The sequence below is a fragment of the Streptomyces sp. NBC_00273 genome, from assembly GCF_036178145.1.
GTDB lineage: Bacteria > Actinomycetota > Actinomycetes > Streptomycetales > Streptomycetaceae > Streptomyces.
In genome coordinates, this window is the sequence record NZ_CP108067.1 from 2,124,659 (window position 1) to 2,182,023 (window position 57,365).

The 57,365-nt window shown below is 72.7% G+C and carries 49 protein-coding genes and 1 tRNA gene (2 of these 50 running past the window's edge); 28 read left to right on the forward strand and 22 right to left on the reverse strand.

Annotated elements, in window-relative coordinates:
* Window positions 1–345, forward strand: the 3' portion of a protein-coding gene (locus OG386_RS08980) for a TOBE domain-containing protein (RefSeq protein ID WP_328787638.1). It extends 54 nt beyond the left edge of the window; the window shows 345 of its 399 coding nt (coding positions 55–399); its start codon lies beyond the left edge, outside the window; it ends in the stop codon at window positions 343–345.
* A gap of 24 nt (window positions 346–369) precedes the next feature.
* Here the strand turns inward: OG386_RS08980 and OG386_RS08985 are convergent, their stop codons facing one another.
* Window positions 370–1,839 (reverse strand): PucR family transcriptional regulator, encoded by a 1,470-nt coding sequence (locus OG386_RS08985; RefSeq protein ID WP_328787639.1) that lies wholly within the window; start codon window positions 1,837–1,839, stop codon window positions 370–372.
* A 226-nt stretch (window positions 1,840–2,065) separates the two neighbouring features.
* Here OG386_RS08985 and OG386_RS08990 point away from each other — a divergent pair, with 226 nt between their 5' ends.
* From OG386_RS08990 to OG386_RS09000, 3 genes are all read left to right on the forward strand, one after another.
* Complete coding sequence (locus tag OG386_RS08990) at window positions 2,066–2,890, forward strand: FAD binding domain-containing protein (RefSeq protein ID WP_328787640.1); 825 nt, start codon at window positions 2,066–2,068, stop codon at window positions 2,888–2,890.
* Window positions 2,887–5,655 carry a molybdopterin-dependent oxidoreductase gene (locus OG386_RS08995; protein WP_328787641.1) on the forward strand — a complete coding sequence of 923 codons (2,769 nt, stop codon included), beginning with the start codon at window positions 2,887–2,889 and terminating at the stop codon, window positions 5,653–5,655. Before OG386_RS08990 ends, OG386_RS08995 begins: the two co-directional genes overlap by 4 nt.
* Before the next feature lie 83 nt (window positions 5,656–5,738).
* Window positions 5,739–6,179, forward strand: coding sequence for a molybdopterin-dependent oxidoreductase (locus OG386_RS09000; protein ID WP_328787642.1), 441 nt, complete (start codon window positions 5,739–5,741; stop codon window positions 6,177–6,179).
* Between the two features lie 24 nt (window positions 6,180–6,203).
* Here OG386_RS09000 and OG386_RS09005 read toward each other — a convergent pair whose 3' ends face one another.
* On the reverse strand, window positions 6,204–6,623 hold the full coding sequence (locus OG386_RS09005) for a TOBE domain-containing protein (RefSeq protein ID WP_328787643.1): 420 nt from the start codon (window positions 6,621–6,623) through the stop codon (window positions 6,204–6,206).
* A gap of 152 nt (window positions 6,624–6,775) precedes the next feature.
* On the opposite strand from OG386_RS09005, the gene OG386_RS09010 reads away from it, so the two are divergent.
* The 4 genes from OG386_RS09010 (at window position 6,776) to OG386_RS09025 (ending at window position 9,873) form a co-directional block, all read left to right on the forward strand.
* A complete protein-coding gene (locus OG386_RS09010; RefSeq protein ID WP_328787644.1) occupies window positions 6,776–7,432 on the forward strand; it encodes a DUF2278 family protein in 657 nt (218 codons plus the stop codon).
* A 160-nt stretch (window positions 7,433–7,592) separates the two neighbouring features.
* On the forward strand, window positions 7,593–8,228 hold the full coding sequence (locus tag OG386_RS09015; RefSeq protein WP_328787645.1) for a metal ABC transporter ATP-binding protein: 636 nt from the start codon (window positions 7,593–7,595) through the stop codon (window positions 8,226–8,228).
* Window positions 8,225–9,103, forward strand: coding sequence for a metal ABC transporter permease (locus OG386_RS09020; RefSeq protein WP_328787646.1), 879 nt, complete (start codon window positions 8,225–8,227; stop codon window positions 9,101–9,103). Before OG386_RS09015 ends, OG386_RS09020 begins: the two co-directional genes overlap by 4 nt.
* Window positions 9,061–9,873, forward strand: coding sequence for a metal ABC transporter solute-binding protein, Zn/Mn family (locus OG386_RS09025; protein WP_328787647.1), 813 nt, complete (start codon window positions 9,061–9,063; stop codon window positions 9,871–9,873). Before OG386_RS09020 ends, OG386_RS09025 begins: the two co-directional genes overlap by 43 nt.
* Window positions 9,874–9,921: 48 nt before the next feature.
* On the opposite strand, the gene OG386_RS09030 is transcribed toward OG386_RS09025, so the two are convergent.
* The 4 genes from OG386_RS09030 to OG386_RS09045 form a co-directional block, all read right to left on the reverse strand.
* The gene (locus OG386_RS09030) at window positions 9,922–10,287 is read right to left on the reverse strand and encodes a hypothetical protein (protein ID WP_328787648.1); all 366 of its coding nucleotides are present in this window, start codon (window positions 10,285–10,287) and stop codon (window positions 9,922–9,924) included.
* A complete protein-coding gene (locus tag OG386_RS09035) occupies window positions 10,284–11,243 on the reverse strand; it encodes a MerR family transcriptional regulator (RefSeq protein WP_328787649.1) in 960 nt (319 codons plus the stop codon). The genes OG386_RS09030 and OG386_RS09035 overlap by 4 nt, the downstream gene beginning before the upstream one ends.
* 115 nt (window positions 11,244–11,358) lie before the next feature.
* A complete protein-coding gene (locus OG386_RS09040) occupies window positions 11,359–13,035 on the reverse strand; it encodes a class I adenylate-forming enzyme family protein (RefSeq protein WP_328787650.1) in 1,677 nt (558 codons plus the stop codon).
* Entirely contained in the window at window positions 13,032–14,852 is a 1,821-nt protein-coding gene (locus OG386_RS09045) for a CoA transferase (RefSeq protein ID WP_328787651.1), read from the reverse strand. Before OG386_RS09045 ends, OG386_RS09040 begins: the two co-directional genes overlap by 4 nt.
* A 144-nt stretch (window positions 14,853–14,996) precedes the next feature.
* Here OG386_RS09045 and OG386_RS09050 point away from each other — a divergent pair, with 144 nt between their 5' ends.
* The gene (locus tag OG386_RS09050) at window positions 14,997–16,202 is read left to right on the forward strand and encodes an acyl-CoA dehydrogenase family protein (protein WP_328787652.1); all 1,206 of its coding nucleotides are present in this window, start codon (window positions 14,997–14,999) and stop codon (window positions 16,200–16,202) included.
* On the opposite strand, the gene OG386_RS09055 is transcribed toward OG386_RS09050, so the two are convergent.
* Window positions 16,199–17,311 carry a sugar ABC transporter permease gene (locus tag OG386_RS09055; RefSeq protein ID WP_328787653.1) on the reverse strand — a complete coding sequence of 371 codons (1,113 nt, stop codon included), beginning with the start codon at window positions 17,309–17,311 and terminating at the stop codon, window positions 16,199–16,201. The two genes, OG386_RS09050 and OG386_RS09055, sit on opposite strands and share 4 nt — an antisense overlap.
* On the reverse strand, window positions 17,308–18,513 hold the full coding sequence (locus OG386_RS09060; protein ID WP_328787654.1) for an MFS transporter: 1,206 nt from the start codon (window positions 18,511–18,513) through the stop codon (window positions 17,308–17,310). Before OG386_RS09060 ends, OG386_RS09055 begins: the two co-directional genes overlap by 4 nt.
* Before the next feature lie 205 nt (window positions 18,514–18,718).
* On the opposite strand from OG386_RS09060, the gene OG386_RS09065 reads away from it, so the two are divergent.
* The 5 genes from OG386_RS09065 to OG386_RS09085 all read left to right on the forward strand — a co-directional run bounded on the left by OG386_RS09065 (window position 18,719) and on the right by OG386_RS09085 (window position 23,485).
* Window positions 18,719–19,510, forward strand: a complete 792-nt coding sequence (locus OG386_RS09065) for a hypothetical protein (protein ID WP_328787655.1) — start codon at window positions 18,719–18,721, stop codon at window positions 19,508–19,510.
* Between the two features lie 149 nt (window positions 19,511–19,659).
* Complete coding sequence (locus tag OG386_RS09070; protein WP_328787656.1) at window positions 19,660–20,355, forward strand: sigma-70 family RNA polymerase sigma factor; 696 nt, start codon at window positions 19,660–19,662, stop codon at window positions 20,353–20,355.
* 204 nt (window positions 20,356–20,559) lie between these two features.
* Window positions 20,560–20,943, forward strand: a complete 384-nt coding sequence (locus tag OG386_RS09075) for a hypothetical protein (protein ID WP_328787657.1) — start codon at window positions 20,560–20,562, stop codon at window positions 20,941–20,943.
* 502 nt (window positions 20,944–21,445) lie between these two features.
* A complete protein-coding gene (locus OG386_RS09080) occupies window positions 21,446–22,099 on the forward strand; it encodes a DUF4142 domain-containing protein (protein ID WP_328787658.1) in 654 nt (217 codons plus the stop codon).
* Window positions 22,100–22,108: 9 nt separating this feature from the next.
* The gene (locus tag OG386_RS09085) at window positions 22,109–23,485 is read left to right on the forward strand and encodes a DUF1996 domain-containing protein (protein WP_405789619.1); all 1,377 of its coding nucleotides are present in this window, start codon (window positions 22,109–22,111) and stop codon (window positions 23,483–23,485) included.
* Window positions 23,486–24,033: 548 nt separating this feature from the next.
* Here the strand turns inward: OG386_RS09085 and OG386_RS09090 are convergent.
* Window positions 24,034–25,359 (reverse strand): helix-turn-helix domain-containing protein, encoded by a 1,326-nt coding sequence (locus OG386_RS09090; RefSeq protein ID WP_328787660.1) that lies wholly within the window; start codon window positions 25,357–25,359, stop codon window positions 24,034–24,036.
* Between the two features lie 598 nt (window positions 25,360–25,957).
* Between OG386_RS09090 and OG386_RS09095 the strand changes: the two genes are divergently transcribed.
* From OG386_RS09095 to OG386_RS09115, 5 genes are all read left to right on the forward strand, one after another.
* Entirely contained in the window at window positions 25,958–26,809 is an 852-nt protein-coding gene (locus OG386_RS09095) for a hypothetical protein (protein ID WP_328787661.1), read from the forward strand.
* A gap of 29 nt (window positions 26,810–26,838) precedes the next feature.
* On the forward strand, window positions 26,839–28,257 hold the full coding sequence (locus tag OG386_RS09100) for an NADH-ubiquinone oxidoreductase-F iron-sulfur binding region domain-containing protein (protein ID WP_328787662.1): 1,419 nt from the start codon (window positions 26,839–26,841) through the stop codon (window positions 28,255–28,257).
* A gap of 181 nt (window positions 28,258–28,438) precedes the next feature.
* Window positions 28,439–29,401: an SCO0930 family lipoprotein gene (locus OG386_RS09105; protein ID WP_443053306.1), complete on the forward strand. Its 963-nt coding sequence runs from the start codon at window positions 28,439–28,441 to the stop codon at window positions 29,399–29,401.
* Window positions 29,402–29,503: 102 nt separating this feature from the next.
* Window positions 29,504–30,109 (forward strand): hypothetical protein, encoded by a 606-nt coding sequence (locus OG386_RS09110; protein WP_328787664.1) that lies wholly within the window; start codon window positions 29,504–29,506, stop codon window positions 30,107–30,109.
* A gap of 194 nt (window positions 30,110–30,303) precedes the next feature.
* Entirely contained in the window at window positions 30,304–31,878 is a 1,575-nt protein-coding gene (locus tag OG386_RS09115; protein WP_328787665.1) for an alpha/beta hydrolase, read from the forward strand.
* 107 nt (window positions 31,879–31,985) lie between these two features.
* On the opposite strand, the gene OG386_RS09120 is transcribed toward OG386_RS09115, so the two are convergent.
* From OG386_RS09120 to OG386_RS09135, 4 genes are all read right to left on the reverse strand, one after another.
* On the reverse strand, window positions 31,986–32,438 hold the full coding sequence (locus OG386_RS09120; protein ID WP_328787666.1) for an SRPBCC family protein: 453 nt from the start codon (window positions 32,436–32,438) through the stop codon (window positions 31,986–31,988).
* 50 nt (window positions 32,439–32,488) lie between these two features.
* Window positions 32,489–33,820, reverse strand: coding sequence for an MFS transporter (locus tag OG386_RS09125; protein WP_328793197.1), 1,332 nt, complete (start codon window positions 33,818–33,820; stop codon window positions 32,489–32,491).
* A gap of 106 nt (window positions 33,821–33,926) precedes the next feature.
* Complete coding sequence (locus OG386_RS09130) at window positions 33,927–34,340, reverse strand: PaaI family thioesterase (RefSeq protein ID WP_030011856.1); 414 nt, start codon at window positions 34,338–34,340, stop codon at window positions 33,927–33,929.
* A gap of 46 nt (window positions 34,341–34,386) precedes the next feature.
* Entirely contained in the window at window positions 34,387–36,411 is a 2,025-nt protein-coding gene (locus OG386_RS09135) for an NADPH-dependent 2,4-dienoyl-CoA reductase (protein WP_328787667.1), read from the reverse strand.
* A 209-nt stretch (window positions 36,412–36,620) separates the two neighbouring features.
* On the opposite strand from OG386_RS09135, the gene OG386_RS09140 reads away from it, so the two are divergent.
* The gene (locus tag OG386_RS09140) at window positions 36,621–37,973 is read left to right on the forward strand and encodes an alpha/beta fold hydrolase (protein ID WP_328787668.1); all 1,353 of its coding nucleotides are present in this window, start codon (window positions 36,621–36,623) and stop codon (window positions 37,971–37,973) included.
* Between the two features lie 30 nt (window positions 37,974–38,003).
* On the opposite strand, the gene OG386_RS09145 is transcribed toward OG386_RS09140, so the two are convergent.
* The 4 genes from OG386_RS09145 to OG386_RS09160 all read right to left on the reverse strand — a co-directional run bounded on the left by OG386_RS09145 (window position 38,004) and on the right by OG386_RS09160 (window position 44,367).
* Window positions 38,004–41,027 carry an alpha-mannosidase gene (locus OG386_RS09145; protein ID WP_328787669.1) on the reverse strand — a complete coding sequence of 1,008 codons (3,024 nt, stop codon included), beginning with the start codon at window positions 41,025–41,027 and terminating at the stop codon, window positions 38,004–38,006.
* 99 nt (window positions 41,028–41,126) lie between these two features.
* Window positions 41,127–42,005, reverse strand: a complete 879-nt coding sequence (locus tag OG386_RS09150) for a carbohydrate ABC transporter permease (RefSeq protein WP_327382056.1) — start codon at window positions 42,003–42,005, stop codon at window positions 41,127–41,129.
* Window positions 42,002–42,895, reverse strand: a complete 894-nt coding sequence (locus tag OG386_RS09155; protein WP_328787670.1) for a carbohydrate ABC transporter permease — start codon at window positions 42,893–42,895, stop codon at window positions 42,002–42,004. The genes OG386_RS09150 and OG386_RS09155 overlap by 4 nt, the downstream gene beginning before the upstream one ends.
* 137 nt (window positions 42,896–43,032) lie before the next feature.
* Window positions 43,033–44,367, reverse strand: coding sequence for an ABC transporter substrate-binding protein (locus OG386_RS09160; RefSeq protein ID WP_328787671.1), 1,335 nt, complete (start codon window positions 44,365–44,367; stop codon window positions 43,033–43,035).
* Between the two features lie 373 nt (window positions 44,368–44,740).
* Here OG386_RS09160 and OG386_RS09165 point away from each other — a divergent pair.
* A tRNA-Cys gene (locus OG386_RS09165) sits at window positions 44,741–44,816 on the forward strand.
* Window positions 44,816–46,639 carry a hypothetical protein gene (locus tag OG386_RS09170; protein ID WP_328787672.1) on the forward strand — a complete coding sequence of 608 codons (1,824 nt, stop codon included), beginning with the start codon at window positions 44,816–44,818 and terminating at the stop codon, window positions 46,637–46,639. Before OG386_RS09165 ends, OG386_RS09170 begins: the two co-directional genes overlap by 1 nt.
* Here OG386_RS09170 and OG386_RS09175 read toward each other — a convergent pair whose 3' ends face one another.
* A complete protein-coding gene (locus OG386_RS09175) occupies window positions 46,640–47,428 on the reverse strand; it encodes a VOC family protein (RefSeq protein ID WP_328787673.1) in 789 nt (262 codons plus the stop codon). It lies immediately after the preceding gene.
* 219 nt (window positions 47,429–47,647) lie between these two features.
* Between OG386_RS09175 and OG386_RS09180 the strand changes: the two genes are divergently transcribed.
* Complete coding sequence (locus OG386_RS09180) at window positions 47,648–47,938, forward strand: hypothetical protein (RefSeq protein WP_327382061.1); 291 nt, start codon at window positions 47,648–47,650, stop codon at window positions 47,936–47,938.
* Between the two features lie 9 nt (window positions 47,939–47,947).
* A complete protein-coding gene (locus OG386_RS09185) occupies window positions 47,948–48,316 on the forward strand; it encodes a VOC family protein (RefSeq protein WP_328787674.1) in 369 nt (122 codons plus the stop codon).
* A gap of 47 nt (window positions 48,317–48,363) precedes the next feature.
* On the opposite strand, the gene OG386_RS09190 is transcribed toward OG386_RS09185, so the two are convergent.
* Complete coding sequence (locus tag OG386_RS09190) at window positions 48,364–49,749, reverse strand: serine hydrolase domain-containing protein (RefSeq protein ID WP_328787675.1); 1,386 nt, start codon at window positions 49,747–49,749, stop codon at window positions 48,364–48,366.
* A 256-nt stretch (window positions 49,750–50,005) separates the two neighbouring features.
* Between OG386_RS09190 and OG386_RS09195 the strand changes: the two genes are divergently transcribed.
* A complete protein-coding gene (locus OG386_RS09195; RefSeq protein WP_328787676.1) occupies window positions 50,006–51,070 on the forward strand; it encodes an AraC family transcriptional regulator in 1,065 nt (354 codons plus the stop codon).
* A 61-nt stretch (window positions 51,071–51,131) separates the two neighbouring features.
* Here the strand turns inward: OG386_RS09195 and OG386_RS09200 are convergent, their stop codons facing one another.
* Window positions 51,132–51,497 carry a hypothetical protein gene (locus tag OG386_RS09200; RefSeq protein WP_327382065.1) on the reverse strand — a complete coding sequence of 122 codons (366 nt, stop codon included), beginning with the start codon at window positions 51,495–51,497 and terminating at the stop codon, window positions 51,132–51,134.
* A gap of 189 nt (window positions 51,498–51,686) precedes the next feature.
* Between OG386_RS09200 and OG386_RS09205 the strand changes: the two genes are divergently transcribed.
* On the forward strand, window positions 51,687–52,157 hold the full coding sequence (locus tag OG386_RS09205) for a universal stress protein (protein ID WP_328787677.1): 471 nt from the start codon (window positions 51,687–51,689) through the stop codon (window positions 52,155–52,157).
* A 28-nt stretch (window positions 52,158–52,185) separates the two neighbouring features.
* Here OG386_RS09205 and OG386_RS09210 read toward each other — a convergent pair whose 3' ends face one another.
* Both OG386_RS09210 and OG386_RS09215 read right to left on the reverse strand, forming a co-directional pair.
* The gene (locus OG386_RS09210; protein ID WP_328787678.1) at window positions 52,186–53,142 is read right to left on the reverse strand and encodes a serine/threonine dehydratase; all 957 of its coding nucleotides are present in this window, start codon (window positions 53,140–53,142) and stop codon (window positions 52,186–52,188) included.
* A gap of 14 nt (window positions 53,143–53,156) precedes the next feature.
* A complete protein-coding gene (locus OG386_RS09215; protein WP_328787679.1) occupies window positions 53,157–53,813 on the reverse strand; it encodes a TetR/AcrR family transcriptional regulator in 657 nt (218 codons plus the stop codon).
* Between the two features lie 156 nt (window positions 53,814–53,969).
* Here OG386_RS09215 and OG386_RS09220 point away from each other — a divergent pair, with 156 nt between their 5' ends.
* Complete coding sequence (locus tag OG386_RS09220; protein WP_328787680.1) at window positions 53,970–55,652, forward strand: ricin-type beta-trefoil lectin domain protein; 1,683 nt, start codon at window positions 53,970–53,972, stop codon at window positions 55,650–55,652.
* Window positions 55,653–55,667: 15 nt separating this feature from the next.
* Window positions 55,668–57,365, forward strand: the 5' portion of a protein-coding gene (locus OG386_RS09225; RefSeq protein WP_328787681.1) for an alpha-N-acetylglucosaminidase. Its footprint extends 612 nt past the window's final position; the window shows 1,698 of its 2,310 coding nt (coding positions 1–1,698); the start codon lies at window positions 55,668–55,670; its stop codon lies off the right edge, out of view.

A 57,365-nucleotide genomic window follows, 5' to 3' on the forward strand; every position in this document is an offset into this window, starting at 1 on the left:
ACCGTCCGCCGGTGGGCCGAGTCGGGCCGACTGCCGGCCGACCGCGCTCCGGACGGTTCCCGGGCCGTCGACGGCGTGGCCCTCGCCGCCTTCGCCAAGGAACGCGCCACCGGGATGCACCCGTTGCCGCCCGGCACCGCCCAGACCTCCGTACGGAACTCCTTCGCCGGGATCGTCACCGCCGTCCGGCTCGACGAAGTGGCGGCCCGCGTGGAGATCCAGTCGGGGCCGCACCACGTGGTGTCCGTGGTGACCAGGGAGTCGGTCGAACAGCTCGGCATCACGGTCGGCTCGACCGTCACGGCGCGGGTGAAGTCCACCGAGGTCCACATCGCCCTGCCGTAGGCCCCCGCCCCGCCCCCGGGGCGGTCATCCGCAGAGCAGCGCCGCGTACAGGTCCAACTTGTGGTCGAGGCGCGACAGATCACGGCCCGTCAGGACCTCCACCCGCTCGATCCGGTAGTGCACCGTGTTCACGTGCAGGTGGAGCGCTTCCGCCGTGCGGGCCCAGGAGCAGTTGTTGGCCAGGAAGACCTCCAGGGTCTCCCGCAGCATCCCGTCCCCGAGCGCCCCCAGGGTCCGCGTGCCGTACACCGTCCGGACCTCCGGCGGGATCCCCGCCATCAGCTCCCCGAGGGTGTCCAACTGCTCGACCCCGCGTACCGGAACCGTCTCGTCCGCCGAGGTCAGTGCGAACCGGGCCTGGCTGAGCGAGGCGCGCAGCCCCTCCAGGCCCTCGGCCCGCGTGCCGAGGCCCAGTCGGAGCTCCGACTGCGGTCCCCCGCACTGCTGGAGCACCGGCCAGAGCGCGCGGAGGGCGCCGGCCGCGTCGGTCGCGGAGGCCGGGTCCTCGTGCAGCACCGCCACCGAACGCCCCACGGCGTAGGTGGCGCCCTCCAGGTGGCGCAGGCCTTCCGCCAGGGCGTCGCCCGAGGTCGCCGCCAGGACCCGGTACGCCCCTCCCACGGGCAGCCCGGCGCCCGCGAGCGCCTCCTCCAGGGCTCCGGTGTCGGCCGGGGCGGGGCCGGCGGGCGTTCCTTCCAGCACGCCGATCAGCTCCTGCCCGGCCAGCCGCTCGGCGGCGAGCCGGCGGGTCTGCCCGCTCCGGCTCTGGGCGAGCACCTCGGCGATCTCGTGGAGCACCCGCGGGGGCGCCGCGTCCGGGTCGGGCACGTGCAGCTGCCAGGCGTCGTACGGGGAGCTCTCGGTCTCGATGCGCAGCCAGACCCCGCCGCGCGCGGCGGCGGCCGACGCCTGCCGGGCGGGCAGCTCGGGGGCGGACGGCGTACGGGCCACCGTGCGGCCGCTGGCGGTGAGCAGGTAGCAGGACACCCGGCCGAGGTGCGCGCAGGCCCGGTCCAGGAGTTCGTCCGGTCCGGCCCCCGCCTCCACGAGCCGGCTCAGCTCGCCGCGCACGTTCTCGGGGAGTGCGAAGAGCCGGGTCGGGCGGCGGCTCAGGTCGCCCCACTGGCGCAGGTACACGGCCTCGGTCACGGCCCGGAAGCTGGTGCGCGCGGGGACGGCCACCAGCGGCACCCGGTGGCTGCGGCAGGCGGCGAGGACCTCGTCGGGGACCCTGCCGTGCGTCTCCTCCCCGGCCAGCAGCGCCGTGGCTCCGGCGTCGGCGAGCGCGCCGACGAAGCGGTCCGCCTTGGCCACGTCGCCCTCGGCCCACCACACCAACCCGCTCAGCACGAGCTCCCCCGGCCCCAGGAAGCGGCCGGGCTCCTCCAGGTCGGTGGCGGTGACGCCGGCGACCTCCTGGCCGAGAAGGGCTTCCTCGCCCCAGAGCAGGTTGAGCCCGAGGCTGTCGAGCTGGAGCAGGTCGAGGACGTGCATGGCGGGGACTCCTTGCGGCGGGCGGACGCCCACATTCGCGAGGTGAATAGAGGCTGAGCCATCGTAAATGCAAGGTGAAGCACCCGATAGGCCTCTTGGTTGATCCTCCGGGAGGGAGGGTTTCGGGCTCGTCCGATTCCGTGGCCGGGACCAGTCGTTTCACCCCCGCTCCCGTTGCTTCACTGGCCGAAACCCCCTGTCAGGCCAGAAAGGCTGGTGGCGCGAATTGGATCTCAACACGGTGCTCGACGTGCGCGACGCCCGCCGCCGCGAACCCTGGCGTCCCGGCGACGCCTGGCTCGGCGGCGGCACGTACCTCTTCTCCGAGCCCCAGCCGCACATCCGCCGCCTCGTCGACCTCTCCCGCATGGGCTGGCCGCCGCTGTCCTGGCAGCCCGACGGCTCCCTCGACATCGCCGCGACCTGCACGATCACCGAGCTCTCGCGGTTCGCCCGGACCCTGCCGACCACGGCCGCCCCGCTCTTCGAGCAGTGCTGCCGGGCCTTCCTCGCCAGCTTCAAGATCTGGAACATGGCGACCGTCGGCGGGAACCTCTGCAACGGGCTGCCCGCCGGTCCGATGATCTCCCTCACGGCCGGCCTCGACGGCACCGTCTTCCTCCAGGGCCAGGACGGCGCCACCCGCCGGATGCCCGTCACCGAGTTCGTCCTCGGCGCCGGCGTGAAGGACCTGCGCGAGGGCGAGCTGCTGCGGTCCGTGCGCCTGCCCCCGAACGCGCTGGACTCCCGTACGGCCTTCCGCCAGGCGTCCCTCTACGGACTCGGGCGCTCCGGCGCGCTGGTCATCGGCGCCCACGACCCCGCCGACGGCTCCCTCGCCGTGACGGTCTCCGCCGCCACCACCCGCCCCTTCCGCTTCTGGTTCGCGCTGCCGCCCACCGCCGCCGAACTGCGCGGGGCGATCGACGGCGCCGTCCGGCCCGACGAGTGGTACGACGACATCCACGGCCTGCCCGAATGGCGGCGCCACATGGCCCTGCGCCTGGCCGAGGAGATCCGCCGCGAGCTCACCACCGAGGACCCCCGATGACGTACGAGATCGAGATCAACGAGCGGCGTTTCGACACCGAGCCGCGGGCCGGCCAGTGCCTGCGCACCTACCTGCGCGAACGCGGCTGGTTCGGCGTGAAGAAGGGCTGCGACCAGGGCGACTGCGGGGCCTGCACGGTCCACGTCGACGGGCAGCCGGTGCACAGCTGTCTCTACCCGGCCGTCCGCGCCGAGGGCCGCAGCGTCACCACCGTGGAGGGCCTCGCCCGCTCCTGCGGCGAGCTCCACCCGGCGCAACAGCAGTTCCTGGACGCCCAGGGCTTCCAGTGCGGCTTCTGCACCGCCGGTTTCTTGATGACCACCGCCGCCCTCCAGGCCGAGGAGGGCACCGCCCACGACGACGGCAAGCTCCAGGACCTCCCGCGCGCCTTCAAGGGCAACATCTGCCGCTGTACGGGCTACCGCGCCATCGAGGACGCGTTGCGCGGGGTCAAGCACACCGAGTCCCCGGAGGCCGGGCAGGCCGTGGGCAAGTCCCTGGGCGCCCCCGCCGGTCCCCTCGTCGTCACCGGCACCGCCCGCTACACCTTCGACGTCGAGGTGCCCGGGCTGCTGCACATGAAGCTGCTGCGCTCCCCGCACCCGCACGCCCGGATCGTCGACATCGACACCAGGGACGCCCTCCAGGTCCCGGGCGTGCACGCGGTCCTCACCCACCACGACTCCCCCGACCGGCTCTACTCGTCGGCCCGGCACGAGCATCCGACCGAGGACCCGATGGACACCCGCGTCCTGGACGACGTGGTCCGCTTCGTCGGCCAGCGCGTGGCGGCCGTCGTCGCGGACAGCGAGCAGGCCGCCGAGGAGGGCTGCCGCCGGGTGGTCGTCACGTACGAGGAACTGCCGTACGTCATCGACCCGGAGGAGGCCATGCTGCCGGGCGCCCCCGTCCTCCACCCCAAGGGCCCCGAATCGGGGATCTTCCGCGCCGAGAACAACGTGTGCGGCGAGGTCCACCACACGATCGGCGACATGGAGAAGGGGTACGCGGAGGCTGACGTCGTCTACGAGGAGACCTTCCAGACCCAGCGCGTGCAGCACGCCAGCCTCGAGACCCACGGCAGCGTCGCGTACTTCGAACCCAAGGAGGAGGGCGACGGCGAGCGCATCACCGTCCGCTCCTCCACCCAGGCGCCGTTCCTGACCCGGCGGGCGCTGTGCGCCCTCTACGACCTCGGTGAGGACGAGGTCCGCGTCGTCGCGGGCCGCGTGGGCGGCGGGTTCGGTGGCAAGCAGGAGATGCTCACCGAGGACATCGTCGTCCTCGCCGTCCTGAAGCTGCGCCGGCCGGTGAAACTCGAATTCACCCGGGCCGAACAGTTCTACGGTGCCACCACCCGCCACCCCTTCAAGATCACCATCAAGATCGGTGCCAAGGCGGACGGCACGCTCACCGCGCTGCGCATCCGCGTGGTCTCCAACACCGGCGCCTACGGCAACCACGGCCCGGCGGTCATGTTCCACAGCGTGGGCGAGTCCTTCGCCGTCTACAAGGCGCCGAACAAGGAGGTGGAGGCGTACTCCGTCTACACCAACGGCGTCCCGGCCGGTGCCTTCCGCGGCTACGGCCTGGGCCAGGTCCTGTTCGCCCTCGAATCGGCGATGGACGAGCTCGCCCTCCGGCTCGGCATGGACCCGCTCGAACTGCGCGAGAAGAACGTCATCGGCGCCGGCGACCACATGGTCACCCCGATCGGCCACGAGGAGGACCTCTTCATCGCCTCGTACGGGATGAAGCAGTGCATGGACGTGGTGCGCAAGGCCATCGCCGAGGACCGCAGCCACGAGGACGTCCCCGAGGGCTGGCTCACCGGCACGGGTTCGGCGGTCGCCATGATCGCGACCGGCCCGCCGGGCGGCCACTTCGCCGACGCCCGGATCAGTCTGCTGCGCGACGGCACGTACGACATCGCGGTCGGCACCGCGGAGTTCGGCAACGGCACGACCACCGTCCACAAGCAGATCACGGCCGGTGCGCTGAACACGACGGTGGACCGGATCGCGGTCCGCCAGTCCGACACGGACGTCGTGCGCCACGACACCGGCGCGTTCGGCTCGGCCGGCACGGTGGTGGCGGGCAAGGCGGTGATGCTGGCGGCGAACTCGCTCGCGGAGCGCCTGCAGACCTTCGCGGCCCGGCACACGGGCGTGGCCCGGCACCTGTGCAAGCCGGGACCCGAGGCCTTCGACTGCGCGGGCCGGACCGTCACCCTCAAGGAGCTGTACGAAGCCGCGTACGACAAGGGCAAGCTGGAGGAGATGGCCGCGGACGGCCACTGGACCGGCTCCCCCCGGTCGGTGGCGTTCAACGCCCAGTGGTTCCGTCTCGCCGTCGACCCGCACACCGGCGAGATGAAGATCCTGCGCAGCGTGCACGCGGCGGACGCGGGCAAGGTCATGAACCCGATGCAGTGCCGCGGCCAGGTGGAGGGCGGTGTGGCCCAGGCGCTGGGCGCGACCCTGTTCGAGACGGTACGGGTGGACGAGCGCGGCGAGGTCACCACGGCGGCGTTCCGCCGCTACCGGCTCCCGCAGTACGCGGACGTCCCGCGCACGGAGGTCCACTTCATGGAGACCTCCGACGCGATCGGCCCGCTCGGCGCCAAGTCGATGAGCGAGAGCCCCTTCAACCCGGTGGGTCCGGCCTTCGCCAACGCCCTGCGGGACGCGACCGGGGTGCGGTTCACGGAGATGCCCGTAACGAGGGACGTCGTCTGGCAGAAGATGCAAGCCGCGAGGGACTAGAACGCACTCACATGCGACTCACATAGTGAGATGCAGCTTGCAGATACGTTTCCGAGGCGACGGGACGTGGGAATCGGGCTCGTATGGCCAAACTCATGCTGCACGGAGACCTCGACCGCCCGGCCCTGCTCAGCGTCGCCGACCTGCGCGAATGGGAGCAGCACCGGGCCAAGGTGGTCTTCGACTGCGCGACGAACGGCCCGCAGCACCACGTCTTCGAGGGCGTGCTGCTGCGCGACGTGGTCGCGAGCGCGGGGCCCGCCTTCGACGCCCGGCGCCGCAAGGACCGGTCGCGCTTCCTGCTGGCGGTCAGCGGCGGGGACGGCCACCACAGCGTCCTCGCCTGGGCCGAACTGGACGCCGACTTCGGGGGCACCCCGGTGCTGCTGGCCACCCGCCTGGACGGGGAGGACCTGGACGGGTCCGGGGCCCAGCTGGTGGTCCCCTCGGACCGGTGCGGGGCCCGCTACGTCAGCGCGGTCACGCACGTGTGGTTCGGCGCCCTGGCGGCGCCGGGCATCTGAGCCGGCCGGGACGGTGCGACCGGATCAGGCGCCGGCGAGGGAAATCTCGGTCGATTTGATCAGCGCCACGACGGAGGACCCGGGGACCAGGCCCAGCGCCTGGACACCGTCGGCGGTGACGGCCGCGGTCAGCCCGCCCCCGTTCACGTTGACCTTCACGGCGGCCATGGCCGGGCCGACGGCGACGTCGGACACCGTGCCCGTGATCTGGTTGCGGATGGAGATGTTCTCGACCGGCCCGGTGGCCAGGGCCACTTCGGTGGCCTTGACGAGCGCCTTCACCGCGGAACCCGAGGTGATGCCGAGGTCCTTGACGGCGTCGGCGGTGATGGCCGCGGTGATCTCCTGACCGCCGTCCAGCCGGACCTTGACCGTCGCCATGGCCTCGCCGACGGTGACGGCGGTGACGGTGCCCGCGAGTTGGTTGCGGATGCTGAGACTCATGAAGGTTCGACCTCTTGCGTAGGCGCCTCGCGCGGTCCGAAGGGGCCGCACGCAACCGAACGTAGGCGCATCCGATCCGGTCCGGGCCGATCCCCCTCGCGCCCGCGCGCCAGAACCACCCGACCGGCTGGCCCGGTGCTTCACTGGGGAACATGCCATTCGACCGCTACGGCGTGCTGGCCGGGACCCTCCACGAGCACTTCCGCGACACCCCCGACACGGAGGGCGCCTGGTTCCACGTCAACCTCCGGGTCGACGCCCCGGACGGGCGGTACAAGTGCGCCGTCGACGTGGACAGCCACGACTCGCAGACCGGCGTCCAGTGGAAGGTCTTCACCGTGGACGCGGCGGCGCTCGGTCCGGTGGCCGCGATGGCGCCCGGGTTCCACGACCTCGACCGCGTGCCCAGGTCCGGATCCCTCGACTACCTCCGCCATCCGGCCCTGCGCAGGCTCCAGGAGTGGCCCGGGTGGCTGCCCGGCCCGCTGGGCGAACTCCTCGACCGGCTGCTGAAGTCCTCCCCGCCCTGGACCTCGGGCTCCAACGTCGAAGCCGCCAACGCCTTCGAGCCGATCCTCGCCGTCGGACGGCCGGTCCTGGTCTTCGGCGAACCGTTCGACACCGGGCTGGGCGTCCACAACATCCACCAGAACCAGGGCGACGCGTACGGCAGCCAGTGGTGGCCCGAGAACGGCATCTGGCAGGACGGCGCGACCATGACCCGCCGCCCCGACGGCCGTTTCGACGTGTTCCTGAACAAGTTCTCCGGCCAGAAGGACCACACGGACGCCGAGGGCCATCCGATCTGAACACGGCCGGAGTCGGCTCTGGATCCGCCTCCGACCGGGTCGCCCCCCGACCCTCAACGGAATCGGTCCTGGTCCGCCGGGAACTCCGGGCGTCCCCCGTCCGACTACTGCCGCGTGGGAGGCGGATCCTCGCCTTCCCTCGCGGCGGAGGAGGCGTGAGATGGGCGGACTGGATGTGCGCATGCGGGACGTCGTGTGTCGGCACGGCCGGGTGGAGGCCGTCTCGGACGTCGATCTGGAGATCGCCGCCGGTGAGCGCGTGGCCCTGACCGGCACCAACGGCTCGGGCAAGACGACGCTGCTGCGCGCCGTGCTCGGTCTGCACCGTCAGACGACGGGCTCGATCACGGTCGGCGGCCGGGAGGGCCGGTCGCCCGCCGAGTGGGCCTGGCGACGCCGGGCCTGCGCCTGGATCCCGCAGAAGCCGGCCGCCGGCCGTTTCCCCCTGCTCGGCGCCGAACTGCTGGCCGGCAGCAACGCTCCGGCGGAAGCGGCCGCGGCCGCGGAGCGGCTCGGCGTGGGTCCGCTCGTCGGGCGACCCCTGCACACCCTCTCCGGCGGCCAGTTGCAGCGGATGTACCTCGCCCGCGCGATCGGCTGCATCGCCGCGGGAGCCGAGCTGCTCCTGGCCGACGAGCCGACCGCCGCCCTCGACTTTGACGGGCAGTCGGAGGCCGCGGACGTCCTCACCTCCCTGCCGGTGACCCTCATCGTGGTGACGCACGACCGGGCGCTGGCGGACCGCTGCGACCGCGTACTGGAGATGGCCGCGGGCCACCTGCGGGAGGTCCGGTGAACCTCGCCGTGCACCTGGCCACCGCCGACCTCGGCGAACTCCTCCAACTGCTGCCCGTACAACGGGCCGGCGTGGCCCTGCTGTTGGCCGCCATCGGCCTGCCGGTCATCGGCGTGATCATCGTCGGGCTCGACATCATGCCCGTGCGGTTCGCGATGATGCACGTCGCCCTGCTGGGCATCGCCGTCGGACTGCTCACCGGACTCGACCCCATGCTGTGCGCGCTGGTGGCCTGCGCGCTGGCCGGCGCGGGCGTGGCCCCGCTCGCCCGGACCCCGGACGGCCTGTCGGGGGCGATGGGCCTGCTCATGAGCCTGGCCATCGCGGCGGCGCTCCTCCTGCTGGCCGTGTCGGGGGTCAACGCCTCCGGGGCCTTCGCCCTGTTGTGGGGCTCCATCCTGTCGGTGGGCTCGGCCGACCTCGTCGTCCTGGGCGTACTGGCCGTGGTCGTACCGGGCCTGTTCTGGTGGCGGCGGCGCGAGATCGGCCTGTTGCTGTACGACCGCGAGCTCGCCCAGTGTTCCGGCGTACCGGTGCGGGCACTGACCGCCGCACTGCTGGTCCTGGTCGCCATCGCGGTCGCCGGGGCGATCAAACTGACCGGCGCGCTGCTCGTCGACGCCCTGACCCTGCTGCCCGCACTCGCCGCCCGCCGCCTGGGCAGCTCACTGAAGTCGATCACCCTCTGGGCGATCGGCATCGGCGTGGCGGTGAATCTGACGGGGTTCCTGCTGGCCCTGTGGCTGGACTGGCCGCCCGGCCCGGTCCTCGTCCTGACCGCGGGGGCACTGGTCCTCGCGGTGCATTTCATACCCGAACGGAGAATCAGCTCATGGCGCGCACCCGCGTCCGTATCACTTCCCTCCTCGCACTGAGCGCGGCGCTCGCTCTGACCGCCGCCTGCGGCAACACCCCCTCGTCCCAGGACGCGAAGTCCCAGGACGGCACGCAGCCGCAGGCCAAGAAGCCGGTCGTGGTCGTCACCACCACCTGGGAGGGCGCCTTCGCCAAGGCCGCGGGCGCCGAGGACGTCAAGGTCATCGTGCCGCAGTCCGTCCACCACGCCCCGGACTACGACCCCAAGCCGTCGGACCTCGCCGCCGTGGCCAAGGCCGACTTCGTGCTCTACGCGCCCTTCGAGCCGTACGCCGCGAAGATCAAGGAGGCCGCGGGCTCCAAGGCGAAGCTGGTCGAGGTGGAGCTCGACAACGATCCCACCAAGGCGTCCGCCGAAGTCGCCCGGCTCGCCGGTCTGTTCGGTACCCCCGAGGCCGCCACCCAGTGGAAGACCGGCTTCGACACCGAGTACACCAAGCTGAACAAGGACGTCCAGGCCGCCTGGCCGGGCGGCAAGGCCCCCTCCGTCGTCAGCCAGGTCTTCACCACCTGGGCCGCGAAGCTCGCGGGCGCCACCCCGGTGGGCACCTACGGACCCGAGGCCGTGACCCCGGCGCAGCTGGCCGAGCTCGCGGCGAAGAAGCCGGAGCTGGTGCTGGACAACGCGCACATGTCCACCGGCACGGTACTGCCCGACTCCGGCGCCAAGCAGGTGAAGATCGTCAACTACCCGGGAGAGGATCTGGACCTGCTCGCGGTCTACCGCAACGCCGCGGCCGAGCTGAAGAAGGCCATGGGCGGCTCCTGAGCACGACACCGGCCCCCGCACGGTGCGGGGGCCGCACGTGCGGGGGTCTCAGTAGGCCGTCCAGGGCACACGGCAGACGTGGGGGTCCGCTTCCTCGGGGCACAAGGTGCTGATCACAGCTCTGCGGATCACCCGGTGCGCCCGCCGGGAACACACCAGCCGGACGCGCAGCTCGACCGCTCGCCGTTCGCCGCTGCCCTGCCCGGGATGTTCCACGGCCCACTGGTGCGCGAGGTAGTCGTACGCGTCCGCCGTCGCCCCCTCGCTCCCGGGGAGGGAGTGCGCGACGGTCACGCCGGTGATCCGGGTGTTGCGGGCGTTCCGGGAGCGCACGGCGTCCTCGACGAGGCCTTCGACCCACGCCAGCCCCTGTTCGTCCGCGTACAGACCGAAGGTCAGTGTGCGCGTCCTCATCGCGTCAGGCCCTTGTGGTGTTCGGCGTCGCCCTTGGCGAAGACCGTGGTGAACCATGCGTACACGGGGGCGAGCGTCGGCGACGCGGGCCAGCCGTTGACCACGGCGAGGAGCCGCCAGTAGCGCTCGGCGTGGGGGTCGCAGGTCGTCCGCAGGCGGGCGAGGAGCCAGCGGCGCAGATCGCCCTCGTCGGCGCACTCGAAGGCGTGGGCGTAGAGGCCGCCCAGTGAGTGGGACAGGAACACGCCGCCCGCCGAGGCCGGTACGAGGCCGGCGGACACGGCCTCGGCCATCCGTTCGCGCATCGCCCGGTTGAGGGCGTCGTGCAGCGTGCCGACGCCCTGCCGGTCGGGTTCTTCGGCCTGCTCCTCGGCCATGCGGCGCAGCGCGCCGCGGAAGTCCTCGTTCTGGCAGAGTTCGGCGAGTTCCACCCAGGCCTCGACCTGTTCGGGCGTGGGATCGTCGGGGAGCTCGGGGGTGACGGTTCGCATCAGTGTCTCGAACTCAGGATTGGAATGCGGGACTTCGAAGGCGTCGTCAACGAATCCGGAGACGAGTCGGCGTCGTTCGACCTGGGAGAGCGTGGCGAGTCGGTGCATGAGGTCCATCTCCAGGGGGGTGGTGCCGCGTCTGGCGACCGTGCGCAGGACGGCCCGGCGCAGGCGCAGGGTGCGGATCTGCACGTCCAGGGCGTTGGCGTGCGCTGCTGCGACGTCCGGCAGGGACATCTCCCGGTCCAGGACCCGGCGGATGGTCGCGAGGTCGAGCCCGAGATCGCGCAGCGTGCGGACGAGGTCCAGGCGGGCGAGCGCGTCGGGGCCGTAGCGGCGGTAGCCCGCCGGGCTGCGGTCGGTCGGGGGGACGATGCCCCGGTCGGAATAGAACCGGATGGTCTTCACGGTGAGGCCGGTCCGGCGGGATAGGTCTCCGATGGAATGGAGCGTGTCGCTGTCCATGCCCCCAGCTTGGTGTCTCCCCCCACGGGAGACTCAACTGGGGCCCGGGGCTGCTCACATGGGTGCGGGAAGGGGTCCCGGCGGCGGGCGTCCGGCCGCTGCCGGGACCCGGACGTCATCCCGCCTGGGCGAGCGGCGCAGGAACCGCGGCGGTCGCCGCGAGGCGCTCGCGCAGGGCGGCGCGGTCCGGTTTGCCGGCCGCCGTCAGGGGCAGTTCGGCGATCAGGAGCAGCCGCTCGGGGTGCTTGCTCCGCTCCAGCCCGCGCCGCGTGAGGTGTTCGCCGAGGGAGGCGAGGGTGAGGGGCTGTCCTGCGCGCGGCACCACGCAGGCCGCCAAGCGCTCCCCCATCAGCGGGTCCGGCACGCCGATGCAGGCCACGTCCCGGACCTGGGGGTGGGCGGTGAGTTCGCGTTCCACCTCCGCCGGGCTGATGTTGGCACCGCCGCGGATGACGATGTCCTTGAGGCGGCCGACGACGTGCAGGACGCTGTCGGAGTCGAGGTACCCGAGGTCACCGGTGCGGACCCAGCCGTCGGGCGTGCGGTAGCGGGCGTCCAGGTCGGGCGCGCCCACGTAGCACAGCGGGGTCATCGGGCCGCGCGAGATGATCTCGCCGACGGCGCCGTCGGGCAGCGGTTCGTGCGTGTCGGGGTCGGCGATGCGGATCTCGGCGACCCGGGGGTCGGGATGGCCGGCGACGACCCCGGACCCGTCGGTGGGCGGCACCGTGTTGCCGAGCCCCGTGTGGCAGTTGACCCCGTCGGCGGAGCCGTAGAGGTTCACCACGGGACAGCCGAAGGCCTCGGCCGCGGCGGCCGCGGTGGTCTCGTCGAGGGGCGCCCCGCCGAGGACCAGTGCGGTGGGCGCGGGCAGCTCCTCGTCCGTCCCGTCGAGGCGTTCGAGCATCATGCGGACCATGGTGGGCACGCCGAGGACGTGCGTCGGCCGGTGCTCGCGCACCGCCGCGATCGCCGCTTCCGGGCTGAAGTGGTCGAGCAGGACGAGGGTGCCGCCGTGCCGGGCGAGGGTGACGGCGGTGCCGTTGGACCCGAAGGCGGACGCCAGCGGTACGAGGAAGAGGCAGCTCGGCGGGGTGCGGTCCGGGATGAGGGAGGCGAGGAAGTTCCCGCGTCCGCCGGCCAGCGCGTTGTGCGAGTACGCGATCATCTTCGGCTCGGCCTCGGAGCCGGAGGACACGAGGATGCGGGCGGCGCTGTCGGGATCGGGCCGGGCGGGGACGAATCCGCTGGGGTCGGACCGCATCAGCCCCGATAGCTGAATCGTTCCTTCAGGTGCGGTTCCGGGGCCGGCGGCGATCACGTGGCGCAGGGCCGGAAGCGCCCGGGCGAGCGTGCTCAGATCCGCCGCGTGCCGGTAGTCCCGGTGCTCGGTGGCCGCGATGACGGCGACGGCCTCGGCGCGGCGCAGCAGGCACTCCGCTTCGAGGACGCCCCGGCCCACCGGGAAGGGGAGGGCGATCGCGCCGAGTGCGGCGAGCGCGAGATCGGCGATGACGGCGGAGCGGTTGTTGGGGAGTTGCACGCCGACCACGTCGCCCGGGCCGATGCCCAGCTCCCGCAGGCCGGTGGCCAGACATCGGACCTTGCGGTCCAGCGCGGTGTAACAGAGCTTGCCCTTGGCGTCGATGACGGCCGTGCGGTGCAGGTCGGCGATCTGGCGTGCCCGGAAGAGGCTGTAGAGGTCGAGGTCGGGGCAGGTCCCGTCGACCACCCAGGACCGGCGGAGTTCGGCGGGCAGCAGGTCGTGCAGGACGAGCCTGTCGGCGGTCATACGAAGCTCCAGGGGTCGGGGACTGCGGGGGCGCCGTGCGCGTCGCGGCTGATCGAGCCGGAGAAGCGCGGATCGTGGTGCAGGTCGGACAGTTCGGTGGTGACCGCGGTCGCGGTCAGCCCGTGCTCGTTCAGCCGGGCCAGGGCCTCGGTCGTGGACAGGCCGCCCAGGTCGTGGGCGGCCACGGCGCCGGCGTCGGCGTCGGTGGGCGCGAGCCAGCCGTCCGCCGTCGGCCGCGGGAGCCGGAATCCGGCCGGTCGACGGGGGTTCTCCCCGCGGGCCGCCCGGCGCAGGGCGGGGGCGGTCAGCGTGTCGGCCGCGCCGAGCAGGGAGGAGTCCACCCGTACTCCGTGGCCGCTGCGCTCGCGCAGCAGCAGCCCGGCGAGGACGGCCTCGGCGCCGAGCAGCCCGCCGAGCACGTCGAGCAGGGTCATCAGCGAGGGCGCCGGGGCCTCGCCCTCGGGGCGGACGGCCTCGCCGACGCCCGTACGGGCCTGGACCATGAAGTCGGTGCCCATGGGGGCGTCCTCGATCCGGTCGGCCCAGCCGCTGGTGTACGCGTAGACGAGCGCGGGGTTGACCCGTGCGAGGTCCTCGGAGTCGAGGCCGAGCTCGGCGGCCTTGCCCGGCGCCCAGTTGTGCAGGAAGACGTCGGCCCCGGCCGCCAGTTCCCGCAGCCGTCGGCGGTCGGCCTCCCGCTTGATGTCGATCTCCACGGCCTGCTTGCCCCGGTTGAGGGCGAGCCAGCGCGCCGAGATCCCGGAACAGGCCGGGGGCATGCCGCGCAGCGGGTCGCCGCCCGGCGGTTCGATCCTGATCACGTCGGCGCCGAGGAGCCCGAGCAGGTGCGCCGCGAGCGGTGCCTGGATGCGGCGGCCCGCCTCCAGCACGGTCAGCCCGGCCAGGGGCCCGCCGGAGTGTGCCGCTCCGGGCAGCCGGGCCGACCTGGCGGTGAGACGTCCGGTGACCGACCGTGCCAGGGACCAGGGGGCGGCGTCGTCGTGTTCGGCGGCCCGTTCCGCGGCCCGCTGCGCGAGCGGGTGCAGGGCGCACACCTCGGTGCCGTATGCGGCTGCGGCCCGACGGATCCGGTCCCAGGTGTGGGACCGGGCCGTGAGGTGGAGGGCCGCCGGGAAGGGGGCGCAGGCGGTGGCGTAGCGGAACTGGAAGGGTCGCCAGCCCGCCCGCAGGGCTTCCGCCGGGGCCTCCAGGGCCTTCCAGAACGCCGCCCAGGCGCCCGGGTCGAGCGTCTCCAGTTCGAAGAGGACGCCGTCGGCCGAGGTGAACGGAGGTCCTCCGGGGGCGAGTTCGGCGGCCTCGCCCTCGTCGGCCCCGGCGGCGGCCAGGTACTGGGAGACCGCGAGCAGGCCCGCCCGGTCCGCGCTGGTGGTGACCGCGCGGGCGGCGCCGCCGCGGGCCTGGCCCACGAGAGCCGCGAGCAGCCCCTGTACGGCCAGGACTCCGGTGGCGGTGGCCGCGTAGTCGACGGCGAGGCCGCGCGGGGCGCCGTCGCGCCGGCCGTGCACGGCCATGATGCCGGTGGCGGCCTGCACCGTGGCCTCGTCGGCGAGCCCGCTCAGGGGATCCGCCCAAGTGGCGCTCGCGTGCACCGGGTCGAACCCGCCGCCCGTGAGCGTGGTGCCACCGGTACCGGTGGCGGCGCCCGTGGACGCGTCCCCCTGTGCGGGACGGTCCGTCCGTGCGCCGAGCAGCCGCAGGTGGTCGGAGACGACTCTCGCGATCTGCGGGGGCCCCGAGGTGTCGAAGCGCAGTGTGTCGAGCGGCCGGACCGTCTGCGTGGTTGCTGGTGACGCCATGCCTCTCCTCTCCTGGCGCGGCGGTGGCCGGCGCCCGGGTCTTACCGAATCTGGGGAACCCGGGAGCGTCCGCACCCGACCAGTTCCACGGACAGTGAGTCGGTCGGCCCTTCCCGCGAGTTCCCGGGAATGAGGAGGAAAGAAGTGACGGATCCAGGCACGGACCACACCTCGGCTGCACAACAGGCCGTGGCAACGGATGAGTTGAGGGAGCGGGTCGACCGGTTCGTCCGCACCCGGGTGATCCCGCGGGAGGCGGTGCTGGACGCGGGCGGGTCCGCTGCGGCCGATGCGCTGGCCGAACTGCGCGGCCGGGCGCAGGAGGAGGGCCTGTGGGCGCTGCCGCTCCCGGAGGAACTGGGCGGCGGCGGGCTGGGGTTCCGGGCGTACGCCGCACTGGCCGAGGCGGAGGGGGCCAGTGACCACGGTCCGGCCGCGCTGGGATCCGCCCCGCTGCTCGACGTGACGATGCTGGCGCGGCACGGGGGGACCGCGGTCCGCGAGGCGTACCTGAAGCCGCTGGTCGCCGGGGAGATGCGGACCTGTTACGCCATGACCGAGCCGGACGTCCCCGGCACCGACCCCTTCGGGACCGGCACCCGGGCCGAGCGCGGGCCGGACGGGAGCTGGCTCGTCACCGGCCGCAAGTGGTTCACGTCCGGCGCCGCGGGCGCCGACCTGGTCACGGTCATGGCCCGCACCGGCGGGAGCGCCGGTGACCGCGAGGGGCTGTCGTTGCTGCTCGTGCCCACCGCGTCGGCCGGTTTCCGCGTCGTACGCGAACTTCCCGTGTTCGGTGCGGGCGGCCAGTACGAGATCGAGCTCGACCGGGTCCGGGTCCCGGCCGACCACCTCCTCGGGGAGCCCGGGGACGCGCTCGCCATCGCGGGCGAGCGGCTGCAGCTCGGTCGTACGCTGCGCTGCCTGCGCTGGCTCGGCCAGGCCCGGCGCGCCTTCGACCTCATGTGCGAGCGGGCCGCCACCCGCAGCGGGTCCCGTGGGCCCCTCGCCGACCAGCAGCTGATCCAGGGACACGTCTTCGACGCCCTGCTCGCCCTGCGCACCACCCGTCCCCTGGTGCACGAGGCGGTGGCGCTGATCGACGCCGGACGGGACGCCCGTACGGAAGTGGGGCTCGCCAAGGTCGCCGCCGCGCGCATGCTCCAGCAGGTCGCGGACTCCGCCATCCAGGTCCACGGCGCCGCCGGACTCGGTCCGGACACCCCCCTGCCAGGGCTCCTGCGCACGGGCCGGGCCGCCCGCATCCTCGACGGCCCGGACGAGCTGCACATCACCTCCGTGGCCCGCCGGGTCCTGCGCGGCTACGCAGCCGACGGCGGCAGGGCCTAGATGCGGGTGATGTCGACGACCCCGTCCAGGGCGGCGAGGCCGAGCGCCAGGAAGAAGTCGCCCCAGATCAGCTCGTGCCGGACGGCCAGGTCCTTTCCGGCGTCGTAGCAGCCGTGGAGCAGCATCCCGGGCGGGCGCCCGGAGTCCGGGCCGGTGAGGTGGTGCTCCGCGAGGTGCTGGAGGATCGCCTCGGCCCGGTACGCGTACGCGGCCGCCCGGGGGCCGGGCACCCGGGCGAGCTTCAGCAGGGCGACCGCGGTGATCGCGGCGGCCGAGGTGTCGAGCGGCCCGTCCGGCCGGGCGGCGTCGGCCGCCGGGACGAGTCCTGCGGCCGGGGATCCGCCCTCAGCCGCCAGGAATTCGGCCGCCTCGGCGAGCCGGGCGGCCGGGCGGGGCAGCGCCGGGTCGGGCATCGCCGGGTCCGGGCGCAGCAGGGCGTCGGCCACGGCCAGGAGCAGCCAGGCCCGGCCCCGGCTCCAGCCGGGCGGCGGGTCCGCGCAGGGCCGCCAGCCCGCGACCGCGTCGAAGCGCAGGGCGGGCCGTAGCGAGAGGTCCCGGTCCCGGCCCGCGCCGAGGCAGAGATCGAGGTGGCGGTGCAGGTGGGACGCCGCCGCGGCGGCGCCCTGCGATCCGGCTCCGGCCAGCAGGGGTACGGTCCCCGGCACTCCGTCCACGCGGGCGAGCAGTCGGGGTCCGCCGAGCGCGTCCCCCCAGGGCACGAGCCCGAGTTCGCGGTCGTGGGCCGCCAGCACCGCCCGGGCGCCGCGGTCCCGCAGCTCGGCGGCCGTGGCGTCGTCCCCGGCCGGAGCGGTCCCGTACCAGAGGATCAGGCCGCGGGTGGCGGTGTCGGCCCCCACCCACGGTTCGAGCCGGGCCGTGCACGCGGCGGCGGCGCGCCGGTCGGCCGCGTCGCCCGTGTACCGTGCGCGCAGCCAGAGCAGCCCGGCCCAGAACCCGCCGGTCCACGAGCCTCGGCCGGTGGTCGTCCACCGCCCGTCGGCCGGCTCGGCGTACAGCGGGAAGCGGGGTCCCACCGTCTCGGCGGTCACCGCCACGCGTTGCATGACGGCCGCGAGGGCCGGGGCCGGCCCGGCTCCGTCCGCGCTCATGCCGCGCCCTGCCGGCGGTCGCGTACGGCCCACAGGAACGCGACGGCCGCGGCCACCGCGAACTCCGCCGCGACCAGCAGCCAGCCCGGCCCGTACCGTCCGCTCTGCGCGAGCAGGCCGAACAGGGGCGGGCCCGCCGCGAATCCGCCGAAGAACCCGGCCGCGACCAGCGCCGAGTCCTGTCCGGCGCGGCCGGGGGCGGCCCGCTGCATGACCAGCACCATCGAGACGGCGTTGCCGGAGACGGCGAACACTCCGACGGCGATCGCCCCGACCCACACCAGCGGGCCCGCCACCAGGGCGGCCGCCAGCAGGACCGCGGCGCCCAGCGCCCCGCAGGCCAGCCATCCCGGGAGCCATTCGGCCCGCCCGGGCCGGGCCGCCTTCGACCACCCGACCCGGCCGGCGATCCCCGCCGCGCCCAGTACGGCGACCAGGGCGGCCGCCGCGGTCGGACCCATGTCCAGCCGCTGCGCGCCGTAGAGCGCGAGGTAGGTGTTGACCGAGGCGATTCCGGCGCCGAGGAACAGCGAGAAGACCGCCAGCCAGGCCACCATCCCCCGCGGCACGAGGGCCGTACGCGGCCCTGCGGGCGGCGCGGCGGGGTCGGCGGGCAGGACGCGCAGCGCCCACAGCCCGGCGAGCAGGGCCGCGCCGGCGCCGGTCCAGACCGCGCCCCGCCAGCCGATGCCGCCCGCGAGCAGGGCGAGCGGTAGTCCGGCCGCGAAGGCGCCGAGCTGGACCCCGGACTGCTTGAGCCCGGTCACCGCGCCCCGCCGGGCGGGCGGAACGGCGCGCAGCACGGCCTTGTTGGTGGCCGGGTTGGCCAGCGCCTGGGGTACGCCGCCCAGCGCGACGGCGCCGAGGAGCAGACCGGCGCCGGGCGCGGCGCCGATCAGGGCGAGGGCCGTCGCGGAGACCAGCAGCAGGACCACCAGTGAGCGGCGCGGACCGATCCGGTCCACGATCCGGCCGCCCGCCGGGGACAGGACGGCGGCGGTCCCGAAGCCGATCGCGGTCGTTAGCCCCAACACGGCCGGGGATATGTCGAGTTCGCTGACCAGGCGCGGGCCCAGCGCCCCGAGGAGGAACAGTTGCAGCATCGAGAACGCCATGGCGCAGGTGAGCAGCGCGGTCAACTGCCGCCCCGCCGCACCGTCCTTCTCCGCCGGCGATGCGGTCGCCGTCCCCTCCGCCGTCACGAAGTCTCCCTTCCCAGGACGTTGAACTCTTCGAGCGAGCGGGTAGGCAGTCGGATGGAGCGGCGGGCAGGTTCCCTCCCTCCGCTGTGCCCTGCACCACAACGAGGCGGGCGACCCGGCCATGACGGGCCGGGACGCGGGAACTTGTCCGGAAGTGCGCACCCTGATGTGCGGCTCGGGAGGCCGGTGCAAGGATGAGCCCTCGATGAACCCGGTCCGCTGTCTCCGCGCCCTCCGGGCTGCGATGTTCGCAGCCCTCTGTGTGCTGCTCGCGGCGACCGGACACCTGCTCATGTCGGGTGCGGCCGTGCCCTGGTGGGCCCTGTCCGTCGCCTTCCCCGGCACGGCGGCGACGGCTTGGGCCCTCGCGGGACGTGAACGCGGGCTGCTCGCCGTGACGACGGCGGCCGTCGCCGTCCAGGCGGTGCTCCACACCGGATTCTCCCTGGCCCAGTCCCTCGTCGGGCCGGCCGCGCCGACCGGATCCGGGCAGATGTCGGTGATGCCGGCGATGTCGCCGATGGTGGGGATGGTGCAGCCGACCGGCGCCGGGGTGCCGCACGCCCCGGCCCATCTGCACCACGCCATGCACGGGACGCCGGACGTCGCGTCCGCCGTGACCGGTGCGGCCGGTGCGGCCGGTGCGGCCGGTGCGGCCGGTGCGGCCGGTGCGGCCGGTGCAGCCGGCGGGTCGCTGCCGGGTGGTCTGCACGAGGCGGCCGCCATGTCTCCGTTCGGCATGCTGGCCGCACACCTGCTGGCCGCCGTGGTGTGCGGGCTGTGGCTCGCCCACGGCGAGCGGGCCGCCTTCCGCGTGGTGCGCGCCGTCGCCGGACGCTTCTGGACTCCGCTGCGCCTACTGCTCCGTACGGCGCTGCCCGCACACCTGCCGCCGGTCCGGATCCGCCGCCGGCGCCACCACCGCGCGCCGCGCCGGCTCTTCCTCGTCCACGCCATCACCTCACGGGGTCCGCCGGCGGGAACCGCTGTCCTCTGACAGCTGGTTCCCCGAGCCGCGCCCGCGACCGCTCTCGCACCCGTACACCGCGCCTCGGGCCCCGGCCGTGCCTTCCGGCCGGCCGCACCCCTCACCGGCCCCGCCGCTCGCGGCGCCGGACTCCCCTTGCCCGTAAGGACCTTGTGGCGATGACTGCTGCCCTGACGACCCCTTCCTGTACCACCGGCGACCGGCCCGCCCGGCGCACCCCCGACTCCGACGCGGCGGTCACCCGGCTGGCGCTGGACGCCCGCGACGGGGATCCCGTGAAGACCGACCGGTTCGTGCGCGCGCTCCACCGCGACGTCTGGCGCTACGTGGCCTACCTCAGCGCCGACACCCAGGCGGCCGACGACCTCACCCAGGACGTCTTCCTCCGTGCGCTGGCGAGCCTGCACCGGTTCGAGGGCCGTTCCTCCGCGCGCACGTGGCTGCTGTCCATAGCCCGCCGCACGGTCGTGGACAGCCTGCGGCACGCGGCCGCCCGGCCCAGACTCTCGGACCGCTGCGACTGGCAGGCGGCCGCGGAGCAGACCCAGACGTACGACGTACCGGGCTTCGAGGACGGCATCGCCCTGGCGGAACTGCTCGCCGTGATCCCGGCGGAGCGCCGGGAGGCCCTGGTCCTGACCCAGTTGCTGGGCCTGTCCTACGCCGAGGCGGCCACGGCCGTCGGCTGCCCGATCGGTACGGTCCGCTCCCGCGTCGCCCGCGCCCGTACCTCCCTGATCGCGCTCCTGACGGACACCCACGCGGCCGAACCGGCGCCGGAGCCGCAGGGGCCGACGCCGCGGCCCGACCGGGCCCCGGAGCGGATGCTGGCGGCGGCCGCAGCGCTCGCCTGATCCTGCGGACGGGCCGGCAGGAGGGCTGCGGGGAGCGTGTGCGCCCGCAGCCCTCCCGCGTCGAACCTCCGGGCGGACGCTCCCCTCGAACCGGGATGCCGCTGCCGTGCGGCCTGCCGGCCGGCTCGGGACCGGGCGGGGAGCGGGACCGGGACCCCTGGTCGACGTTCGCCCTGGAACCGGGTCGGAGATCCCGACGGTCCGGTGCTGGAGGAGGTGCTGCTCGTCCGCGACGAACAGGCCACCCTGGCGTGGGGGCCGGGGCGGACGGCGCGTACGGCGACCGGTGGGCCGCGGCGCGGCAGCGAGCCCGCCGCGGAGAGCCTTGCGCACCGTTCTCGCCCGGACACGCCGCCCGCGCGGACGGATCCGCGCGCGGCGGTCGCGTACGAGGCGATGAACTCCGTGCCCGAGAACTGGACCCCCTTCATCGCGGTCCACGCCGGCGGCGAGCGGGGGCGGTCGGTGCCGTTGCAGCGGGCCGCCGTGCCGCACCCGTCGACGGCCGGGCGGTGGAGCCCCGTACGGAGCCGTTGCAGCCGGGCCTGGACCCGGTGGCGCCGGACCGGCGGCGGGCCCGCTCCGTGAACGAGGAGGAGGTCCCGGGGGCCGGCTCCCGACTGGCGGTGGCCCACAACCGCACCCGTGGCCGGGACGGCCAGGCGGTCGTCTGGCTCAGCGCGCGCCGCGGCGCGGGGCACGGGGCGCGGGGAGGCCGCGAGCGGCCTGGCCTTCGACCACCTCGTGAACACCTCTGACGCCTGATCCGGGTCCCGTACCCCGGCCGGCGCGCACGCGGGCACGGCCGGACGGCACCCGGGCATGACGGGGTACGGCGGCGCCACCCGGGCGAACGTCCAGGCGCGCCGCAAGATATCAGCCTTCCGCAGAGTCGCCAGGATGTTTATCCGATGGTGATGTCCTACGGCCTCGACGCCGCGCCCGGCACTAGCGTCCCGTGACACCCCGGGAATGCGGGTGCGCTCCGCACTGCATGTGCGGCCCCTCCTGCCCCGCCACCCCCTCCCGGCCCTTGGAGCGAGGAGGCACAGTGCCGTCATTGCGGCGGAGATCCATCAGCAGCTTGTCGTTGGCCACGCGATACACGATCGGAAGCGGCCTGGTCATCACCGCCCTTGCGCTCACCCTGATCGCACTTCTCATACCCGTGGACAGTTTCGGTAGCCGACCCGCGGCCGCCGTGGCGGCGGGTCCGGCAGGTCCGACGGGCGCCGACGACGACGGCGGCGGAACGGTGAGCACGGCCTTCGGGCCGCTGACCGCCGCGGACCGTGACTTCATCCGCAAGGTCCGGCTCGCCGGGCTCTGGGAGCTACCCGCGGGCCGCCAGGCCCAGCAGCGCGGCTCCCGGCCCGCGATCAAGACGGCCGGGCAGCACCTCATCGACGGCCACACCGAACTGGACCGGCAGGTCATCCAGGTCGGCCAGGCCCTCGGTGTCGATCTGCCCAACCAGCCCTCCGCACAGCAGCAGGACTGGCTGGGCCAGATGAACCGTGCACGCGGCGAGGAATACGAACGACTGTTCACTCAACTGCTGCGCGCAGCCCACGGAAAGGTGTTCGCCCTGGTGGCCCAGATCCGGGGACAGACCAAGAACTCAATGGTCCGGGCCCTCGCCACATCCGCCAACACCACGGTTCTGGACCACATCACGGTCCTCGAAGACACCGGACTCGTCGACTTCGACGCCCTTTCCAACAATGTCCAACCGACGAAGTGAAGTGATCGCATGAGTAAAAAGGGCCACAAACGCGCACGCTTGTCGAACAAGGTCCTTGGCGTGATATCCGCGCTCGTACTCGGCGGTGGCGGAGTCGCCGTCGTCGCCGGGAACGCATCCGCCGGCCAGGACAAGGCGGGGGGGATGACGTCCACCATCGACTGCCCCGACGTGGGAGACAAACTCACCGCGGTCCCCGAAAAGGCCAAGCCCGAGGTCGACGCGAACCTCGCCAAGCTGGACGACCAGGTCGCCGACGCCTACAAGCAGCTCGCCGCCGGAAAGGCGAAGGGCGATGCCGCCCTCCTCGGTGACCTGAAGCAGAAGCGGGACAAGACCATCGCGGGCGTGGCCGAAGCGATCGGCCGAGCCGGCGAACGTCCCAAGGACATCCAGGGTTTGGCCGCGTGCACGATGAAGCAGGCGGCCGCCGCGGATGACGGCGCGGCAGCAGCCGCGAGCAAGGGCGAACAGGGCGCGGCCGCCGTGGCCGCCGCGCAGAAGGGTGGTCCGGCGAAGAACGACTTCGTCAACATCACCAAGATCAAGCCGAACGTGAAGAATCCCGCACAGGCAGGAAACGCCTCGAAGGGCTCCTTCACCTCGCAGTGCGGCCGCAACGAGAACGGCCACTTCAACCCCGACAACGTCATCGTCGCCCCCGGCGTCTCCAACGGCGCCCACCACATGCACGACTACGTGGGCAACCTGACCGCCGACGCCTTCTCCACGAACAACAGCCTCGCCGCGTCCGGCACCACCTGCAGCAACGGGGACCAGTCCACGTACTACTGGCCCGTGCTGCGGTTGCGCGACGGCAAGGTGGAGAAGGACGCCAAGGCGCCCGGCGGCGGCCAGGACGGCAACGTCGGCACCATCCTCAAGCCGAAGCAGGTGTCGCTCACCTTCAAGGGCAGTCCGACCGACAAGGTGACGGCGATGCCCCGCTTCATGCGCGTCATCACCGGTGACGCCAAGGCCCTGACCAACGGCAACGCCAACGCCAACGCCTCCTGGAGCTGCACGGGATTCGAGAACCGTCAGCTGAAGGACAAGTACCCGGTCTGCCCGAAGGGCAGTGACGTGGTGCGCACCTTCAACTTCCAGAGTTGCTTTGACGGCAAGAACGTCGACAGCGCCAACCACCGCACGCACGTGGCCTTCGCGGACAAGAACGGCAAGTGCCCGAACGGCTTCAAGGCCATGCCGCAGCTGGTGATGCGCCTCACCTACGGGGTGGCACCGGGTGCCCGGTTCGCCGTGGACAGCTTCCCCGAGCAGCTCCACAAGCCGGTGACCGACCACGGCGACTTCATCAACGTGATGTCGACCGGCCTGATGAACAAGGCCGTGAACTGCATCAACAACGGGCAGAACTGCCGCTGACCCCCGCAGCGGGGGCTCCCCCCTCCACTCCCGGGCCGGACACCCCTCCTCTCCCCCAACCCCCGGTGTCCGGCCCGGGACAGGTGTTGGTCCGAAGCCGACTTCGGGCCAACACCGCTCGTATGTGTACGCCGCCGCCGAGTCCCGGCGGCGGCGTACTGCGTTGCACGGGCTGCGGCGCGTTGGACCGGCCGGCCCGGTGGCGTACCGCAGGACACGGGCCCGGCCCGCCCGGGCGGCGTACCGCAGGACGGCACGACCCGGGCCCGCGGCCCGTCCCGGACCCTGCAGCGCACGCACCGCACCGCACCGCAGTGCACTGCACTGCACTGCACTGCACTGCACTGCAGGAACACGATCCAGCCCGGCCCGGCCCGGGTGGTGCACCGCACGAAACGGCCCGGGCACCCGGTGCACCGCAGGACGCACGGCCCCACCGACGAGCCCCGCCCGACGACATGCGCACGACGAGGTACGCACGACGACGTACGCACGACACAGCCCGGCCCGGCCCCGTGAATACGGGACCGGGCCGGGCTGCTTCGGGTCTAGAGGCCGTTTACGCGGGCCATCCGTCCGACGACCATGGGGGTGAAGTCTGCTTGGATCACGCGGGCGGCCCTGCGGCCGACCCGGGAGTGCTGACGCCGGACCTGGGCCATCAGTCGGCGGCTACGCAGGGCCATTTCCAGTTCGAAGCGGGTACGGGGGTCCCGCAGGCCGGTACCGAAGAGCTTCTCGAGCTGCCGCATGCGGTACCGCACGGTCTGCGGGTGCACGCTCAGGGCCTTGGCGGCCTCGGGTGCCCCGCCGCCCTCCAGCCAGGCGAGCAGCGTCACCTCCAGCCGCTCGCTCTGCCGGGGGGTCAGATCGGCCAGCGGGCGCAGCCACCGGGCGGCCAGCGCGTGGGCCAGCGGCTCGTCCTGAAGGAGCAACAGGGTCGAGAGGTGGTCGTCGACGAAGACGGGCCGGACCTCCGCTCCGGGGCGGGCGGGGGTCAGCGCGGCCAGGCGCAGCGCCCAGCGCAGTGAGGAGGCCGTGTCACGGAGCGGGACGGCGTGGCCCACGGCCGCGAACCGACCGCGCAGCAGGTTCTCCAGCGGGGCGCGGTTGTCCGGTTCGGTGCTGGGGACGAGCAGGCACGGACGGCCCGCGAACATGCCGACGAGGGAGTGGTCCAGTACAGCCGCGAGTTGCTGGGTCTCGCCGGGGGTGGCTGGCACGATGGCCCGTACGGCGAGCGGGAGGGGCCAGCCGGCCGCCTCCGCGAGCTCGCTGAGGGACATGTCGGATGCGTCCCTGTCATCGGTGAGGGTCTTGAAGAGGTCGTGCCGCGCCCGGTCCATCCCGCGGACGCCTTCGTGCCGGGACTCGCGCCGGCTCGTGTGCCGGGCCTCGCGCAGGCCCTCGTTGCGTACTTCCCGGAGGCCTTCGCGACGGCCCTCGTTGCGCACCTCGTTGCGTACCTCTCGGAGGCCTTCGCGGCGGCCCTCGTGCGTGACCTCGCACTCGGCCCTGGCCGCGGTCCCGACCTCGATCCGGTGCTCGATCCCGTGCTCGACCTTGCTGTCGAACTGGCTCTCGACCTCGCTCTGGTTCTCGATCTCGTCCTCGCTCTGTTCATCGTGCTCTTCCGGTGCTTGTTCCCGGTGCTGATCCTGGTAGCCGAGGACGGTGAGGAGAGCCTCTTCCACCCGCTGCCGGAACAACTCGTCATCGATGGCATCGTTGTCATCGATAAGTGCGGAAAATTCCGGAATTCCATGCAGAAGCTCCTCCACTATCTCGGCGGCCAGCGCAGGGAGTTCCTTGCGCAAGACGCGCGTCCACTCGCCACGGGGGCGGGACCAGATGCGGTTCAGAAGTTCACACATCGTTTTCCTCGTTCGTGCCGGGGTGAGGCTTGTCCAGGGAAGAGCGACAAGCCCGCCGAGGTTGCTCCCCACGTCAACATCCTTGTCTGACGCGAGAGTTGCGGCCCTCGTACTCCCTCCTAGAGAGGTCCGACCACTTACGGTCCTGCGACTTTGCCGTTTTTTTGCCGTCGAGGACGCGTAGGTGGCGGGCGGCGCGGTGGCCTGTCGCAACCCCCGCTGGAGGGGAATCTTCCGGTGTTGTTCGATGCGCCGGAGACGCGGTGCGAGAAATTATCACGTTTCGATAAAACCTGTGGAGCTGCTGTGCAGCTCCACGATGCTGCTGCACTCCGGCCCCAAGTTCCCTCGGCCGGCGCGGAGTTTCACAGCGCTGCCGGGTACGACGACAACGACCCCCGGGTACCGAGCGCCAGGTGGAGTGCTCGGATGCCCAGGCGCACAGGAGACCTGGATGCCCCTGCCCCAGCCTCAAATGCCCAGTTCACACAGGGCCCGCCGCAAGAACCGCCATGCCTCGGCTGCGGCTGCGGCCGCCGGACGGAGGGCCGTCCGACGGCCCTCCCTCCTTCCCAAGGAAGGCAGGCTGAGCCCCGGCGTGCTCTGCGCCGTCGGCGCGGCCATCGTGCTCGTCATCGTGGCTGCCCGCGCGGGCGCCTTCAGCCAGCTATTTGCCTTCCTCGATTTCGGGGCGGGCGTGCTCTCGCTCGTCTCGCTCACCGCCACCGTCCTTTGGGGACTGGCCGCGACCGACCGGGCCGTCCTCGGTTCGGGACACCGGCTGCTCGCCCAGGGCGCGCACCGCGGCCTCGCCGTGTCAGGGCTCCTCTTCCTCGCCCTGCACATCTGGATCAAGGTCGCGGGACAGCGGACGACCGCGACTTCCGCGGCCGTGCCGTTCACGGACGCCACCCGGCCCGTCCTGGTCGGGCTCGGCAGCCTGGCCGGATACCTCTTCATTGCGGTGGCCATCTCCGGCGCGGTGCGCAGCGTGTTCAACACCAGGAGCGGCTCGGCGTGGTGGCGGGTCCTGCACTTCGGCGCCTATCCGGCCTGGGGTGCCTCACTGGTGCACGGTCTGAAGTCGGGCCGCGCGGCCGCCCCCTGGGTCACGTCCGCGTACGCGCTGGCCCTGCTCGGCATCGTGGGTGTGCTCGTGTTCCGGGTCAGGAGCCGGATGCGCGAAGCGGCCGTCTTCGTGCCGCCCACCCCCCAGCCCGTGGCGGAGGCGCCCGTCCAGGGCGGCGTGCCCCGACAGAGGCGCGGCTCGCGTCCTGCAGCGGCAGCCGTGACCGCGAACCAGGCCCAGCCGCCCCGGCCCGAGCGACCGGCCCTCAATGACCGACCGCCCCTGAGCAACCAACCCCCGCGCACCGCCGTCTACGCGCCGAGCCGCGCCCGCGCAACAGCTGACGCCGAGACGCTCATCAGCCGGGACCAGTGGCTGTGAGCGGTGAGCCGCGCCCCAGCCTCGGCTGCGTGGGCGCTCCCCGGCTGCTGGCCGGGCTCGACCAGGCCGCGCGGCTCGACCGCGTGGCCCATCTGACGACACACGGCCAAATGCCCCGTTACCGGCCGGAGGAACTCGTCGACCTCGCCGAGAACATCGACCTCCGCGGGCGCGGCGGCGCGGGCTTCCCGTTCGCCAAGAAACTGCGCTCCGTGATGCGGTCGGCCCGTGCCGGGGACGGACAGACCGCCGTCGTCGTCAACGGCAGTGAGGGCGAGCCGAGTTGTCTCAAGGACACCGCGCTGCTGCTGCACACCCCCCATCTGGTGCTCGACGGGGCCCTGCTGGCCGCCGCCGCGCTGAACTCCGAGGACGTCGTGGTGGGCGTCACCCGGAGGGACGTGGAGCAGTCACTGCGGGAGGCCGTCGCGGAACGCGGCCCGGCAGGGCGCCGGGTGCAGATCAAGCTGCTCCCCGAGCGCTTCGTGACCGGCGAGAGCACGGCGCACGTGAACGGTCTGAACGGCGGGCCGACGCTGCCGTCCGGCCAGAAGGTGCGTACCAGTGACCGGGGCCTGAACGGCGTGCCCACCCTGTTCTCCAACACCGAGACGTTCGCCCAGCTGGCCGTCGCCGCCCGGCTCGGCGCGCTGGACTTCCGTGCGACCGGCCTGCCCAGCGAGCCGGGCACCATCATGCTGACGGTGGCGGGCAACACGGTCGTCGAGACGCCGAGCGGGGCCGCGCTCTCCTACATCCTGGAACTGTGCGGCACCGATCCGGGCCAGGGCGTCCTGGTCGGCGGCTTTCACGGCAAATGGCTCACTCCGGCGAACGCACGTGCGGCCGAGATATCACGCGAGTCCCTCGACCGGCTCGGCGCGCGGCTGGGGGCGGGGGCGGTGATGCCGCTGCCCATGGACACCTGCCCGGCCGGCGAAGTGGCACGTGTGACCCGTTGGCTGGCCAAGGAGTCGGCCGGCCAGTGCGGGCCCTGCGTACGCGGGCTGCCCGCCATCGCCGACGTACTGGACGAAGCCATCCGGGGCGGGGGCAAACCCGCCCTGGAGATGCTGGAGCTCCGGATGAAGGCGGTGCTCAAACGCGGCGCGTGCAGCCATCCGGACGGCACCTCGAACTTCGTCGCCTCGGCGCTCAAGACATTCCCGGACGAGTTCCGCGACCACGCGCTCGGCAGCGGCTGCGGCAGACGGGTGCTGGGCGCCCTTCCGCTGTTCGAGGACGAGGAGAGTCCGGAGCGGCTGCTGGTCGACTGGACCCTCTGCAGGGGCCACGGGCTGTGCGTGGACGTCCTGCCCGATGTCGTCCGCCTCGACCTCGACGGCTTCCCGGCGGAGGCGTCCATGGCCGTACCCCGCGCGCAGCGGCAGAAGGCGCTGCGCGCGGTGCGGCGCTGCCCGGCCCTCGCGCTGCGCATCCAGGACTGAACCAATGCCCCGGGTTCAATGTTGGCGCGATCTGACAAATTCCCCGGGATATTCGCTTCCACCGCTCCCGGCCCCGTATCAATTACCGGGGGCAAGGAAACGCGGAACCGAACCTGAAGGAGAGATCGTGAAGATAAAGCGTCGTGAGATATTCGCCGGGTCAGCGGTCGCGGTACTGATGATGACAACCGCTGCATGCGGAAGCTCCGACAATTACGGGGGAAAGGCACCTGCAGTCCAGCCGGTGGGCGACAGCAAACAGGTAGGAGCCGGCTCCGGCTACGGCGACCCCTACGGAGGCGGTTCGGGAGCGGCCCCGGCGGGTGCAGCCGGCAAGAGCGGCTCCGCCGGACAGCTGAAGGTGAACGAGATCGCGGGCCTGGGCCCCGGGGTCACCGACAGCGAGGGCTTCACGCTCTACCGGTTCGACAAGGACACGCCGAAGCCGCCCAAGTCCAACTGCGAGGGGGACTGCGCCGCGGCCTGGCCCGCGGTGTCCGCCGATGACGCCTCGGTCAGCGCGGGAATCGACGCCGCGCTCCTCGGCTCCGTCGAACGGGCCGACGGCACCAAGCAGCTCACGCTCGCCGGGTGGCCCGTGTACCGCTACTCCAAGGACGCCAAGGCGGGCGACGCTTTCGGCGAGGGGGTCGGCGGCACCTGGCACGTACTGGGCCCGGGCGGAAAGCCGGCCGGCGCCAGCAAGGGCGAGGGGGCCGGGGCGGAGAAGGAAGAGAAGAAGGAAGACAAGAAGGAAGAGAAGCCGGCCGCCGCGGCGAAGGGCGGCGAACTCACCGCCGTCCAGAACCCCCAGCTCGGAACCCTCGTCGAGGACGGGGAGGGCAAGACGCTCTACCGGTTCGACAAGGACAGCGCCTGGCCGATGAAGATCGGCTGCGTGGACGCCTGCACGGACACCTGGAAGCCGGCGAAGCCGGTCGACAAGGACAAGGTAAACGGAATCGCCCCTGAATTGATTGGAAAGGTGAAGCGGCCCGACGGTAGCGAGCAATTGACGATCGACTGCTGGCCCGTCTACACCTTCACCGGTGACAAGGAACCGGGTGACACCACCGGGCACAACAACAAGGGCCTCTGGTTCGCCATCACCGACAAGGGCAAGAAAGCCAAGGTCGTCGGCTAGCCCCTGTCGGCGGCCCGCCGATCCGCCCCTGGAACGCGTGGTGCCCGGGTACCTCCCCGCCCGGGCCCCACGGCCCCTCCCCGATCAGCCAGAGAGGTCACCATGCCGTCCACCGACCGCCGCACCCGCCGGATCCGGCGGATCCGCACGTCGCTCACGGCCGTCGCGGCGGTGTGCGTCACCGCGCTGCTGTGCGGGGGCTGTTCCTCGAAGGCGGCGGCCCAGCACACCTCGGCCGAGGCCCCGGCGACCGCGGCGGCGGCACCCGGGACCTCCCTCGAACAGATCGCCACGGCTATCGGCTGTACCGCCGAAGTGAACGTGGAGGTCGAGGACTTGCGCCAAGGCGGGTGCCAGGCCGGGCAGGTCGTCTACCGCATGGTCACCTTCACCGCTGAGCAGGGACTTCGCTCCTGGCTGACCGAGGCCAAGATATACGGCGGCCTCTACCTGGTCGGCGACCGATGGGTCGTCACCGCGCCGACGGAGGAAGCCCTGACCACACTGCGCGGACGTCTCGGCGGCTCCCTGGAGACCGGCGACACGCACGGCGGCGCACACGGCGCAACGCCCGGCGCGACGCCTGACGCGGCGCCCGGCGGGACGACCGGTGCGACACCCGGTGCGACGCCCGGTGCGACGCCCGGCGAGACACATGAAGGCGGACACGAGGGCGGACACGACGGCGGCCAGGGCGGCGGCCACTGAGGCCGCTCCCGAACCGCGCACACGTCGGCCCCCGGTACACGACCAACCGGGGGCCGACTTCGGCGTGTCGGCCACGTGTCCTGTTGTCGGCTCGTTCGTGAGGAGCACACGGCACGAACCTTCGGGATGATTCGGCCGGGCGCCGGCTGCAACAAGGTGGATGCGTAAGTGACTTCACCGAAAGGATCGGCTCAGTGCGCCCGAAACGCTTCGCACCGCTCCTCGCCGCCGCCGGACTCATCGCGACCACCTTGCCCCTGCTGTCCGCGACCCAGGCCTCCGCCACCGAGGCCGCGGACCACCTTCGGCAGAAACCCGCCTGGCACCGCTGCAGCCCCGATCAGCCGGCCTCGTACGAGTGCGCGACGCTCAAGGTCCCGCTCGACTACCGGCGTCCCGACGGGCGCACGATCGACCTCGCCATATCCCGGGTGAAGAGCGAGAACCCGGCCAAGCGGCACGGCGCCCTGCTGCTGAACCCCGGTGGTCCGGGCGGTCCCGGCCTCGACCTGCCGCTGCTGCTGGGCGAGGCGATGCCGAAGGACGTACGGGAGCGCTACGACCTCATCGGCTTCGACCCGCGCGGGGTGGGCGCCAGCAGCCCGATCACCTGCGGACTGACCGACACCGAGCAGGACTTCAACCACGCCTACCGTCCGGAGACCTTCGGCTCCGACGTGACCTGGGCGCGCACCGTCGCCGACAAGTGCCGCGAGAAGGCCGGTTCGGTGCTTCCGTACATCACCACCCGCAACACGGCCCGGGACATGGACACGATCCGTGCGGTCCTCGGCGAGCGCAAGCTTTCCTACCTGGGCTACTCGTACGGGACCTACCTCGGCGCGGTGTACTCGCAGATGTTCCCGGACCGCACGGACCGGTTCGTGCTCGACAGCGGCGTGGACCCGCAGCGGATCTGGCGCGGCATGATCCAGGTCTGGGCCACCGAGGCCGAGCCCGCTTTCGCGCGGTGGACGCAGTGGGCGGCGCAGCGGTCGGTGGAGTACGGGCTGGGCGACACCCCGAAGGCCGTGTCCGACACGTTCTGGAGCCTGGTGGCGCGCGCCGACAAGGAGCCGTTCGAGTTCGAGGGCATGAAGGTCAACGGGGACGTGATCCGCTCCGCGCGCGGGGTGTTCTTCTACCCGGCGCAGGCCACCCCGATGGTCGTGGCCCTGAAGGCCGCGGCCGAGGGCAAGCCGCTGCCCCAGGGCACGACCGCGACGGACCTCAAGCGGATGCTGGCCGGCGGCGCGGCCGCCGAGCCCGCCTCGGACAACGGCACCGCCGTGTTCTGGGCCGTGGCGTGCGGGGACACCGGCAGCTGGCCCCGCTACACCGAGCAGTACGAGCGGGACGCGGCGAAGGACAAGGCCAGGTACCCGCTGTACGGGGACTTCGCGTCCAACATCATGCCGTGCGCCTTCTGGGACCGGCCGGTCGAAGCGGCCACGCCGATGCACAAGAAGGCCAACGTGCTGACGGTGCAGAACGAGTGGGACTCCCAGACCCCGCTGGTGAGCGGCCAGGGCCTGCACAAGGCCCTCAAGGGCTCGCGGATGGTGCTGGCGGCGGGCGGTGAGGGCCACGGCGTGTACCTCTCCGACCCGACGTCCTGCGCCAACGCCCTGGTGAACGCGTACCTGACCACGGGCAAGCTGCCCGCCCAGGACGTGACGTGCCAGAACCCGCCGGCCGCTGCCGAGCGGCGCGGACCGGTGGCGCCCGCGAAGCCGCTGCCGTTCCCGTCCGCCCCCGGACGGTTCTGACACCGCCCGGAGCACGACGCGTTGACCTGCGGAGCCTGCCCGGCGCCTCGGCCCGGGCAGGCTCCGCAGTCGGTTTCCCCGGGTTTCAACGATCCGGAAGGGGCGGCCTAGGCGGGGAGGAACGCCTCCGCGGCCGCCTTGATGCGGCGGCCGAAGTCGGGGGCGTCCTTGCGGGCCGCGCCGGCCGCGAAGCCGACCAGCAGCTTGCCGAGGCCGTGCCCTTCGAGGGTGTTGAAGATGCGGACGCGGGTGCGGTCGCCGGGCAGGGCTTCGAGGTCGTAGCCGCCCTCCGCCGTGATGAGGTTGCGGCTCTGCTCCGTCCAGCGGATCAGGTGCGGCGGTTCCAGACCGACGATGCGGAACTCACGGCCGGTCTTCATCCCGGCGTCCTTGACCGTGCTCCGGAAGACCGTGCCGAGGGCCGTGGGGCCGTCCGGGGTCTTGGTGATCTCCTGGACGCGCGGGCTGAACTCGGGGTCGTGCCGCCCGTCAGCGAGATAGGCGAACACCGCCTCCACCGGTCGGTCGATGTCGACGCTCGCCTCGAACTGTCCGGACATGTGGGCTCCTCGGTGCGGCTACCTGTGGTCCACCATCCCAGACGGGCACCTTACGCGCGCGCCGACGGCTCCGCGGCCGGCTCCCGGTCCGGGGTGGCGGGCCCGACCACGGCCGCGCCCGCGCGGCTGCCGCGCAGCGGGGTCAGCAGCCCGCCGCCGAGGACCAGCAGGCACAGCGCCCCGCCCGCCAGGCTGACCGCCGGGACCCCGTGCCGGGCGGCCAACAGCGTGAGCACGGCCGCGCCGACCGGGCCCGAGGCGTTGTGCACCGTCCAGAAGGCGGACGTGACCCGGCCGAGCAGGTGGTCCGGGGTCACCTCCTGGCGCAGGGTCATGCTGCAGATCCCGCCCAGGGTCATCCCGAACATGACGACGGCGGCCAGTGCGGCGATCACCGGCACGCTGCGGCTGACGCCCGTCACCGTCACCCCGACGGCGATCATCCCGACCGAGGCGAGCCAGCACGTGCCGAAGCCGAGGAGCCGGCGCAGTCGCCCCGCGGTCAGGGCCGCGGCGACGGACCCGGCCCCGCTGACGGCGATCACGTAGCCGAGGGTGGCCGCGTCCCGGCCGAGGTCGTGCTGGACCCGGTAGATCAGCAGGTCGGTGGCGCCCATGGTGACGAAGGTCAACAGGGTGAGCCCTACGGTGAGCGGGCGCAGCAGCGGGTTGCTCCACAGGAAGCGGAAGCCGACCACGAACATCTCCCGGAACACCCCGGCCCCGGAATCGGCCGGCGACGTGCCCCCGGCCCCGTCCGCGCCTTCCCCGGCCGGGCGCGCGGTGAACCTGACCCACCCCAGGCTCACGGCGGACACCAGGAAGGTCGCCCCGTCCAGGGCCAGTGCCCAGTCCGCGCCCACTCCGGCCGTGAGGAAGCCGGCCACCACCGGCCCGAGCAGGTTCCCGAGGGCGAAGGTGCCCATCAGCCGTCCGTTGGCGACCGTGAGGTCCTGCGTGCGCACCAGGTTGGGGATGGCCGTCACGTACGCGACGTCGAACAGCGTCCTCAGTACGGCGGCGAGCGCGGTCAGCACGTACAACAGCCAGATCTGCGGCCCGGCGACCCACCAGACGAGCGGTACCGCGCCGAACAGCACGGCCCGCACCAGATCACAGGCGATCATGAGCCTGCGGCGGTCCACCCGGTCCACCACGTACCCGGCGAAGATCCCCGCGCCGATGGAGGTGGCGCTCGAGACGACGGTGACCAGGCCCATCTGGACGATGGATCCGGTGGCGTCGAGGACGAGCAGCGGAAGCGCGAGCATCGAGACGGAGCCGCCGAGCACGGACAGCGCCTGGCCGAGCCAGAAGACGGTGAAGTCCTTGTTCCGCCGCAGCGGCGGAAGCGAATCGTGGGTTCTGGATTCCGCCGAGATGGTGCCGCTCCCCCGTGCCCGCCGGCCGCCTTCGTGGTCGGCCGATGGGGGCGAGCGTAGGCGAGCCGGTCCGCCGCCCGCCAACGCGTTTTCGCCCCGAGATCCCCTAGCCGAGCAGGGCGTACACCGTGGAGGCCGTGGCCGCCGGGTCCTCGGCGCCCTCCGGGGTCAGGGTGATGTCGGCGAAGGCCATCCGCTTGCCGAGCTTGGTCACCCGTACGTGGATCAGTACGTCGGCCCCGACCACCGGCCGCTGGAAGCTGGTGGACTGCTGGACGGTCGTCATCGGCCCGTAGGTCCCGCGGGCGGCGGAGATCGCAATGACGGTGGCCGTGTCGGCGGCCGCCATCATGGCCTGGCCGGACAGGCCGCCGCCGTCCCGGGCCAGCTCGTCCGACCAGGGCAGGCGCAGCACGGCGTGCCGCTCGCCCGTCTCCTGGACGGTCAGCCCGAGGGCGAGCACCCAGGGGGCGAAGTTGTCGGAAAGGATCTTGTCTGCATCTGCCGGTGAGATCGTCACCGGGAGATTGTGGCGGCCCGGCCGGACCGCCACAATCCCCTTTCGGTCAGAGGCTTGCGGCCAGTTCCGTGCCCTGTCGGATGGCCCGCTTGGCGTCGAGCTCGGCCGCCACGTCGGCGCCGCCGATCAGGTGGGCCGGGATGCCCGCCGCGCGCAGGGCCTCGTACAGGTCGCGGCGCGGCTCCTGGCCCGTGCACAGGACCACCGTGTCGGCGGGCACGAGGTGCTGTTCGCCGCCGACGGTGATGTGCAGGCCCTGGTCGTCGATGCGGTCGTACGTGGCTCCCGCGACCGAGACGACGCCCCGGTGCTTGAGCTCTGCGCGGTGGATCCACCCGGTGGTGGTACCCAGACCCGCGCCGACCTTGGTGGCCTTGCGCTGGAGGAGGTGGACCTGACGCGGCGTCGCGGGGCGCTCGGGGGCGGTGAGCCCGCCGGGCCCGGCGTACGTGGTGTCCACGCCCCAGTGGCGGAAGTAGACCTCGGGGTCCTGGGCGGCGCCCTCACCGCTGTCGGTGAGGAACTCGGCGACGTCGAAGCCGATGCCGCCGGCCCCGACGACCGCGACGCGGTCGCCGACGGGGGCTCCGTCGCGCAGCACGTCGAGGTAGCTGACGACGTTGGCGTGGTCGACGCCCTCGATGTCGGGGGTGCGCGGGGTGACGCCGGTGGCGACGACGACCTCGTCGTAGCCCTGGAGGGTCTCCACGTCGGCGCGGGTGTTCAGGCGGACCTCGACGCCGGACTCCACGAGCTGGGTGCCGAAGTAGCGGATGGTCTCCTCGAACTCCTCCTTGCCGGGGATGCGGCGGGCGACGTCGAGCTGGCCGCCGATGTGGCCGGAGGCCTCGAAGAGGGTGACGGCGTGGCCGCGGCCGGCGGCGGAGACCGAGCAGGCGAGGCCGGCGGGACCGGCGCCGACGACGGCGACGCGCTTCTTGGTCCGGGTCGGGGACAGCACGAGCTCGGTCTCGTGGCAGGCGCGCGGGTTGACCAGACAGCTGGTGATCTTGCCGCTGAAGGTGTGGTCGAGGCAGGCCTGGTTGCAGCCGATGCAGGTGTTGATGGTCTCGGAGCGGCCGGCCGCGGCCTTGGCGACGAAGTCGGCGTCGGCCAGGAAGGGGCGGGCCAGGGAGACCAGGTCGGCGCGGCCGTCGGCGAGCAGCTCCTCGGCGATCTCCGGGGTGTTGATGCGGTTGCTGGTGACGAGGGGGACGCTCACCGCGCCCATCAGCCGCTTGGTGACCCAGGTGTAGGCGCCGCGCGGGACGGAGGTGGCGATGGTGGGGATGCGGGCCTCGTGCCAGCCGATGCCGGTGTTGATGATGGTGGCGCCGGCCGCCTCGATCTCCTTGGCGAGGTGGACGACCTCGTCGAGGGTGGAGCCGCCGGGGATCAGGTCGAGCATGGAGAGGCGGTAGATGAGGATGAAGTCCTCGCCGACGGCCGCGCGGGTGCGCCGGACGATCTCCAGCGGGAAGCGGACGCGGTTCTCGTACGCGCCGCCCCAGCGGTCGGTGCGCTTGTTGGTGGCGGCGGCGATGAACTCGTTGACCAGGTAGCCCTCGGAGCCCATGATCTCGACGCCGTCGTAGCCCGCGAGCTTGGCGAGGCGGGCGGCGCGGACGAAGTCCTCGACGGTGCGCTCGACCTCGACGTCGGTGAGTTCGTTCGGGACGAAGGGGCTGATCGGGGCCTGGATGGCGCTGGGGGCGACCAGGTCCTTGTGGTAGGCGTAGCGGCCGAAGTGGAGGATCTGCATCGCGATCTTCCCGCCCTCGGCGTGCACGGCCTCGGTGATCACCCGGTGCTCGGCGGCCTCGTCCTCGGTGGTGAGGCGCGAACCTCCCTCGAAGGGGCGGCCGGCGTCGTTCGGCGAGATGCCGCCGGTGACGATCAGACCGGCGCCACCGCGGGCGCGTTCGGCGTAGAAGGCGGCGAGCCGCTCGAAGCCGCCCTGGTGCTCTTCGAGGCCGGTGTGCATCGACCCCATGATCACGCGGTTCGGCAGGGTGGTGAAACCGAGGTCCAGGGGGCTCAGCAGGTGCGGGTACCGGCTCTGGGAACTCATGGGGGGCGCCTCCTCGCGCGGGGGGTGATGAACCTGTTCTAGCGAGGCGAGGCGGGTTTTGCAACTAAGTGCATAAGCGGATGCCCGCGCCGCGCCCCGCCATCCCAGGGCCCACCGGGCCGGCCCTCCCGTACCTGTGGCGGAGTTCACGCCACCGGGCGCGGCCCGGCCGCGCCCGGTGGACGGCACGGGTCGGTAGCGTCGACCGGATGATCGAAAACCGCTCCTTGATCGTGAACGACCTCCCCCTGGAGTACGAGGTGTCGGGCCCCGAGGACGGCGACCCCGTGGTGCTGCTGCCCGCGCAGGGCGACTGGGCCCCGCTGCGCGACGCGCTCGCGCACGAGCGTCGCGTGTACGTCCCGGACATGAGCAGCCACGGCGGGGAGAGGACGGCGCACCCGTCCTCGGAGCGGATGTGCGACGAGCTGCTCGCCTTCCTGGACGCCCTCGGCCTCGAGCGGGTGGACCTCGCCGGCCGCGCGACGGGCGGGGAGGCGGCCTACTTCGTCGCACAGGCCCAGCCCTGGCGGGTGGCCCGGCTGGTCCTGGAGGAGGTCTCGGTCATCCCCCGCCGCAGCCGGCAGATACGGCCCGAAACCGTGGACGTGGACTGCTTCCTGGCCCCGGAGGAGCGGCTGCGGCCCACGCCCGACGAGTGGGACGCGTTCCGTCGGATCACCGCACCGACCCTGGTACTGGCCGGCGGCCCCGCGAGCCACGTCCTGCAGGAACGCCTCGCGGCACTGGCCGGCCGGATACCCGACGCACGGCTGACCACGATCCCCGTGGGGCACCTCGTCCACGCCGCCGCGCCGCAGGAGTTCGTACGGGCGGTCGTGGAGTTCCTCGACGGGCTGCCCGACGGCGAATCGGCCGAACTCTGGCTGGCCGAACGCGGCGTGGTCCGGACCAGCGGGGGCTCCTGGACGGACGGGGAGTCCGAAGAGGGCCGGCTCACCTCGAGCGAGGTCGCCCACGAGTGGGCCGCGGCGGCCGTCGGGGACGACTCCCTCGGCACGGAGCGCCGGCTGCGGCTCGGCTTCGGCCTCGTGGACCTCCTCGACGAGTACTGGGTGACCGTCGAGATCGGCTTCGCCGTCCGGGGCGCCTCGGATCCGGACACGGCCTGCGCGCTCTGGAACGGCTACCGCACCCGGCTGGCTGCCCCCGCTGACTGCGAAGCGATCGTCTACTCCCTCTGGGTCGACTGGTTCGAGGACCGCGACACCGCGGAGACGGCCTTCACCGAGGTCCTCGGCAGGGACGTCACGCAGCTGTGGCCGGACGCCCCGGAGCCCCTGCTGCGCCGCGCCCGGCGCGTGCTGGAAGCCTCCGGACCGGTGCCCTGGCAGGTCAAGGCGCCGGTCTACCGGGCCGCGACCCGGGTGCCGGCCCTGCACGAGGCGGTCTTCCGGGGCATCCTGCACAGCCACCACGACGTGTACGGCGACCTCGATCCCGTCCGGGCACTCGCCGCCCTCGATCTGCTGGACCTCCCGGAGGACACCGAGCACCTGGCCGAGCTGCGGAGCGCGCTGGAGAGCGGTCCCCGACCCTAACGGCCGGGCCGGGGACCACTGCCGCGGTGGTCAGGCGCGGTGCAGGCGGACCGTGACGATCTGGAACGGGCGCAGGGTGAGCGGGACCCGGGCCTCCGGGGTGGGGACGCCCACCGCCGAGCCCGCGAGCGGACGTTCGAGCAGGTCGCTCTCCACCGCGTCCGTGATCGGGAAGCCCGCCGTGAGGGTGGCCCGGGCGCGGCCGCCGCGGGACTCGTAGAGGCGGACGATCACATCACCGCTGCGGTCCTCGGCCAGCTTGACCGCCTCGACCACCACCGCGTCCTCGTCGACGGCGACCAGCGGGGCGACCGGGCCCGCGCCGCAGACCACCCGCTCGGGCAGGTTCAGCGCGTGGCCCTCGCGGACCGCGTCCCCGATCCCGGCGCCGGGCGCGAGCGAGAAGCCCAGCGTGTGGGAGCCCTGGTCGGTCTCCGGGTCGGGGTAGCGGGGGGCGCGCAGCAGGGAGAGCCGGACCGTGGTGGTCTGGCCGCCGTCGGCCCGTACGTCCCGGGTCACGTCGTGCCCGTACGTGGAGTCGTTGAGCAGCGCCACCCCCCAGCCGGGCTCCTCCGCGTGGATCCAACGGTGGGCGCAGATCTCGAACTTGGCTGCTTCCCAGGACGTGTTGGTGTGGGTGGCCCGGTACACGTGCCCGAACTGGGTCTCGGACGCGGTCCGTTCGGCCTTCACGTCCAGCGGGAAGGCGGCCTTGAGGAACTTCTCCGTCTCGTGCCAGTCCACCTCCGTCACGAGGTCGACCGTCTTGGCCCCGGCCCGCAGGGTGATCTGCTGGACCGCCCCCGACCGGCCGAAGGAGCGGGTCACTCGTACGGTCGCCGCCCGCGGACCGCTCCCGGTGACCTCCAGCCGGTCCAACTCCACCAGGTCGGTGACCCGGTTGCGGTAGAACGCGTCGATGTCCCAGGCGTCCCACATGTTCGGGAAGTCGGGGTGGATCTGGAGCAGGTTCGCCGCGGCGCCCGGGGCGACCGCCTCGCGGCGCGCCTCGAGGTCGTAGACGGAGACGATCAGGCCGCGGCGGTCGATCTCCACCAGCAGCCGGCCGTTGGCCAGGATGTGCCCGCCGCCGTGCCGCTCCTCCACCGTGACCGGCTCCCCCGCCGCGGCCGGGCGGCCGGCCCCGCCGGCCGGAACGCCGCGGCGGGCGTGCGGGGCGCAGTTGAAGACGAGCTCCTCGGCTCCCTGACCCGCCAGCGCCTGCTGCGCGGCGAGGGTGATGCCCTGGAGCTCCTCGCGCACCGCCGCGTACGTCTCGCGCGCCTCGCGGTGCACCCAGGCGATGGACGATCCCGGCAGGATGTCGTGGAACTGGTGGAGCAGCACCGTCTTCCAGATCCGCTCCAGGTCCCCGTACGGGTACGCGTACCCCGCGACCCGCACCGCGGCCGTCGCCGCCCACAGCTCGGCCTCGCGCAACAGGGACTCGCTGCGCCTATTGCCCTGCTTGGTCTTGGCCTGGGAGGTGTAGGTGCCGCGGTGCAGCTCCAGGTAGAGCTCGCCGGCCCAGACGGGCGCGTCCTCGTACTCGGCGCGGGCCCTCTCGAAGAAGGCGTCCGGGCGCTCGATCCGGACCCTCGGGGAGCCTTCGAGGTCCCGTTGGCGGCGGGCGCGGGCGAGGTGTTCGCGGGTGGGGCCGCCACCGCCGTCGCCCCAGCCGAAGGGGACGAGCGAGCGCGAACCATGGCCCTTCTCGCGGTAGTTGCGGGCGGCGTGGGCCAACTGGGCGCCGCCGAGGTCGCAGTTGTAGGTGTCGACGGGCGGGAAGTGGGTGAAGACGCGGGTGCCGTCGATGCCCTCCCACCAGAAGGTGTGGTGCGGGAACCGGTTGACCTGGGACCAGGAGATCTTCTGGGTCAGGAACCACTGGGAGCCGGAGAGCCTCACGATCTGCGGCATCGCGGCGGTGTAGCCGAAGGAGTCGGGGAGCCAGACGTTCTGCGTCTCGATGCCGAACTCGTCGAGGAAGAACTTCTTGCCGTAGAGGAACTGGCGGGCCATGGCCTCGCCGCCGACCATGTTGGTGTCGGACTCCACCCACATGCCGCCGACCGGCACGAACTGCCCGTCCGCGATCTTCTTCTTGACCCGCTCGAAGAGCTCGGGCCGGTACGTCTTGATCCAGTCGAGCTGCTGCGCCTGCGACATCGCGAAGACGAACTCGGGGTGCTGGTCCATCAGGTTGACCATGTTGGAGGCCGTGCGCGCGACCTTGCGGACGGTCTCGCGCAGCGGCCACAGCCATGCGGAGTCGATGTGGGCGTGGCCGACCGCGCTGATCCGGTGCGCGGAGGCGTTGGCCGGGGCGGCGAGCACCCTGGCGAGGCATCCGCGGGCGGCGGCCGCCGTGCCGGGCACGTCGCCGAGGTCGAGGGCGTCCAGCGCCGCGCCGAGGGCCCGCAGGATCTCGTGCCGGCGGGCGTCCGCGGTGTCGAGCTGCGTCATCAGGTCGTAGAGCACCTCCAGGTCCTGGACCAGTTCCCAGACCTCCGTCTCGAAGACGGTGAGCTCCATCCGGGCGAGCCGGTACAGCGGCTGGTCGCCGCTGGTCGGCAGGTCCCCCTCGTACGTGGCCGCGTGGTCGACCAGGACCGGGTTGGAGGCGGCCTCGACGTACCACTCGACGTGTTCGCCGCCCTCGGCCCGGTCGGCCACGCGCACCCAGTCGTTGTACGGGTTGAGGGCCTTGACCTCGCCGCCGTCGGCCCGGTGGACCAGGCCTTCGCACTGGAATCCGGGCATCATCCGGTCGAAGCCGAGGTCGAGGACGGCTTCCACGGTGCGGCCGGCCCAGTCCGCGGGGACCGTACCGGTGACCTTGAACCAGGTGGTGCCCCAGGCCGGGCCCCACGGGTCGCCGATCGCGCAGGGCTCGTAGTGCGCCGCGAGTCCTTCGGCGACGGGGACGGGCTCGCCGGGGGCCTCCCAGCGCTCGACGGTCAGCGGGACCGCGCGGGAGCGGACGGCGGGCTTGACGCGCTCCTTGAGGACCCGGCGGAGGCGGTGTTCGGTGATGCTGCGGTCGTCATGCATGACTGCTGCTCCAGGGAGGGTGGTCGGTACGGACGTGTCGGTACGGACATGTCGGTGGGGCCGTGTCGGTACGGGCGACGGGCGGGCTCGGGTCACGGCTCAGGTCTTGACGGCTCCCTCGCCCACGCCCTTGAAGAAGAAACGCTGGAGGGCGAAGAAGAGCAGCATCATCGGGACGAGCGCGGCCATCGCGCCGGCGGCGACGAGCCGCTGGTCGTTGACGGTGGTGGTGCCGGCCAGGGTCTTCAGGCCGAGCTGGAGGGTGTAGTGGTCGCTGTTCGTGAGGACCAACAGGGGCCACAGGAAGTCGTCCCAGGCGCCCATGAAGCTGGTGATGCAGACGACGGCGAGGGCGCCCTTGGCGGCGGGGAGGAAGACCCGGGTGAAGCGGGTCCATTCGCCCGCCCCGTCCAGGACCGCGGCCTCCTCGACCTCCCGGGGCACGGCGAGGAAGGCCGCCCGCATGATCATGACGTTGAGCACCGAGACCGCTCCGGGCAGCCAGACGCCTATGAGGGTGTCGACCAGGCCCATCTCGCGGACGGTGAGGAACATCGAGATCATCACGGACTCGAAGGGGAACATCAGGGTCGCCACCAGCACGGTGAAGACGACCTGCCGGCCCTTCCAGCCGGCCCGGGAGAGGGCGTAGCCGCCCATCGCCGAGAAGAGCACGTTCGAGGTGATCGCGAGGGCGGCGACGGTGAGGGTGTTGCCGACGTACTGGAGCAGCGGGAAGGACTCGGCGACCCGGACGTAGTTGTCAAGGGTGGGCTGCGCGGGCAGCACGCCGTCGTACACGTTCTCGGTGCGGCCGCGGATCGAGGTCAGGAACTGCCAGGCGATCGGTCCCAGCATGACCACGAGCATCAGCACCAGCGTGGCGTAACGCCCGGCCAGGCCGATCCGGTGGCGCCTGCGGGCGGCGGCGGTGCGCCGGGGCCGCTGCCCGCTCCCGGAGGAGGACGGTGCGTTCATCTCTCGTCCCCCTTCGACAGGCGGCGGCCCAACAGGCTGAAGACCAGGGTCAGGAGGAACAGCAGGATGGAGATGGCGGAGGCGTAGCCGGTCTCGCCGGAGAAGCCGAGCCCGACCTGCCGGATCAGGAAGGGCAGGGTGCGGGCGCCGCCGCCGGGGCCCCCGCTCTCGCCGCCGAGTATGTAGATCTCGGTGAACACGCGCAGCGCCGAGATGGCGGAGAGGGTGCCGACCAGCAGCATCATCGGCTTCACCTGGGGCACGGTGATGCTGAAGAAGCGGCGGACGGGGCCGGCGCCGTCGATCGCGGCCGCCTCGTGGAGGGTGGCGGAGACGTTCCCGAGGGCCGCCAGGTAGAAGACCATGTAGTAGCCGAGGCCCTTCCACACGGTCACGATCATCGCGGAGACCAGCAGCATCGCGGAGTCGGTCAGGAACGGGATCGGCTCGGAGACGAGGTGCAGCCGCTGGAAGACGGTGTTGACCAGACCGTCGCTGCGCAGCACCCACTGCCAGATCAGCCCGACGACCACGGCGGAGGCGATCACCGGGGTGTAGAAGGCGGAGCGGAAGAAGCCGATGCCGGGGATCTTCGCCTGTACGAGGACCGCGAGGGCCAGCGGCAGGAGGACCAGGCAGGGGACGACGACCACGAGGTACAGCACGCTGTTGCCGGTCGCGACCCAGAAGTCGGGGTCGGCGAAGGCGCGCCGGTAGTTGTCGAGGCCGACGAAGCTGCCGCCGCGCAGGATCTGTGCGTCGGTGAGGGAGAGGACGACGGTGTTAACGAACGGCCAGAGGCTGAACAGCGCCACCATTGCGAGGCCGGGCGCGAGGAACAGGTAGGGAGCCCACCAGCTGCGGTGGGGCAGTCCGGTCTCGGTCTCCATGGCCCGCAGGGCGCGCCGCCGGCGAGCCGCTCCGCGACGCCGTTCGTGCGTCGTGGCGCAACGCCGTCCGTGTGTACCGCGGCCTCGTCCGTCCACCGTACCGACGCCCCGCGGCTCGCCGGCAGCGGCGCCGCCGGTCACTTCGCGGCCGCGGCGGCGAGGAGCTTGTTCGCCGCCTCCTGCGCCTTCTGCACGGCGGTCCGGGGGTCCTGTTCGCCCTTGATGGCCTTCTGCACCTCGCGCACGACGGCGTCGCCGACCTGGTTGGTCCACTGGACGGGGGTGTTGGCGTCGAGCGCGGCGGTCCTCAGCTGGTCGGCGCCGACCGCGCGGGCGAGGGTCTCCGCGTCCTTGCCGTCGCCCTTGTCGGAGAAGAACGGGTCGGCCAGGCCCCGGGCGTTGGACGGGTAGATGGTGGCCTTCCTGGAGAACTCCACCTGGTTGGGGCCGTTGGTGACCCACTTGGCGAACTCGGACGCCGCGTCCACGTGCCGGGTGTCCTTCCTGATGCCGAGCGACTGGGCGTAGATGCCGATGTGGCCGAGCATGCCGGTGACGGCCCCGGCGACCTGGGTCTTGGCGTAGATCTGCGGGGCGTTCTGCTTGATGTCCTTGACGAAGCCCGGGGATCCCGGCCCGAAGACGAGCTTGCCCCCGCCGTAGAGCTGGTTGATGTCGTCCGACTTGAGGAGGGACTCCTTGGGCATGGCGCCCTTGGTGTAGAGGTCCTTCATCCGCTCCACCCACCGGACGGCCTGGTCGGTGTCGAAGGCGAAGCGGTCCCGCTCCGCACTGAGGATCGGGACGCCCATCTTCTGCCAGTCCCCGGGCAGCCGGCCCTTGGGGTCGGCCATGAAGGCGGCGTACCGGCCGCCCGAGGAGGCGGCGATCCGCTCGGCGTAGTCGAAGAACTGCTCCACACTGGTCGGCGGCGCGGCCGGATCCAGACCGGCCTCCTCGAAGAGCTCTCTGTTGTAGGTGAGGATCTCCGGGGTCACGTACCAGGGGTAGGCGTACACGCTGTCGCCCTTGCCGGGCAGCTTGAACTGCTCCCAGGCGCCCGGCACGTACTCCTTGGCCGACGCGCCGTCGAGGGCGGCCACGTCGGCGAGCATGCCCCGGTCGCCGAGGAGCTGGAAGGAGTCGGTGGAGAGGTTGACCACGTCGGGGAGGGCTCCGGCCTGGGCGTCCGCGACGAGCTTCTCGTTGTAGCCGTCGCCGGGGACGTCCTCCCAGGTGACCTTGACGTCGGGGTACTGCTTCTCGAAGGCGTCGATGACCCCTTGGACGTAGGCCGTGAAGGTGGGCTTCAGTTGGAGGGTCCGGAAGGTGATCTCACCGGCCACCCTGCCCGTCCGCTGCGCCTCCTTCGCGTCGGCGGCGCCGCCGCCCAGGCCGCACGCGGCGGTCGTCAGGAGGGCTCCCGTGGCCAGCAGGGCTACAGCGATACGGGTCGGGTTCGAACGGGTCATCGTCGCCGCCTTTTCAGAAGTCCGGCCTCATCGCCGGAGGCGGTGCCCACGGTCGCCCGAAAGCAAGACCTCGTCAATGAGGCAGGAGGACGGCTGGCCGGTGACGCATTGCTGCCGAATGGCACGACCTGGCCGGACGTCTCTAGGAGGCCTCGATCGCCACCGCCCCGAGCTGGACTAATGCGCTTTAGCACAAAGGCTGTTGAGGATGGTATCGATTCGATAACGAAGCTGCTTGTGCGTCAAGACTTGACCTCTTATCGATGGTTCACGGCGGGTCTCCACTAATGCGCTTTACCCGTACGTCGCGAAACCGCTTTATCCGGCCCCGGCTTGTGCGCGCGTCGGGCGCGCGTCTAGATTTCGCCTCGAACGGCGTGTAGCTCAGTAGCCAGAGCACCGACCTGCACAGTCGGAGGGCGCAGGGGCAGGACCTGCCACGCCGGCCATGGACGAGAACACCGGAAAACAGTTCCCGGCCCCAGGACTCCCCTCCCCGGGGCTCTCCACCGCCGGCCTCTTCGACCACTACCTCACCGACGAGGGCCTCGCCCGGCTGTGGTCGATGCTCGACAGCGGGCGCTACGAGGTGCTCGCGCCGGAGGAGGCCGCGCTGCTCTGCGTCGCGTGGCTGGTGCGTGCCGGGGAGAGCGGCGCGGCGGCCGCCCTCGTCGAGGAGTTGCGCCCCTTCACCGGCGAGGTGCGGTTCACACCGCAGCCCGCGGAGCGGCCCGTACCGGATGCGGGCGCCGTACACGTGCGGACCGTCGGCGAGGTCGCCGGGGCGCTCAGGCGCCGCACGCCCCGTCCCGGCATCGAGGCGCAGCACGAGGCGCTGACCGTCTGGCGACCGTTCGAGGACGAGCTGCTCGACCACTGGCTGCGCGCCGGCGCGGACGCCGAGGAGGGCGCCGCCCTGCTCGCGCGGTACCGGCGGCTCGCGGCCGCGCACACCCGCTGCACCAAGCACCTCGACCCCAAGTCCAATCCGGCCGTCCTGCGCCGCGCGCTGGAGGAGCGGGTCGCCGGGCGCGAGCTGTCGCCCCGCCTCGCCGGACTGCTGCGCCATGCCGTCGCCTCGATGGTCGCCAAGCGCGGACGGCCCGGTTCCGCCGAACACGCCCGGCTGCGCCGGGCCCAGGCCCGGCAGGCGGACCGGCCCGCGCACGAAGCCCTGGCCGCCGTCGTCCTACGCCGCCTCGCCCCGCTCGACGTGAGCCGGGGGCTGGAGGACGTCGGACCGCTGATCGGCCCGGTGACCGCCGAGGAGGCCGAGGAGTGCGGGCTGCCCGCCGGGACGGTCGTCCCGGCGTCGGTGCGGGCCACCGTCACCGCGGCCCGCAGCGCGCCCCTGGACACGCTGCTGGAACACGGACTGATCCCCTCCGCGGAGGTGCTGGGCGAGGTGGCGGAACAGCTGATCGCCACGCACACCGCCTGGGGATACGCCGACGCGTCGCTGCGCACGCTGATCGCGGCGACCTACCGGGCCCGGCGCGGTCGCCGGTACCCGTTGTGGTGGAGCCCGGAACACCACGCCCGGATCACCGAACTGCCCTGGGTCCGCGCGGTCGCCCCGTGGGCCGCCGACCCGGTGGAGGAGGCCCGTTCGACGCTGCGGATGCTCGGCGAGGCCTGCGTACGGGCCTTCCCGGGCACCGGGCTGCCCAATCTGCACGTACGGGCGCTGTCCGGGCTCGCGCAGCTCGCCGAGCTGCCCGTGCCGTTCGCCGCGGAACCCCTGGCCGACGCGTACAGCGGGATGGCCGATCCCGCCGTCCTCGCGGCCGCGCGGACCGCCGCCGGGCTGCTGCGCGGCACGGTGTACGAGCGCTGCCACGGCATCGACTACGCGGCGGTGCAGGAGCTGGCGGACTCGGAGGACCGGTACGGTTTCGCCCGGTTGTGCGCCGAGCGCGCCGGGCGTCCGGGGCAGCCGCTGGCGAGCGACCCGGCGGTCATGGAGCAGGCCCGGATCCTCACCACGTCCAACCTCGCCACCTTGGTCGTGCACGCGGGCGTCGTCCCGCGGGGCGGCTGGGACGGCTCGGCCCGGGGCGCGTTCGCCGCAGCGACCGGACCGGCGGCCACCGCGAAGAGCACCGCGCGCGCCTGGCGGCAGCTGCTGTTCCACCTCGCGCTGTGCGACGCGGACGAGCAGGCCCGCGTACTCACCTGGATCGACGCGCGGGCCGCCCGGCTGCCGGCACGCACCGCCGCACGGATCGCCCTGCCGCTGATCGACCTCCACCTCGCCGTCGCCGTCCCGTAGTCACTTGGGCTTGTTGCGGTAGATGCGACGGCCGGCCAGGTGCGTGGCGACGGTCTCGCCCCGCCACAGCTTCCGGTCGCCGTCCATCTCGTCCGGAGCGGGCCACCGGCCGCGGCTGATGTCCGACCGGATGCTGTCGGGCTGCAGGCCGGACGCCTCGGCGATCTCGACGACGGTGTAGTGGCGGGACGGTTCGAGCGCGGTGGCCTCCCGGGTGTGGTGCTCGCCGAAGAACCGGGCGATGGCCTCCGGGTCGAACTCGATGGTCCTGCCGCGCTTGCCGACGGCGGGCGGCCACCCGGGGTGCCGTCCCCATCGGGGGTTCTCCGACAGGTAGCGGGCGCTCATGCCGTAGTGCTCGGCTATCTCGGCGTACGTGACGCCCGTGCGGCCCTCGGGAGGTACGGGCGCGCCGTTCGACGCACGGGAGGGGGCGCTGGCCGGCCGGGGCCGCTCGCCGGTGCGCGCCGCCGGCGGGACCCGGCCCGAGCCGGCCTCCCCCACGGTGAGGACGACCGTACGGCCGTCCGGGTCGGTCAGCGTGTGCCGGCCCGGCGGCAGGAACCCGGCGCCCTTCGGTGGGGCGGTGAGGCCGAGGCGCAGGTACCCGGTCTCCGGGCGGCCCGCGGCCGGGTAGAGCTCCAGGACGCCGCCGTCGGCGAGCGTCGTCGCGTAGTGCTCCGGCCCGCTGCCGTGCCGCTCGCGCACGAGGTCGAGCCCGATGCCCCGGTAGAAGTCGCGGCAGGCGTCGAGCCGGGTCGTGTAGATCACGGCGAGTTCGAGGATCATGCTGGCGCTCCTGGTGTGTGATGGCTGCGGGCGGACGGTCGCCCGTCGACCCGCTCCTCGCAACGGAAGCCCCGCCCGGGGTACTTGACCGCCACGCCGGTACGCGGCGCCCCGAACCACTGCTCCAGGGCGCCCACTTGACCCGTCTCCGCCCGGCGCGATACGCACAGATAAGGAAGGTCATCTTAAATTCCTACCACGTCTGCGTACGCTGTCCCCATGACCGACACCACCGCTTCCGACCAGCACGTGCCCGATGACCTGCGCATCTTGACCGTCGAGTACCTGAGCGCGATCCGGGCGCGACTCGCCGACATCGAGGCCCCCGTCGCGCGCGAACAGGCCGCGCGGCTGTTCACCGATCAGCTGTTGCCCGCAGTGGCGAAGACGGTCAAGGACATACGCACCGCCGCCGTGGGCGAGCTGCGTCAGGGGCGCACCCTCAGGGAAGTGTCGGAACTGATCGGGCTGTCCGTGCCCCGGGTCGACCAACTGCTCAAGGGGAAGTGAGGAGTTGCAGTGCCCCTTCGGATGAGGCTCACCGCGATCACCCTCGACTGCGCCGATCCCCGGGCGCTGGCCGACTTCTACGCGCGGGCCACCGGGTTCGAGCCGCACCCCGCGTCGGACGCCGACTTCGCCGGACTCACCCGCGAGGACGGGCTGTTCCTCGGATTCCAGCGGGTGGACCACTACCGGGCGCCGCAGTGGCCCGACCGGTCCGCGCCGGGGCAGTCGCACCTCGACTTCGCGGTCGACGACCTCGACGAGGCCGAGGCCGTGCTGCTGGAGCTGGGCGCGGGCAAGCCGGAGCACCAGCCGGGCGGTGACAGGTGGCGGGTCCTCACCGACCCGGCCGGGCACCCGTTCTGCCTGACCCTGGTCTGACGTCTGGCGGCCTTCGGGGCGGCGCGCCGCGCCGGAGGCCCGCGCCCTCAGCCGGCGTCCACCTTGGGTGCGCAGCGCATGCCGATGTAGCAGCAGGGGGTGCCGTCCACGAGGGTGGCGAAGACGACGGGCATCCAGTCACCGCTGAAGGAGGTTCCGGCGCCGGAGGCGGCGAAGACCGTGGCGCTGAGCGGCGTGAGGTCCATCTCCAACGGCGGTGAGAAGTCCCGCATCCCGTCGACGAACTCGTACACCAGGCGGGCGGCCCCGTCGGGCCGCACGCTGACGGTGATGACCACCCCTTCCCGGCGGTAGGTGCCGACCAGCGGGACCACGTCGACGACCGGGGGCCGTGCGGGCGGGGCGAAGGCGGGCGGCATGTGGACCCCGGCGAGCTCGCGGAGCAGTTCGCGCATCAGGTCGGCGTAGAGGAAGCGGGAGGCGCCCCCGTTGGTGAGCAGGACGGCGATGAGATCGGCGCCGGGAACCACGCGCACGTAGCCGTACTGGCCGATAGAGGCGCCGTCGTGGCCGTATCCCGGGACCCCGTTCCAGTCGTAGAGCGACCAGCCCAGCCCCCAGCCGTCCGCGCTCACCGTCCACTTGTCCGGTACGTCGACCGCCCACCGCTGCATCTCCGCGACGGCCCGGGCGCCGAGGATCTGTGTGCCGTCCGGGGCGGAGCCGCCGTCGAGGTGCAGCTTGGCCAGCCGGAGCACGTCCGCGGCGGTGGCCAGGACGCGTCCGTACGGCCCCGCCGAACGGGGCATCATGTCCCAGGCCGGCGCGGGCTCCGGGTCCGGCCCGTCGCCCGGAAGGTGCCCCATCGCGGTGCGGAAGGCCAGTGCCTCCTCGGGCAGGGTCATGGTGTGGGTCAGGCTCAGGGGGGCGAGGAGCCGCTCCTTGAGGGCCTGGTCCCAGGTGCGTCCGGTGAGGACCTCGACGATGCGGCCGAGGACGTTGTAGCCGACGCTGCTGTACGAGACCGCGGTGCCGGGCGGGCAGTCCAGCGCCACGTTCCGGGCGGCCGCCACGTACTTGGCCACGCAGTCGTCCCCGCGGCCGCTGTCGTAGGTGAAGTCACAGGTCAGGCCGCTGGTATGACTGAGGAGTTGGCGGGTGGTGATCGCCTTGGTGGCCACGGGGTCGGACACGGAGAACTCCGGGAGCACCTCGATCACGGGCGCGTCGAGGTCCAGTTGGCCCGCGGCGGCGAGCTGCATGACCAGGGTCGCCGTGTAGAGCTTCGCGATCGATCCGAGCTGGAACACCGAGTCGGTGGTCGCCTCCACCCCGGTGCCACGATGCAGGACGCCGCTCGCCAGCTCGTGCAGCTTCCCCTCGGCGAACACCGCGAGGGTGGCGCCGGGCACGTGATGGGCGGCGCGCAGTGCGTCGAGGCGGCTCTGCCAGTGGGCCGGGGAGAACGTCACATCGATTCCTTCGACTCGGTGGTCCCGTACGGATCGCCGCACGCTTCTTGATCCACATACCGGGATCCACGCCACCGTAGGTCGGTCCCCGAGGCGCCCATAAGGACCCGCGGGCGCCAACGAGGGGACCCCCGGCGCCACTGCGGAACACCGCGCGCCGGGAGGGAAACGTTCGCGCCACCAGGGGAATCCTGCGCGCCAAAGAAGGAACGTGGCACGCCAGTTCGAGCGATCGGCTGCTAGCGTCGTCGGTCCTATGCGCTCTCCCGGCACCGACGGCACCGTCTCCGTCCACCTCGCGCGGTTCGTCGTCGACGCCTTGCACCGCTCGGGTGTGCGCCCGGGCAGGGTGGCCCGGTTGCCCGACCTCGGACCCGAGGTGCTGGACAACGATCTGGCCCGGGTCTCGACCGCGTCGGCGCTGGCCGTGTGGGAACAGTTGACGCTCGCCGAGCCGGGTACGGCCATCGGCGCACTGATCACCGCCGAGGCTCCGATCGGTACGTTCGGCCTGTGGGACTACCTGGTGACCACCGGACCCGACCTTCGGGAAACCCTGAAGCAGGCGGTGGAGTACAAAGCCGTCATCGGTGACGCGGCCCAGGAGAAGCTCCTCGTGGAGGAGGACGGACGGTCCTTCACCATCCGTCATGCGACCGGCAGTTGGGGACCCGATGTGGTGGAGGCGATCGACTTCTTCGCCCTGGGCATGTTCCTGACGCGGGCCCGGGCCGCGACCGGGCGGCCCGTCGTCCCGCTGCGCGTCTCCGTGACGCACGGCGCGTCCGGCCGCTTCCGACAGCTGACGGAGTTCTTCGGGACCACCCGCATCGACTTCGGAGCCGCGTACAACTCGATCACCTTCCACGACAACGACGTGCGCGCGCCGCTGCCCAAGGCGCAGCCGGGGCTGGACCGCATCCTGGCCCAGCAGGCGGCGCTGACGATCGCGTCCGCGCAGCCGGCCCTGCTCTGGCAGGACCGCTTCCGGATGGTCCTCGACTCCGCCTTCCGGGAGGACGCGGTGAGCCTGGAGCAGGTCGCACAGCGGCTGGCGATGAGCCCGCGCACCCTCCAGCGACGACTGGGCGAGCACGGCACGACCTGGCGTGATGAGGTCGAGGCCGTGCGCCAGGAGCACACCATGGAACTCCTGCGCGCCACCGATCTACCGCTCCGCTCGGTCGCGGCCCGGGTCGGCTACAGCGACATGCGCGCGCTGCGCCGGGCGGTCCGCCGCTGGGAGGGACGGGCTCCTCGCGACATCCGCAACGAAGCGGGCGCCACGGCAACGCCGATGGGCGCCGACGCGGGCAACTGACCCGCGCCCGGCGCCCGAAGTCCGCGTCGGCGGCCGAAGCCCGCGTCGGCGGCCGATCCGGTCACTTCATGGGGTACTGGGTCTTCTCCGCGAGCTTGCCGTCCTTGAAGCAGAAGCGGAGCACGGTCTCTTCGCCGTTCTTGGTCTCGCCGCTGGATATGTACCAGGAGCAGGTGCTTCCTTCGGGCTCGATCGGTCCGCCCTCCTTGAGGGCGCTCTTGACGAAGCTCTCGCCGGACGGGAGCTTGCCGCGGACCTCGCTCTCCGCGTCCCCGGTCTTCACGGCTTCGTAGACCGCGGGGTCGACCAGGGTCTTGTCGGCCATGTCGAGGACCTTCCCCATGCCGAAGACCACCGCGATGAGGAGGCCCACGCCGACCACCAGCGCCACCGCGCACCCGATCAGACAACCCTTGCGCTGAGCCACGCCCGTTCCTCCATGTCGTTCGTGTCCGGCGGCGATCGCCTGGACACTCACACCCTCGCAAGGGACGGGGGCCGCGGGCTGTCCTCGAAAGTCGTCGGCCGTCGCAACGATCGTCGTTCGAGGTCAGACCCGTCGACCCGTGTATACAGGGAAGAGATCGACCCTCCGGGCGAAGCGAGAGGACCCACCGTGAGCGAGCACACCATCGAGCCGCTGATCGTCGTCGGCGTGGACGGGTCGGACCATTCCAAGGAGGCGCTGCGCTGGGCGGTCGCGCAGGCCGCGATGACGGGCGCCCGGGTGCACGCCGTCATGGCCTGGGAGTGGAACCGCAATCCGTTCGCCATCGGCCCGACGGCCGCCGAGACCGCCGACGCGGAGGCGGTGACGGCCGAGGAGACCGCCCGCCGGAAGCTGGCGGACACGGTCGCCTCGGCCGTCGGCACCTCGCCCGGCGTACCGGTGTTCCGGCGCGTCGAGCAGGGCTCCCCGGCGCAGGTCCTGGTCGACGCCTCGAAGGAGGCGGACCTCACGGTGGTCGGCACCCGCGGGTACGGGGGCTTCAAGGGCGCGCTGCTGGGGTCGGTGAGCCAGCAGGTCGTGCAGTACTCCGCCAGCACGGTCGTGATCGTCCGCGAGGGCGCGGACGAGAACGACTGACGCCCCAACCCGCCGCCCGCGATCGCGCCTACCGCATCTCGCCCGGGTCCACCAGGTCCCGGGGGTCCGTGTTGGCGCCGCAGAGGATGACCGCGACCCGGTCGCCCAGGGGCTGCGGCGCGACGCGCAGCGCCGCCGCGGCGGTGGCCGCGCCCGCCTCGACCACGATCCGGTGCTCCTCCCAGAGCGCACGCCGGGCGGCCGTGATCTCCGTGTCGGGCACGAGGACCGACGTCACGTTCTCCTGCTGCGCGGCGGCCAGCGCGTCCGCCGAGACCCGGGTGGCCCCCAGGGAATCGGCGGCGACGGATTCGACGGCCACGTCCACGACCCGGCCCGCCGCCAGGGCCGCGTTCAGCGCCCGGCAGTTCTCCGGCTCGACCGCGACCACCCGTACGCCGTGTTCGCGCGCGGCCGTGGCGACCCCGGCGAACAGTCCGCCGCCGCCGACCGCGACGACCACCGTGTCCAGCCCGGGCAGGGCGGTCCGGATCTCCTCCAGCAGGGTGCCGGCGCCCGCCGCGATGAGCGGGTGGTCGTAGGCGTGGCTGCTCAGCGCCCCGCTCGCGGCGGCGAACTCCTCGCAGGCGGCCAGGGCGTCCGCGTACCGGTCGCCTACGAGCCGCACCTCGGCCCCGTACCCGCGCAGCCTGTCCACCTTCACCCGCGGGGCGTTGGCGGGCAGGAACACGGTCGCGGGCACGGCCAGGGCGCGGGCCGCCCAGGCGCAGGCGAGCCCGGCGTTGCCGCCGGAGGCGATGGTTACTCCGGCGGCCGGGAGGGCGCCGGCCTCGTGGTGTGCGGCGAGGAAGTTGCGCGCGCCGCGCGCCTTGAAGGAGCCGGTGTGCTGGAGGTACTCCAGCGCGTACCAGACCCCCGCTTCGGCCGCGGGCGCCACCGTGACGGGGCGTACGCCGCCCGCGATGCGGTCGGCGGCGGCGCGGACGGCGGCGTGGTCGAGCTGCTGGGCCGTTGCTGCGTGCATGGACTGTCTCCCCATCAGGTGCGGGTGGTGGGCCGGGCGGGCCGGGCGGCTTCGATCAGCTGGCGCAGGGCCCCGTAGTAGACCTCGTGGTCCGTCAGGGCGGGCAGTACGTCGGGCAGTCCACCGGAGAGCACGGGGAACTCCTCGGGATCCAGCGCGGCCAGGGCCGCCCGCGAGGCGGCGGTGGCCGCGCCCGGGTCCCGGTGGTCGACGAAGGCCGCGCTACCCAGGGTGAGCAGGTACATGCGGCGGTAGGCGGTCATCGCCTCGGCGGCGGTCATCCCGGCGGCCACGCTGTCGGCGAGGGCGGGCTCGACGAGCCGGGCCAGCAGCTGGCGCCCGAGCCAGGGCCGGCTGCCGCGCAGCGCCAGCAGTCCCGGGTGGGCGACGAGCAGCAGGTACAGGGCGCGGAACCGCTGCTCGGCGGCCTGCGCCCAGTCCGTGCCGGCGGGGATCTCGGGGAGCTGCCCGGCGAGGTGCTCGGTGCAGAGGTCGAGCAGGCCGGCGAGGTCGCTGCAGCGGCGCTGCACCGTGGCGTGGGAGACCTCGAGCCGGTCGGCGAGGGTGCGGAAGCTCAGGTGGCCGGGCCCTTGCTCGTCGAGGATCCGCAGGGCGGCGACGGCGATGACCTCCGGGGTCGCACGGTCCAGGGCGGCTGATCTTCGCGGCATGAGATACACCGTAACATACGACGTATCTGCACTTTCGTGTGACGTCGATTGCAGCCATATTGCTGGTCATCAGCCGACAATCAGCGACTTCTGTTGACAGTGGGTAATCGCCTCGCTGCACTGGGCGCACGACTGCCCCCACGTCAAGGAGACTCCGTGCCGCCTCGCCTGCGTGCAACGCTCCCCTGCCTGACCGCGGCCGCCCTGTTCGCCCTGGCGCTCTCCCCCGCCCCGGTGGCGGCCGAGCCCCGGGCGACCTCGGACACCCCGCTCGCGCTCACCCCTCCCATGGGCTGGAACAACTGGGCGCACTACATGTGCGACATCGACGAGGCCAAGGTGGTGGCCAACGCCGACGCACTCGTGTCCACCGGGCTCGCCGCCAAGGGCTACGACACGGTGACCGTCGACGACTGCTGGATGACCAAGAGCCGCGACGCGCAGGGCAGTCTGGTCGTCGACACGAAGAAGTTCCCGCACGGCATGGCCTGGCTCGGCGAACACCTGCACGCCAAGGGCCTGAAGTTCGGCATCTACCAGGACGCGGGCTCCCTCACCTGCGAGAAGTACCCGGGCAGCGGCGCCCCCCAGGGCGGCGGCGCGGACCACTACGCGCAGGACGCCCGCCAGTTCGCCTCCTGGAAGGTGGACTACGTCAAGATGGACGGCTGCAACCTCTGGGTCCCGGAGGGCGCGACCAAGGAGGAGGCCTACCGCGACGCCTACAACGCCGTCGCGAAGGCACTGCGCGAGAGCGGCCGGGACATGGTCCTGTCGGCCTCGGCGCCCGCCTACTTCCAGCAGGGCGAGTGGGGCGGCTCCGACTGGCACAAGGTCCTCGGCTGGGTCGGCGAGACCGGCCAGCTGTGGCGCGAGGGCAAGGACATCAAGGTCTACAACCCCGCCGCACCCGCCACTTCGCGGTGGAGCGCGGTGCTGGGCAACTACGGTTACAACCGCTGGCTCGGCCGGTACGCGGGCCCCGGCAACTGGAACGACCCCGACTTCCTGATCGCGGGCGCCCCCGGCCTCACGGCCACCGAGAGCCGCAGCCAAGTCGCCCTGTGGGCCATGATGGCCGCCCCCTTCATCCTCTCGTCCGACGTCTCGAAGCTCACCCCGGCGGGCCTCACGGCCCTCGGCAACACCCGGATGATCCAGCTGGACCAGGACCCGATGGGCCGTCAGGGCTCGGTGGTCTCCTCCAACGCCACCTTCGAGATCCTCGTACGGCCGCTCGCGAACGGCGACCGCGCGGTGGCCGTGCTCAACCGCTCCGCCGCCACCCGGGACATCAACGTGCCGCTCGACGAGATCGGCCTGGCCGACTGCACCGTCGGCGCCGACGCCCAGGACCTGTGGACCGGTACGCGCCGCACGGTCTCCGCAGCGCTGACCGGGAAGGTCGCCGGACACGACACCGGCGTGTGGCGGCTCACCCCGCGCGGCTGCGCCGAGGCCGTACCCACCGGGCAGGTCGTCGGTGACGGCGCCCGGTGTGCCGACGGCGCCAACACCACCGGCGTCGGCGCCGTGGTGATGGCCGCCTGCACCGGAGCCCCCGACCAGCGCTGGACCGTGGGCAAGGACGCGACCCTGCGGCTGGCCGGCGAGTGCCTGTCGGCGGGCGCCGACCGGATCGTGGAACTGGCCGACTGCTCGAACCGTCCGCAGGAACAGCCCGGCCAGAGCTGGTCGCAGCGTCGCGACGGAGCCCTCGTGGAGGAGGTCAGCGGGATGTGCCTGACGGCTCCCGCGGCTGCCGCCCCGGCCGAGCGGCTGCGGCTGACCGACTGCGGCGACCACCGGGTCGACCAGGCCTGGGCCCTGCCGGTCTGACGGCCGGGCGAACGGATGAGGAACCCGACGCATCGCAGCGGGCGCAGGCCGAGGACCCGGCGCCCGCTCGCCCTCGCCGCGCTTCCCGCGGCGCTGCTGGCACTGATCTGCGCGGGCCCCGCGCCCGGGGCCACCGCCCCGGGCGCGGGGTCGCCCGCACGGGCCGACGTGAGGACGGACGCGCACCCGGGTGCCGCCCGGGGTCCGGGCCTGGCCCGCACCTTCGACGTCGCGCCCGCGCGGGCCGCCCTCCAGCGGCTGCTTCCGCGCCACTGGGGGCAGTTCACCCTGGTACCCGACACCACCGCCGCCTCCGACACCTTCACCGTGTCCGGCACCGCCGGCGCGATCACCGTGCGCGGCAGCACCGGGGCCACCCTGCTCACCGGCGTCGGCTGGTACCTCCAGCACGTCGCCGGGGTCGACATCGGCTGGCCCGGCGACAGCATCGGCATGCTGCCCGGCCGGCTGCCGGCGGTCCCGGCGCCGGTCACCCGCGGCGCGCAGGTCCCGCACCGGTACGCGCTGAACGACACCGACGACGGGTACTCGGGCCCGTACCGCTCCTTCGAGGAGCACCAGCGGCAGATCGACCTGCTCGCCCTGCACGGCATCAACGAGGTGTTCGTGCAGGTCGGCGCCGAGTACCCGTACTACCGGGCGCTCCAGGGGTTCGGCTACTCCCCCGAGGAGCTGCGGCAGTGGATCCCCGGCCCCGGCCACCAGAGCTGGTGGCTGCTGCAGAACCTGAGCGGATTCGGCGGTCCGGTCACCGAGCGGCTGATGCGCGAGCGCGCCGAGCTGGGCGGGCGGATCACCGAGCAGCTGCGCGGGCTCGGCATGACCCCGGTGCTGCCGGGCTTCTTCGGCACCGTGCCGCCCGGCTTCGCCGCCCGCAACCCGGGGGCGGCGACGGTGGCGCAGGGCGACTGGGCGGGCTTCGACCGCCCGGACTGGCTCGACCCCGCCTCGCCCGTGTTCGGGAGGCTGGCCGCCGCGTACTACGCCGAGCAGCGCGCGGTGTTCGGGGACAGCACGATGTACCGGATGAGCCCGCTGCACGAGGGCGGGCAGAGCGGCTCCGTCGACGTCGGCGCGGCCGCGGGCGCCATCCAGCGCGCACTGCACGCCGCGCACCCCGGGGCGCTGTGGGCGGTGCTGGGCTGGCAGGACGACCCCACCGCGGAGCTGCTGGCCGGGGTGGACACCTCGAAGCTGCTGATCCTGGACGGGCTGTCCGACCGGTACAACCGGCTCGACCGCGAGGCGCGTTGGGGTGGGGTCCCGTACGCGATGGGCACCATCTACAACTTCGGCGGGCACACCACGGTCGGTGCGAACAGCTCCGTGTGGATCGAGCGGTTCGGCCCCTGGCGGGACAAGGCGAACAGCGCCCTCGCCGGGATCGCGTACCTGCCGGAGGCCACCGGGACCAATCCGGCCGCCTTCGACCTGTTCACCGATCTGGCCTGGGAGCGCGGGCCGATCGACCAGCGCCGGTGGTTCGCCGACTTCGCCGCCCGCCGCTACGGCCGCCCGGACGCCGCGGCGGCCGCGGCCTGGGAGGAGCTCCGCAAGGGGCCGTACAGCACCTCCTCGGGGCTGTGGTCGGAGTCGCAGGACAGCCTGTTCACCGCCCGACCGAGCCTGACCGCGGCCGGGGCGGCGTACTGGAGCCCGAAGTCCATGCGCTATCCGGCCGGCTCGGTGCGC

Bases quoted from the DNA above. Each gene is read 5' to 3' on its own strand.
- OG386_RS09160 (WP_328787671.1), bottom strand. From the start codon at position 44,367: ATGACCCGTTCGAACCCGACCCGTATCGCTGTAGCCCTGCTGGCCACG.
- OG386_RS09035 (WP_328787649.1), bottom strand. From the start codon at position 11,243: ATGGACAGCGACACGCTCCATTCCATCGGAGACCTATCCCGCCGGACC.
- OG386_RS08995 (WP_328787641.1), top strand. From the start codon at position 2,887: ATGACGTACGAGATCGAGATCAACGAGCGGCGTTTCGACACCGAGCCG.
- OG386_RS09170 (WP_328787672.1), top strand. From the start codon at position 44,816: ATGGACGAGAACACCGGAAAACAGTTCCCGGCCCCAGGACTCCCCTCC.
- OG386_RS09210 (WP_328787678.1), bottom strand. From the start codon at position 53,142: ATGCACGCAGCAACGGCCCAGCAGCTCGACCACGCCGCCGTCCGCGCC.
- OG386_RS09090 (WP_328787660.1), bottom strand. From the start codon at position 25,359: ATGTGTGAACTTCTGAACCGCATCTGGTCCCGCCCCCGTGGCGAGTGG.
- OG386_RS09015 (WP_328787645.1), top strand. From the start codon at position 7,593: ATGGGCGGACTGGATGTGCGCATGCGGGACGTCGTGTGTCGGCACGGC.
- OG386_RS09110 (WP_328787664.1), top strand. From the start codon at position 29,504: ATGCCGTCCACCGACCGCCGCACCCGCCGGATCCGGCGGATCCGCACG.
- OG386_RS09175 (WP_328787673.1), bottom strand. From the start codon at position 47,428: ATGATCCTCGAACTCGCCGTGATCTACACGACCCGGCTCGACGCCTGC.
- OG386_RS09215 (WP_328787679.1), bottom strand. From the start codon at position 53,813: ATGCCGCGAAGATCAGCCGCCCTGGACCGTGCGACCCCGGAGGTCATC.
- OG386_RS09065 (WP_328787655.1), top strand. From the start codon at position 18,719: ATGAACCCGGTCCGCTGTCTCCGCGCCCTCCGGGCTGCGATGTTCGCA.
- OG386_RS09010 (WP_328787644.1), top strand. From the start codon at position 6,776: ATGCCATTCGACCGCTACGGCGTGCTGGCCGGGACCCTCCACGAGCAC.
- OG386_RS09040 (WP_328787650.1), bottom strand. From the start codon at position 13,035: ATGACCGCCGACAGGCTCGTCCTGCACGACCTGCTGCCCGCCGAACTC.
- OG386_RS09140 (WP_328787668.1), top strand. From the start codon at position 36,621: ATGATCGAAAACCGCTCCTTGATCGTGAACGACCTCCCCCTGGAGTAC.
- OG386_RS09055 (WP_328787653.1), bottom strand. From the start codon at position 17,311: ATGAGCGCGGACGGAGCCGGGCCGGCCCCGGCCCTCGCGGCCGTCATG.
- OG386_RS08985 (WP_328787639.1), bottom strand. From the start codon at position 1,839: ATGCACGTCCTCGACCTGCTCCAGCTCGACAGCCTCGGGCTCAACCTG.
- OG386_RS09150 (WP_327382056.1), bottom strand. From the start codon at position 42,005: ATGAACGCACCGTCCTCCTCCGGGAGCGGGCAGCGGCCCCGGCGCACC.
- OG386_RS09155 (WP_328787670.1), bottom strand. From the start codon at position 42,895: ATGGAGACCGAGACCGGACTGCCCCACCGCAGCTGGTGGGCTCCCTAC.
- OG386_RS09085 (WP_405789619.1), top strand. From the start codon at position 22,109: ATGAGTAAAAAGGGCCACAAACGCGCACGCTTGTCGAACAAGGTCCTT.
- OG386_RS09030 (WP_328787648.1), bottom strand. From the start codon at position 10,287: ATGAGGACGCGCACACTGACCTTCGGTCTGTACGCGGACGAACAGGGG.
- OG386_RS09070 (WP_328787656.1), top strand. From the start codon at position 19,660: ATGACTGCTGCCCTGACGACCCCTTCCTGTACCACCGGCGACCGGCCC.
- OG386_RS09045 (WP_328787651.1), bottom strand. From the start codon at position 14,852: ATGGCGTCACCAGCAACCACGCAGACGGTCCGGCCGCTCGACACACTG.
- OG386_RS09120 (WP_328787666.1), bottom strand. From the start codon at position 32,438: ATGTCCGGACAGTTCGAGGCGAGCGTCGACATCGACCGACCGGTGGAG.
- OG386_RS09195 (WP_328787676.1), top strand. From the start codon at position 50,006: ATGCGCTCTCCCGGCACCGACGGCACCGTCTCCGTCCACCTCGCGCGG.
- OG386_RS09105 (WP_443053306.1), top strand. From the start codon at position 28,439: ATGACAACCGCTGCATGCGGAAGCTCCGACAATTACGGGGGAAAGGCA.
- OG386_RS09180 (WP_327382061.1), top strand. From the start codon at position 47,648: ATGACCGACACCACCGCTTCCGACCAGCACGTGCCCGATGACCTGCGC.
- OG386_RS09135 (WP_328787667.1), bottom strand. From the start codon at position 36,411: ATGAGTTCCCAGAGCCGGTACCCGCACCTGCTGAGCCCCCTGGACCTC.
- OG386_RS09005 (WP_328787643.1), bottom strand. From the start codon at position 6,623: ATGAGTCTCAGCATCCGCAACCAACTCGCGGGCACCGTCACCGCCGTC.
- OG386_RS09145 (WP_328787669.1), bottom strand. From the start codon at position 41,027: ATGCATGACGACCGCAGCATCACCGAACACCGCCTCCGCCGGGTCCTC.
- OG386_RS09000 (WP_328787642.1), top strand. From the start codon at position 5,739: ATGGCCAAACTCATGCTGCACGGAGACCTCGACCGCCCGGCCCTGCTC.
- OG386_RS09025 (WP_328787647.1), top strand. From the start codon at position 9,061: ATGGCGCGCACCCGCGTCCGTATCACTTCCCTCCTCGCACTGAGCGCG.